The following is a 56,863-nucleotide window of genomic DNA, read 5'->3' as shown; positions in this document are numbered from 1 at the left end:
CGTGGGCACGGACCCCATGACCAGCTATGACCGCTTCACCTTCGGCATCTCCCGGCTGTATCTCGGGCTGGATCTGGCCATCTGCCTGATCGGCCTGTTCGCCCTGGTGGAGATCCTGGCCAAGGCGGAAAAGCGGCTGGGCAGCCTAAATCTGGACACCACCAAGATCAAGGACGACGGCAAGATCACCAGGGAGGAGTATAAACGCATGGCCCGCCCGGTGATCATGTCCTCTATCATCGGGGTGATGGTAGGCATCATCCCCGGCACCGGCGCCTCCGAGGCGTCCTGGTTCAGCTACAACACTGCCAAGAACCTGTCCAGGCATCCAGAGGAGTTCGGCCACGGCTCCGTGGAGGGCATCGCCGCCGCCGAATCGGCCAACAACGCCGTTACCGGCGCAACTCTGATCCCCCTGCTCACCCTGGGCATCCCAGGCGATGGCACGGTGGCCATCATGCTTTCCGCCTTGATGATCAACGGCCTGAACCCCGGCCTTTCTCTGTTCACTACAGACGGCGATATCATGTATGCCATCATGCTGGGACTCATCCTGGTCAACCTCTTTATGCTGCTCCAGGGCAAGTTCCTTACCACCCTGTTTGCAAAAGTGGTCTCCATCCCCCAGGAGATTCTTACCCCCATCATTGTGATCTTCTGCTTTGCCGGCGCCTACTCCGTTAACGAAAACTACTTTGACGTGGGCGTGGCCCTCATCTTCGGCGTGCTGGCCTGGGTCCTGCGCAAGCTGGACCTGCCTCCCGTGCCCATCCTGCTGGGCCTGGTGCTGGGCAGCATGACCGAGACCAACTTCCGCCGTGCCCTGCTTATCTCCGACGGCAGCCCCAGCATTTTCTTCCAGAGTATCTACTGCAAGATATTCCTGGCGCTGATCGTCGTGGCGCTGGCCGCCATCATTCGCGGCAAGCTGAAAGAGGCCAAGGCTGCCAAGGCCGCCGTCCAGAAGGAGGACAACTGATATGCCCAATAATATTATCTTTTACTTCACCGACCAGCAGCGCTGGGATACCTGCGGCTGTTTCGGCCAGCCTCTGGACATCACCCCCAATCTGGACAAACTGGCCCAGGAAGGCGTGAAGTTTGACAACGCCTTTTCCCCCCAGCCGGTGTGCGGCCCCTGCCGCGCCCTGTTCCAGACCGGAAAATATCCCACCGAGACGGGCTGCTTCCGCAACAACATCATGCTGCCCGCTGGCGTCAAGACTCTGGCAAACTACATCGAGGAGGCGGGATATGAGACCGCCTACATCGGCAAGTGGCACCTGGCCAGTGACGGCGAGCTGGAGAAGCCCCCCACGATTGACCACACCATCACTGCCATTCCCAAGGAGCTTCGGGGTGGATATACCGGATACTGGAGGGCCGCCGACGTGTTGGAGTTTACCTCCCACGGCTATGACGGCTATGTATTCGACGAGAACAACAACCGCGTCGACTTCAAGGGCTACCGGGCCGACTGCATCAACAACATGGCGCTGGAGTTCTTTGACACCTATGACCGGAAAAAGCCCTTCTTTATGACCATCTCCCAGATCGAGCCCCACCACCAGAATGACCGCAAGCACTACGAGGGACCCGAGGGCTCCAAGGAGAAGTACAGGAACTTCGTCCTGCCCCACGATCTGGAGGTGCTCAAAGGCAACGCCGCGGAGGAGTACCCTGACTACCTGGGCCAGTGCGCCAGCCTGGACGAGAACCTGGGACGGCTGGTGGAGCGGCTGAAAAAGGAGGGGCTGTACGATAATACCGTCATCATCTTTGCCTCTGACCACGGCTCCCACTTCAAAACCCGAAACACCGACGGCCATCTCAACGGCTACGATGACTACAAGCGATCCTGCCATGACGGCGCCCTCCATGTGCCCCTGGTCATCGCCGGCGGCCCCTTCAAGGGCGGTGTAGCGGTGGAGGAGCTGGTGTCCACCGAAAGCCTGCCCAAGACCATTCTGGCCCTAGCTGGTGTAGACGTGGGCGATGAGATGATCGGAGAGAACCTCCTTGACGTAGTGGAGAAAAAGGACGATAATAGACCTAACCAGGTGTTCGCCCAGATTTCGGAGAGCCGGGTGGGCCGCTGCGTCCGTACGGCCGATTATCTCTACTCTGTCTATGCCCCCGGTGTCAACGGCGGCGAGGCGGCAGCCTCTGACCTCTACGCGGACGACTTCCTCTATGATCTGAAGGTCGATCCCTGGCAGTTGAACAACGTGGTAGCCGATCCCTCCTATGCCCAGGTGAAGGAGGATATGCGTGCCCGCCTGGCGGACTGGATCGAGCGGGCGGAGGGGACCCGGCCGGCCATTGTTGACTGAGGAGGGAATTTCCTTGGCAGGCGCCGATAAAAAGTCGGAGCAGGTCTACCGCTGGTTGCTGGCCTATATTGATGAAAACAAGTTTTCCGGCAATTTGAAGCTTCCCTCGGAGAACGCCCTGTGCCGCCGGCTGGACATCAGCCGGGAGACGGCCAGGTCCGCCCTGGCCCGTATGGACCAGGAGGGACTGATCCGCCGGGTAAAGGGCAGTGGTACTTACATCAATAAGGAGGCCGCCCTGTCAAGAGAACTGGATGTGGGATCCACCGCCCAAAAGATTGGACTGATCCTTCAGGGGCAGGATTCCAACGCCAATTCCGGTCTGCTGGAAGGGGTAAAGAGCGTGCTCCCCGCTGACCGGGTGGATCTGCGGGTGTTCTTTACAGACAACAAGTTTTCCACGGAACGGCGCTGCTTACAGACAGTGGTGCACCAGCATTTTGATGGCTTTATTATCGACGGTGTAAAGGCCAGTCTGCTCAACCCAAATCTGGACTGCTATCAGGAAATTTATCGCCGGCGCATCCCGGTCATCTTCTATAACAACTATTATAAAAATCTGCACTATCCCCGGGTCATCGTCAACGACATGGAGTGCGCTGACCGGCTGATTGGGCTTTTGGTACAGGCGGGACACCGGCAGATTGCGGGTATTTTCGTCTATGACAACTATCAGAGCATTGAGAAATTCCAGGGAACCACCGCCGCCCTGATCAAGCGGGGGGTGGATTACCAGGACGACTATATCAAGTGGTGCGTGTCTAACGAGGCCCACGATCCCCGTTTTGCCCGCTCCATTGACCGCTTTCTGCGGAGCCTGCCCAAGTATACTGCGGTGGTATGCTGCAACTATATGATCTACCGCCTGGTGCGCCAGGTGTTGGAGGAGCAGGGAAGGCGGGTTCCTGAGGACTGTTCCTTGGTCTGCTTTGACTACTCTGGGAATGACTGGGAAGCAGAGGGGATCACCTGCTCTGTCCATCAGGGTAGGAAGGTGGGCCAACTGGTGGCTACCCGCCTGATGACCATGATCGAGCGCCGGGACTGTGACGACAAAAATTATACCTATGTGATGAAACCCAAAATCTACATCGGCACCTCCATTCGGGAACTTTGAAACAAAAAAGCCCTGAGCAGTCCAGACAGGACCGCTCAGGGCTTTTTTGTTTATTTAGATAGAATGGTTCCCGCGGCCTGCCGAAGCCGGGGGAGGGCGTAGTCCAGGAAGGCGTGGAAGGCAGGGCAGTAGTAGTTTGCTCTGTCCAGTCCAAGTCCAGTCCAATCCCGGGGACACCCGCCCCGGCAGAGGGAGAGGTGGGGACAGCCAAGGCAGTCTCGGGGCCGGCGGCGGCCCTCATCCAGAAAGGCCAGGGCTCTCGGACTCTGGACGGCCTCTTCTACAGACATCTGGTGGATATTGCCCAGATACCACTGGTCCAGCACAAAGAAGTCGCAGGGATAGAGGCCGCCGTCCCCCTCCACGACCAAGTAGCTTCCGCAGGCGCCAGAGGAGGCACAGGTGCTGGGGGGCATCCCGGCCAGGATGCGGAGATAGTCGTCAAAGAGACGGATGCTCACATAGTGGCCTCGCTGCAAATCCAGATACCAGCAGTCAAACAGGTCTCGAAGAAACTGACTGTACCGCTGGGGGGTCAGAGACCAGGGCATACACCCACGTTCCCCCTCCAGGGGGTCCAGGCAGGGGATGAACTGAAGGGCATGGCTGCCCAGCTTGTTCAGAGAATGATACACCTTTTGGGCGCTGCGGGCCAGAGGACCTGTAATGACGCACAGAAGGTTGGTTTCCACACCGGCCTTGTCCAAAAGGGCCAGGGAACGGGTCGCCCGGTCCCAGCTTCCCCGGCCTTGGGCGTCCACCCGGAAGCGGTCGTGGATCTCCCGGCTTCCATCCAGAGACAGGCCTACCAGAAACCGATTTTCCTGAAAAAACCGGACCCAGTCTCCATCCAGCGCCATTCCGTTGGTCTGGATGGAGTGGCTGATTTGGATTGTAGAAGGGCAGAGCTCCCGCTCCAAAGCGATAAAACTTTGGAAAAAGTCCAGACCAGCCAGCGTGGGTTCGCCGCCCTGGAAGGTGATTTGGAGGGAGCCATGAGGACCTGCCGCCTGTATGCCAGACTCCAGGAGCCGGTGCGCGGTTTCCAGTGACATAACGCCCATGCTCTTGACGGACCGAAGGGCAGAAATGTCCTCATAAAAGCAGTAGCGGCATCGCATCCCGCACAGGCTGGAGGCGGGCTTGACTAAGAAAGTGAGATTTCCCATGCTCACCCCCCAATCAGGTTGCGGGCGATATTGAACAGGGCAATGGCCAGCACCAGGAGCTGAACGCAGTTGAAGGCCCGCTCGACTCCCGCCTCGGAGAACCGCTTGCTCAAGCTGGCGCCGAGAAAGCCGCCGGCGATGGCGCCCACCACCATGACCGGAGCGACAGACAGGTCATATACCAGAAACCCGGTAGAAAGGGCCACCGTGACCAGCTTGGAGATCTGGGCAAAAAGAATGGTCATCAGAGAGCAGACAGTGGCCATTTTCGTGCTGACAGAGTATAGGTAGATGATAAGGGCTACGTTGATCGGGCCGCCGCCGATCCCTAGAAAAGAGGAACAGATGCCGAGAAAGCAGCCGGCCGCCAGGGATACCGGGACCCCGGAGAGCTGGAGCCCCCGGATATTCGCCTTATGCTTCATATAGAGGTAGACACACAGGATGAGGACGGCCAGCAGTCCGTTCTGGACTACGGTGACCAAGCCCTGGGCCTGAACGCCGGATACGATGGCGCTCAACATCCACTGTCCGATGTAGCCGCCCACCACAGAACCAAGAGAGAGGGGAATGGCAATTTGAAAGGGAATCTGTACCTTGGCCAGCATCTGCTTTCCAATGGAAACAGCGGACATGGAGAAGACCGTGATGGAGGACAAGACACCGATGGTCTCCACATCGAAGTGGTGCATCACATCCATCAGCGGCTTGATGATAACTCCGCCTCCCATCCCCGTGAGGGAGCCCACTGTGGTAGCGCCGATGGCGATCAAAAAATATAGTATGTACTGCATAGAAATTACCTCCCGGTCCGCTTCCATCTCCAGAAGAGAACGTGCTTTGCTCTCATTATAGCATATTCCAGAGGAAATGGACAAAAGAATTCCGTGGGAGGCCGGAGGGCGATTAATAAAATACAGGGGAAGGCGCCCGGTCAATAGGCCGGGCGCCTTTTATGGACAGTTTTACATCTGGCGCTCCGTATGGAGTCGCTGGAGCAGGCGCTCCTGGGACATCAGCCCCTGCTCATAACGCTGGATTTTGTCATTCAGCCGGTCCAGCGAGGCCTGCATATCCGCCATGCGGGCCATCAGCCGATCCCGCTGGTCCATCAGCAGAGCCTTTCGGGCATCCAGAGTGGCGTCTCCCTGCTGAAATAGGTCCACATACTTGATAAGAGCCTCGATCTGTACCCCGGCCGAACGCATACACTTCATCAGCTCGATCCAGCCGCAGGACTCCTGGTCATAGTCACGGATGCCGCCCTTGTTCCGGGGGACCGGAGGAATGAGTCCGATACGCTCGTAGTACCGCAGGGTATCGGCAGAGATATCATATTGTCTGCTCACTTCGGCAATGGTCATGGAACAGTCCTCCTTACAGTCCAAACAGAGCGGCAGCGTCCGCCATATTTCGGATGATAGGGACGCCAAAGGGACAGCGATTCTCACAGGCGCCGCAGGCGATGCACGCCCCAGCGTGGCTGGGGAGACCCATATAATGCTCCCGCACCGTTTCCGGAATCTGGCCCTGCGCCTTGGCAAGATTGAAAAACTTGGTGACGGAGGCCACGTCAATCCCCTTAGGGCAGGGAGCGCAGTGACCGCAGTACATACAGTGTCCCTTCCAACTGATCTTAGGCAGGGAGGCAAAGGCGGCGGCATAGTCCTTTTCCTCTTCGCTGGCCTGCTCATAGTCCAAACAAACACGCAGTTCCTCCAGAGTTCGGGCCCCTGACATGACTGAGGCCACACCGGGGCGGGTCAGGGCATAGTGGAGGCACTGAAAGGGGGTAAGAGCCTTTCCGGCAGGGGAATACTGACTGAGCAGGTCGCCGCCCCCAAAAGCCTTCATCACGGTGATGCCCACTCCCTGCCTCTGGCAGCTCTCATAGAGGGCCTGGCGCTGTGGGTCCATGTTGACTAGGTCTTTTTCATAGTTTTTCTCCGCCCACAACTCCTCTACATCCTCGCTGGCGGGCTGCAGATCGTAGCAGGGATTGACACTGAACATGAGCACGTCGATAAGACCGCTGCCCACTGCCGCCTGGGCTACTTGGGGGTTGTGGCTGGACAGACCGATGCAGCCGATGCGGCCCGCCGCCTTCAGCTGCTGGGCATAGGCCATGACCGGCCCAGACTGGACCGCCTCCCAGTCAGAGAGAGAATCCACATAGTGGACCATGCCGATCTCCACATGGTCCGTTTCCAGGCGGTGGAGCTGATCCTCAAAGCTCTCGCGCACCTCGTCGATGTTCCTGGTCCGCTTGTATTGACCGTTCTTCCAGATGGTGCACAGGTGGGCCTGAAGGACAAACTTGTTGCGGCGCCCCCGGAGGGCGCGACCCAGGTTAGACCTCATATCCGGGTCAGGGGAGTAGAGGTCGATGCAGTTGATGCCGCTCTCCTCCATCTGGTCAATAAATTCCTTCACGGTTGTATAGGGCTTGTCTACCAGCCCCTCGCAGCCCATGCCGATCTCACTGACCCGAAGGCCAGTGCGGCCCAGTATGCGGTATTTCATGTTGTAGTTCTCCTGTTCTTTTATTTTGTAGCTGCCTGATTAATGCAGGTAAGGGCGTTGAGACTCCTAGGATAGCCAATATAGGGCAGACATTGGGAGATCGCCCGGATTAGAAGGGGCTTATCATTTCCCAGCCGCAGATTAGCGGCGGCGTGGCTAGTGAGCTGAGGTTCACAGCCACCTTGGGCGGCCAGAAAGCAGAAGGTGATAAGCTCTCGGTCCCGGTAATCCAGCCCGCCGCGGGTATAATAATCGCCAAAGCAGTTGCCGGCCAGCCAGCGGTTGATGTGGCGGCTTTCCTGGGGCCCGCTATTTTGAAAGCCACGCATATGTGTCCCAAAAATATCCACTTGGGCCTGATTGCCTGCTTCCAGACGGCTGTCGGGATCAGTGGTGCCCTGCTCCTCCAGGGGCAGAGGGACACCGGCAGCGGTGAGAGCCTCATTGACGGCCTTCAAAAAAGGGAGCACCCGCCCCAGACCCAGATAGGCGGTTCCCTGGTAGACTAGTTCTTTCAGTTCCACTGGAGAGAGGCCGGAACGAAGAGCGGCAGGGGCCATGGCCTGAAAACAGTCTAGTCCCTGGCACCCCATGAGGGCAGCCAGAACAGTCAAAAAGTGGGTCCGGTCGTCTAGCTTTGTCTGGCTTGGTACCTCATCCAGCGCAAAATCCAGAAACAGACGGGTAAATTCTGGGTCGGAGTCAGCCAGGGGAGGCGGAAAATCTCCAAACATCCGAGTATAATTTTTTTGGGCGGTTTCAGACAGCGGCATAGGTGATCTCCTCCTTGTATTGCCATGAAGAACTGATTGTCAGGGCAGCAGGTCATACTGGCTCTGATCCACCGGCTCCAACCACTGATTGTAGGTATCCTGTCCAGGAACTTCTACCGCCAGGTGGACGAACCAACTGTTTTTGGCTGCGCCATGCCAGTGCTTGACGCCTGCGGGGATATGGACCACATCACCAGCATGGAGTTCTCTGGGTTCCTGGCCCCACTCCTGATACCAGCCCCGGCCTCCGGTACATAGCAGGATCTGACCACCACTCTGGGAAGCTTGGTGGATGTGCCAGTTATTGCGGCAGCCTGGTTCAAAGGTGACGTTGCCGATGACTACGCCTTGGAGAGACAGTATGTTCAGATAGCTTCGTCCAACAAAATACTGGGCAAAGTCGGTGTTTTCCTCTCCGCGTGCGAAGATTACAGAATTAGACAAACCATGTTTCATTTGGCAGACCTCACAGTGTAGTTTGATCGCTCCTACTGTATACACTGGAGTATACTCCAAGTCAAGCGTTTTTTTAAAATATCCTAAAAAAGAGATTGACAATAGTCTGAATTCAGACTATACTAAAAAAGTCTGAATTCGGACCTTTGGAGGGAACTATGAAAGAGTTGACGTTTAGCCAATTCAATCGAGAGCTCAATCGTATGTATAAGGAATGTAACGAGTTTTATCACGCCTTGGCTAAACACTTCGGGCTGTCGGACAGCGCGTTCTGGATCCTCTATACATTGCGTGAGGAGGGACGGCCCCTGTCTGCCACTGATCTGGGGGGTGCGCTGTTTTTAAGCAAGCAGACCATACATTCCGGGGTGAGAAGTCTGGAGGAGCGGGGCTTGCTTAAGCTGAGAAGCTCGTCAGAGGATAAGCGCAACAAGGAGATCTGCTTAACAGAAAAGGGAGAGGCGTTTTCACAGGAAAGTGTGGACCAGGTAGTTGCCTTTGAGGAAAAGGCATTCCTGGACTTGGGAGCTGGAGAGCGCCTGTCCAGAATCCAAGCCGAGCGGCATTACCTGGACGCCCTGTGGGAAGCCGCACGCCCCCTTTTTAAACGGGAAGGCCCAGAGGGGATATGGCAAAGATGAAGATCAAATTATCGGATCATTTCACATATGGAAAGTTGCTGCGCTTTACATTCCCTTCCGTAGTGATGATGGTATTCACATCTCTTTACAGTGTGGTGGACGGTCTATTCGTTGCCAATTTGGTGGGGGATTTGGCCCTGTCGGCGGTTAATATCATCTTTCCAGTGGCGATGATTATTGGGGCCTTTGGCTTCATGCTGGGAACGGGTGGCAGCGCCATTGTGGCCAGGACGCTTGGGGAGAAGAAAAAGGAGCTGGCCGACCGCTACTTTTCTATGTTTATCCTCTGTGTGGCTATATTGGGGGCGGCCCTCTCAGTTGTGTGCGTGATATTAGTGGAGCCAATCTCACGGCTGGCCGGGGCCAGCGACCTTTTGATCGGGGACTGCGTCATTTATGGCCGCATCCTGCTGGCGGGCAGTGTACCCTTTATGCTCCAGACTAGCTTTCAGAGTTTTCTTGTAGTAGCGGAGAAACCCCATGTGGGCCTGATGTTCTCAATAGCCTCCGGGCTGACCAACATCGTGTTGGACTATGTATTTATTGCGCTGTTTGATATGGGGATAGCCGGAGCGGGGCTTGCCACCGTGCTGGGATACTGTGTAGGTGGGCTGCTCCCCGTTGCCTGTTTCCTGAGGGGTGGAGAGAAGGAGCTCCGCCTGGTCCCTACCGCCCTCTATCCTAAAGCTCTGTGGGATGCTTGCATTAACGGATCCTCTGAGCTGATGAGCAATATATCTGCATCGGTAGTAGGGATTCTCTATAATATCCAGCTTATGCGCCTGGTAGGGGAGATGGGAGTGGCCGCTTACTCCGTGATGATGTATGTGGATTTCATATTTATTGCTGTTTTTCTGGGATACTCCATCGGCTGTGCCCCCGTCGTGAGTTACCACTTTGGCGCCGGAGATTCCGTAGAGCTGAAGGGAATCTGCCGAAGGAATCTAATGATGATTGGAATCACGTCGGCTGCGATGGTGGCAGTGTCTGAGCTGGCCAGCGCGCCCCTTGCCGCCGCCTTTGTGGGCTTCGATGCGGAGCTGTATAAGATGACAGTGCATGGATTCCGTCTGTTTGCGCTGTGTTATATTTTCTGCGGGCTGAATATCTACGCCTCCGCCTTTTTCACAGCCCTGTGCAACGGAGCGGTCTCCGCGTTTATCTCCTTTATGCGGTCCTTCCTCCTACGGGGAGGTATGGTATTGGTGATGCCATTGATCTTCGGTATCGACGGTATCTGGAGCGCTGTTGTGGCGGCGGAAGGCATAGGAGCGGTCATCTCCGTGACCCTGTTGCTGGCAAAGCGAAAGAGCTATGGGTATTGAATCAAAAAGAGGTGTGGATACCAAAAGATATCCACACCTCTTTTGATTATTACTATGGTTCGCGGAGCATCAGCAGAAAGGCGAGGGACAGGGGGAGACAGGCCAACAGGATCGAGCGTCCAGCCAACAGGTCGGTGCACAGGCCACCCACAAGAGCGCCCAACACAAAGAGGAGGATGACGGAGTAATAATCCTGGGCTCCACGGCCTGCCCGTTCCTCTCGAAGGAACAGGCAGCGATACAACTTCTCTGTGCCGCTGCGCAAGTTTCCAGTGCACATGGTGGTGGAAAATGGGTTGCCCTCAAATTTGCGGAAGCTCTCGATCTGCATGGCGCTGACAAAGGAGACAATCACGTTGGCCAGCCAATCCAGCGGTCCCACAGGCAAAAGGGAGACCAGAAGCAGCCCGCCGCACTCCACAACCAGCACCAACTGCCGCCAGTGGGGAAGGCCGGGCAGGGGAGTGAAGTGAGAGCGGAGCCACTCGGTCAGCAGGACGCCCAGGGCAAAGGACATGATAGGCCAGAGATAGTAGAGGGCGCGTCCCCAATTACGCTGTGCTAGCTGAATGCCCAGCAGTACCAGATTGCCTGTTTCTGCGTTGGCAAAGACCTGCCCCCGGCACAAGTAGGTGTAAGCGTCCATCATTCCACCGGCGAAGGCCAATAGTAGACCATTGGCAAGGGATTCAGAGGGTTGAATGTGCTTCATCGTTGACTCCCTTCTCTAGAGCAGGAAAATCGCGCCCCCTGACAGGGGCGCGATTTTAGTCCGCGGAGTGCTTACTCGGCCTTGGGGCCGGCGGCTACCAGGGCCTTGCCGGCCTCGTTGGTGGTGTATTTGGTGAAGTTCTTCACGAAGCGGGAAGCCAGATCCTTGGCCTTGGTCTCCCACTCGCTGGGATCGGAATAGGTGTCCCGAGGATCCAGAATAGCGGGGTCCACGCCAGGCAGGGAGGTGGGCACCTCGAAGTTGAAATAGGGGATGGTCTTGGTATCGGCCTTCAGAATAGAGCCGTCCAAAATGGCGTCGATGATACCGCGGGTGTCCTTGATGGAGATACGCTTGCCAGTGCCATTCCAGCCAGTGTTGACCAGGTAGGCCTTGGCGCCGGACTTCTTCATTTTCTTCACCAGCTCCTCACCGTACTTGGTGGGGTGAAGCTCCAGGAAGGCCTGGCCGAAGCAGGCGGAGAAGGTGGGAGTGGGTTCGGTGATGCCCCGCTCTGTGCCGGCCAGCTTGGAGGTGAAGCCGGACAGGAAGTAATACTGGGTCTGCTCCGGGGTCAGGATGGACACGGGGGGCAGCACACCGAAGGCGTCGGCGGACAGGAAGATGACGTTCTTGGCGTCGGGGCCCTTGGACTTGGGACGCACGATCTTCTCAATATGGTCGATGGGGTAGGACACGCGGGTATTTTCGGTGACGGACTTATCCGCAAAGTCGATTTTGCCGTCCTTGTCAACGGTGACGTTCTCCAACAGGGCGTTGCGCTTGATGGCGTTGTAGATGTCAGGCTCGGCGTCCTTGTCCAGATTGATGACCTTGGCGTAGCAGCCGCCCTCGAAGTTGAACACACCTTCGTCGTCCCAGCCGTGCTCGTCATCGCCGATGAGCAGGCGCTTGGGATCGGTGGACAGAGTAGTCTTGCCAGTGCCGGACAGGCCGAAGAACAGGGCGGTATTTTCGCCGTTCATGTCGGTATTGGCGGAGCAGTGCATGGAGGCCATGCCGTTGAGGGGCAGGTAATAGTTCATCATGGAGAACATGCCCTTCTTCATCTCGCCGCCGTACCAGGTGTTCAGGATGACCTGCTCGCGCTCAGTGAGGTTGAAAATGGCGGCAGTCTCAGAGTTCAGGCCCAGCTCCTTATAGTTCTCCACCTTGGCCTTAGCGGCGTTATAGGAGATAAAATCAGGCTCAAAGTTCTCCAGCTCCTCAGCGGTGGGGGCGATGAACATGTTTTTAACAAAATGGGCCTGCCAGGCTACCTCCATGATGAAGCGGATGGCCATGCGGGAGTCGTGGTTGGTACCGCAGAACACGTCCATGACATACAGCTTCTTGTTGGACAGCTGCTGGATGGCCAGACGCTTGCACTCGTCCCAGGCCTCCTTGGAGGCGGGCTTGTTGTCGTTCTTGAACTCGTCAGAGGTCCACCACACGGTATCCCTGGAAACATCGTCCATGACGATGAACTTGTCCTTGGGGGAGCGGCCAGTGTAGATGCCAGTCATGACGTTAACGGCGTCCAGCTCAGTCAACTGGCCCACGTCATAGCCCTCCAGCCCGGGCTTCATCTCTTCCTCGAATAAGGTTTCATAGGAGGGATTGTGGAGGATCTCAGTGGTGCCGGTGATGCCATATTTGCTCAGATCAATAGTTGCCATGTTTGTGACCTCTTTTCTGAAATGATCTTCCTGCACAGGGCGGCAGGGAATAGCTTAAAATCGATATAATCATACACGCTGAAAGGGATAAAGTCAATGTTATTGGTGACGACAATTTAGTTATAGGTCTTATTGCTTTTTGGAAAATAAAGGAGCTCTTGCCCAAGCTAAGGCCTGATATCCCGCTGCCTTAGGGCCTTTGACAGGGCTGCGAACTGGGGAATGGACAGCCGTTCTCCCCGGATATCAGCGGGGAGATCGCAGCTTAAGATGGCGCTTAATAGCTGTTCTTTGGAAAAATTAGAACGGAAGATGCCGCTTAACCCATTTAGCAGGGTTTTTCTCCGCTGGGAGAAGGCGGCCTTTACCACGCGGAAGAAGTGGTCCGGGTCATCCACCTCATCGGGCGGATCCTTGGGAGTGAGACGGAGGACGGAGGAGGTCACCTTGGGTGCGGGGAGGAAACAGTCCGGGGGGACATCAAAAAGCAGTTCCGTCTCGGCGTGATACTGACAATAGACGGAAAAGGCGCCGTAATCTCCACTGCCCGGAGTGGCACAGATGCGCCGAGCCACCTCCCGCTGAATCATGATAGTGATCGAGGAGAAGCAGCCCGCATCCAGAAGGGCGGTGATGGCAGGAGTGGTAATGTTATAGGGCAGGTTGGCACAGGCGATGGGCTCCAGCCCCTGGAATCGCTCCCGGACCAGGGACGGAATGTCCAGCTTCAGGATATCACCGGAGACAATCTCCACATTGTCCCTGTCCCCCAGAGTTTCTGTCAGGATAGGGAGAAGGGAGCGGTCCAACTCCACGGAAACCACCTGGTCGGCCAGCAGGGACAACTCCCGGGTGAGAGGGCCGATGCCTGGACCGATTTCCAGCACCCCTTTACCGGAGCCGGCGCCAGAAGAACAGGCGATATCCCGCGGTACCCACGGCTGGATCAAAAAATTTTGTCCCATGGATTTGGAAAAACGGAAGCCGTGCCGGGCCAGCAGGGCTTTGATCTGGTCGATGTCGCACAGATTCATGATGTGCTCCTTCCTGGATCGATATTCTGAATTCCAATAAAAATATAAAAGGAAAGAGAGCCATAGTCAAGAGGCACAGGGGCTTGGAATAGAGACGTTTTTTGATCTGGAGCTCTATCCGAGAAAAAACGAGAAAAATTTTCGAAAAGGGGTTGACGGAACGAAAAAAACTGGTATAATACAATACGCTGTCGTTGTGACTGTCGACAGCAGGGAATGTAGTAGATTTCCCTTTCAGCTATGGAGTAGTATCGAAGTGGTCATAACGAGCACGACTGGAAATCGTGTAGCCGCTAACACGGCTCGAGGGTTCGAATCCCTCCTACTCCGCCAAGTTAAAAGCTACATTTTAGTCTTGGGAGTAAGACTGAAATGTAGCTTTTTCTATTGTAAAACCTCCGTGATATACTGCTGGTCAGTGGTATCATGGAGGTTTTGCTATGTCTGGCTATGTGATTGAGATTCCACAGGAGAAAGAGAACGGTTCTATCTGGAGTCAGCAATTAAGAGTCGCTGCTTATTGTCGGGTCAGCACCCCTTACGAAGAACAACAGCAAAGTTTGGAAAAGCAAATTGAGTACTTTACACGATACATCAAGAGAAATCCCTTTTGGAGGTTTGTCGCTGTGTATGCGGACAATGCCTCCGGGCTCCACGCGAAGAATCGGCCCGGATACCAAAAGATGCTGAGAGATTGTAGAAAAGGAAAAATCAATTTGATCCTTGTGAAATCTCTGAGCCGCTTCGGAAGAGATGCAAAAGAAACCATGACTACGATCAGGAGATTGAAGCAAATGGGTATTGGAGTGTATATTGAACTGGGCGGGATCCATACACTGACATCTCCGGACAGTGTCGTTGATCTGTATACCACGTTTAATCAAGCAGAGAGCCAGAACAAAAGCGACAATATCAAGTTCGGTTTGCGTCAGCGGATGAAAAGCGGGAAAACTATACTGAACCATTCTCAATTTCTTGGCTATACAAAAGGACCAGACGGTATATTGCGGGTGGTCCCGGAGGAGGCGGAGATCGTACGGAAGATATTTGATCTCTATGTGCAGGGGAACGGTGTACGGAAGATCAAACGCTACCTGGAAGAACACGGGATCAAAACCGTGACAGGGAAGAGGGAGTGGAGCACCTCCACCATCGATCGGATGTTGAGTAACGAGAAGTACATCGGGCAGGTGCTGATGCAGAAAAGCTATACGCCGGATTTCCTGACCGGAAAGCAAGTCAAAAACGATGGGCAGTTGGATATGTACCTGGTAGAGGATGCTCATGAGGCTATCATTGACCAGGAGACTTTTGATCGGGTACAGAAAATGGAAGGCCAAAGGAAACATATAGTCCAAATGGAACAAATACTTTGACAGAGTACCGATTCGGTAGGTCAGCGATTCTCTTTTTACAGAAATGATACGTTTTGGTAAATTATTTTCTCCGAAATGTATTGTAATAGAAAATGTGCCAAATCTGCTTAAAGCAAAAACCGAAAATGGTGACAAGGTTATTGATATAATTGTATCAGAGCTAGAAATGATTGGATATCATGTTGACTATGACATTTTGGAAGCAACTTCATTTGGAGTTCCTCAAATAAGAAAAAGATTGGTGGTAGTAGCCAGCAAATCTAAGTTGAACCAACCATTTCCTTTGCCTACTCACACATGCGAAGGTCAGAATACATCTTTACTAAAAACTCCAACATCTATTTGAAACTGTAAGGAACCACTTGACATCTGACTGGGAAGGCGGCATTAAATTTGGATTAGAGAGAGGATATTTAGTGTAATACAAATCTTACGTCGCTTTTCCGGATGTACGATATATAATTGACAGATAGTAGACGAGGGACGAGAGCTTCCATATTACGCCCTGTCTGCTGATAAAACCAGTCCTGCGCTTGCAGCTTCACGCCACGTAATCACAGCCCTGTTTTCCTGCCGCTTCAAACGCCTTTGCCCTCCCCGGCGGCAACGGCATTTTCACGGCAACGCCGACAGAGCGTATAACACACTACACTTTGCAAGAAGAGTCGTGTGCCAAGGGGCAAGCCCCTTTGGAAACTCCGGACAACAAAACAGGCGGTATGCTGCCCTCGGGAGCATACCGCCGTTTGTTGTTGGCAGCCCGTTTCACGGTCTGTTTTCGCCCTTTGTAAAGTTTGGCGTATCGTATTTATGGAGTATCTGAAAGAGAAGAGCAGCACAATGCTGTATGAGCAATTCGGCGAGTTGAAATACAAGTACCGGAACCGAGAATTTTGGTGCAGAGGATGGTACTATGTGGATACAGTAGGGAAAAATGAGAGCCGAATTGCAGAGTACATGAAGAATCAGCTAAAAGAGGACGGGATGGGAGAGCAACTGAGAATCCCATGTAGCAGCCCGTTTACGGGCGGCAAGTAACAGTCCTCACGCAGATGGCAGACCGTATTACGCGTTGCACGCGTCCGCGAGGAACAGAGGGCTATGCCTGCATAGTGACAACCACCATCGAAGCTGGTGGTTATGTGCATTATGCCTAGGGTAAAAAAGACGTCATCCGCCCGCTCACGTTGCTACTCCTTGCTTTAAATGGGGACAATTTTTATTTCCTGCCCGAAAATCAGCCGGTCTGCTAACCTGTGAGAACGCTGTTTTTTCGATTGATATGGATTGAAAAACAGCGATGGTAATGGTATGATAAAACTGCTGTGAGATAAGGTCCTATCTGCCCTAAAGAGGACAGATGATATATGGGGCTTGGAGCAGCCCATTTGAAATGGAGGAGTTATTTATGAGGATTTATCAGTGCGCCGACTATTCGTCTATGAGCCGCAAGGCGGCCAGTATAATAGCCGCCCAGATCCAGCTAAAGCCGGACTGTGTCCTGGGTCTGGCCACCGGGTCCACGCCGGTCGGTGCCTATGAGCAGCTGGTACGGTGGTATCAGGATGGGGAGTTGTCCTTTGCCGAGGTAAAGACGGCCAACCTGGATGAGTATTATGGCCTGGCCCCGGAGCACGACCAGAGCTACCGCTATTTTATGCAGAAAAACCTGTTCGACCATGTGGACATTAAGGCGGAGAATACCCATGTACCCAACGGGCTGGCCGGGGACCCTGAGAAAGAGGGGGCCGGATATGACCATATGATCCGGGCGCTGGGGGGGATTGACCTTCAACTGCTGGGCCTGGGCCATAATGGGCATATTGGCTTTAATGAGCCCGTGCCAGCGAAGCCGATGTGCCCCGGCAGGCCCTCACCATGGGTATCGGCACCATTATGAACGCCAGGAGCATCCTGCTGGTGGTCAATGGAGCCGCCAAGGCGGATATTGTGCGGGCTGCCTTCCAGGGGCCTGTGGTGCCTCAGGTCCCGGCCTCGGTGCTCCAACTGCATCCTAATGTAGTGCTGGTAGGGGACAGGGGAGCTTTAAGCAAGCTGGACCTGGAGAAGACAGAGCTGAAGTGAGGGACGGGATGTTTCCTTCCCTTATGACTTGTACTGTCTGCCACACCAGTGATAAGAGAGGATGCCAGCGCCTTCAACCTGATATCTAGTCTAACTGGCTCGGACCGCCCTCTGGGCGGCCCGAGCTTTTTCCAGATGAAGAAGTTGGACGAAAAAGCAGAAGCTGGTATAAAAATGTAAAAAAGGATAAAAAACCGCGATATTACTAAACAATACAGACAAAATACACAAGATTGAAGCTGGAAGTCTGGGCAATTTTGCCCTTGCGCCGCTCCTTTGAATTGGTTACAATATGGTAACAAAAGTAACAAGCAGTTGCTTTTGGTTGTCATAATTATGACAAAACCGTATCGAAAGGAGTGAAGACAATGATACGCAAGCTGTTTTCCGTGACGCTGTGCGCCTTTGCCTTGCTCCTCCTGATGGGTGCCAGCTCTGTTCCAGAGCAGACTGTGACCATCGTGGCAGAGGAGGGGAGCGTTCCCACCAATAGTGGTGTAACGCTTGAAACTGATAAGGTAAGTGATGAGGCGGTCCACGGGGCCGCCGGGGCCAGCCTGATCGAGTTGGCCGAGAATACAGATAGTAAGCTCCTGATTGACGGAGTGCCAGCGCCTAGCGACGTGGCCCGGATGCAGAAGGACGGTATCACCTATGTGTCTCTGGCTGGTATGGCTAAGGCTCTAGATGACACGGCTCAGGTCCAGTGGGATAGCGGGACCGGTGTGGCCACTGTGACTACCGCCAATTTGAATGTGACCGCCAAGGTCGGTCAACTGTATATGGTGGCCAATGGCCGTTATCTCTATCTGCCAGAGTCCGCACAGGTGGTGGAGGGTCGGCTCACGGTCCCGCTCTGGGCGGTGGCCGAGGCCTTTGACGCCAAGGTGGGCTGGGACAGTGCTACCGGGACCGTGACTGTTACACGGGGCAGTGGGGCGATCCAGTCCGGCGAAAGCTACTATGATCAGAACGATTTGTTCTGGCTCTCACGCCTGATCTATGCCGAGAGTGGCAACCAGCCTCTGGAGGGCCAGATGGCTGTGGGAAATGTGGTGCTCAACCGAGTGGCCAGTCCTATCTATCCCAACACCATCGAAGGGGTGCTGGCACAGAAAAACCAGTTTTCTACCTATCAATCCGGAAGCCTGGCCAAGCGTACCCCAAATGAATCCAGTGTCATCGCTGCCAAACTGGTGCTGGATGGCGGGGTGGTGGAGGAGACCAGAGGAGCCCTGTATTTTGATTCTAGCGTGGGTAGCTGGGCCTCTCGAAACCGCAACTGCATCGCCGTGATAGGCGGCCACAAATTTTATGACTGAGAAGACGGCCTGCGGGCCGTCTTTTTTATTTGTTCCAAGGAAATGGCGGGCACCATAGTCAGATGCTGAACAGACAAAATTGGGGCTTCCTTTTTTGTATATTCATGTATATAATATAGCTACCTTATTATGGCCACATTACGGCCTGTGGGAGGATACAAAACGATGACGAGAAGCAACGCCCGCGAGATCGCGGTACAGATGATATTTTCTCTGGGATTTGGAAATTTGAGTGCGGATGAGGTCCTCGACACCCAACTGACCCAGGAGAGATTTCAGGAGCTGGCGGAGGATATGCCCCTGTATTCCCAGTTCCCCAATGAGAAGCAGGCCCAGTACATACGGGACCTGGTCCGGGGGGTCTTTGCCCATGGTCCGGAGCTGGACGACTATATCAGCCGCTATGCCGTGGGCTGGTCCTTTTCCCGTATCCCCCGTATGGCGGCAGCTATTATGCGTACCGCTATGTATGAGGTCCTGTATATGGAGGAGATCCCCAACGCCGCTGCCATTAATGAGGCGGTGGAGATCGCCAAGAGCTATGAGTCTCAGGACGTGGTAGCCTTTATCAATGGGATCTTAGGCTCGTTTGTCCGGGCAGAGTTTGCCGACACCCCGCCAAAGCCGGAAAAAGCGGCCAGAGCGGACGACAAGGCGGAGGACTGAAATGGCGGTCCTTGCGCTGGATACCAGCAATTATACCACCTCAGTGGCTGTGTTTGACGGTCAGACCGGCTGCAACAGGAGCAAGTTGCTGGAAGTCAGACCGGGGGAGCTTGGCCTGAGGCAGAGTGACGCCCTGTTCCAACATGTGCGGGAGCTGCCCGGACTGTTTGAGCAGTTGGAGCGGCAGGGCCTGTTAGAGGGGATTGCCGCGGTAGGAGCCAGCACCCGTCCTAGAGAGGTGGAGGGCTCCTATATGCCATGCTTTCTGGCCGGGAGTTCTCAGGGGAGGGGTTTAGCCCACACTCTGGGCGTCCCATTTTTTGCCCATTCCCATCAACAGGGGCATCTGGCTGCCGCCGCCTGGTCCGCCGGACGGCTGGATCTGCTGGATGGCCCTTTTCTGGCTTGGCACCTGTCGGGCGGAACTACGGAGCTGCTGCGGGTGGAGCCGCAGGGCTGCTCGGTCAAAGGGGAGATCATCGGCGGTACCACCGATATCTCTGCTGGACAACTGATCGACCGTACTGGTGTGCTGCTGGGCCTGAACTTCCCGGCAGGGAAGGCACTGGACGAATTATACAGACAAACGGATGCCGGTCCGGGCTACCGGGTGAAGCTGGACGGTCTCCACTTCTCCCTGTCCGGAATGGAAAATCAGGTGAAAAAGCTGCTGGAGCGGGGGGAGAAACCGGCCGACATCGCCCGGTTCGCGCTGAATACTGTGTGTGATGTGGTTCACCGGGCCACAGTAGCAGCCCAGGACCAGTATCCCGGACTGCCTGTCCTGTGCTCCGGCGGTGTGGCCTCCAACCGCCATTTGCGCCATGTGCTCACAGAGTTCTGTCAGGCCATCTTTGCCCAGCCCCAGTTTGCCACAGACAACGCTATGGGGACAGCGATCCTTACCTGGCGGGCTTGGAGAGAGGGGGGACAGGTATGACGGGAGATCGTACCGTCCTGACCCCCAGCCAGGTAGGCGGATATCTGAAAAACCTTATGGACCGGGACCGGCTCCTGTCCTCGCTTCTGGTCCGGGGAGAACTGTCCAACTACAAGATGTATCCTTCGGGACACCACTACTTCACCCTGAAGGACAGTGAGGGCGCCCTGCGCTGTGTTATGTTCCGCGGCGACGCCCAGTCTCTTCGCTTCCGGCCGGAGAACGGGATGCAGGTGGTTGCCGCTGGCCGTATCACCGTATTCCCTCGGGACGGCCAGTACCAGATGTATTGTGTCCGCCTGACGCCTGATGGGGCGGGGGACCTGGCCATGGCCTTTGAACAGTTAAAGGAGCGCCTGCTGCGGGAGGGGCTGTTTGACCAGGAGCATAAGAGGCCAATCCCCAAATTTCCAAAGGTCATCGCGCTGGTGACTTCGCCAGCCGGGGCGGCGGTCCGGGATATGCTCCGAATCCTGGGTACCCGCTGGCCTATGGCCCAGGTGAAGGTACTGCCGGTCCGTGTCCAGGGCGAGGGCGCGGCCGAGGAGATCGCCGCCGCCATCCAGTGGGCCAACTGGAAGCGGGTGGCGGACCTGATTATCACGGGCCGAGGCGGCGGCTCTATGGAGGACTTGTGGGCCTTCAATGAGGAGATCGTGGCCCGGACTATCTATCAGTCGGAGATCCCGGTGATTTCTGCCGTGGGACATGAGCCGGATGTGACCATTGCCGACTTCGTGGCCGATTTGAGAGCCGCCACCCCTTCCAACGCCGCTGAATTGGCGGTACCCGATCAAAATGAGATCTATTCCACCCTGATGGGAGGGAAAGAGCGGCTGGAGGGAGGACTGCTCCACCGCCTAGCCCGATACCGGCAGCAGCTGGACCGCCTGGCTCAGAGCAGGACTATGACCGACCCCGCCTCCTATTTCCGGGACAAGCGGCTGCTGCTGGACTACCAGAGCAGCCGTCTGATTCACGGACTGGAGAGGAATGTTTCCGGACAGAGGGAGCGTGCGGCCAGGTTGGCGGCCTCTCTGGACGCAATGAGTCCTCTGAAGGTTTTGGGGCGTGGATACGCCATCGCGCAAAGAGAGGATGGCCATGTGCTGACCTCGGCGCAAGGAGCCGCTCCGGGTGACAGGCTCTCCCTGCGTCTGTCGGACGGCAGCTTGGAATGCCGTGTAGAAGAAAGGATAGGTGTGCCCGATGGCAGGAAATAAGAAATTGGATTTTGAGGCTTCTATGGCTCGGCTGGAGGAGATTGTAGCCCTCCTTGAGCGGGGAGAGGCTCCGCTGGAGCAGGCGATGGCCCTCTTTGAAGAGGGAGCTAAACTGCTGCGGGAGTGTACTGCCCAGTTGGACAAGGCGGAGCAGAAGGTGAGCCTGCTGATTGCGGGTGAGGACGGACAGCCACAGGAGCGGCCTTTCGCACGGGAGGAGTAAGGGAAAATGAACTACCAGCAGCAGATGGACCGGGCCTATGCCCTAACAGAAGAATACCTTGCCTCCTGCTTCCAGGGGGAGGGGTTGGAAAAGGCCATGCGATATAGCCTCATGGCCGGAGGAAAGCGGATCCGCCCTATCCTGACCATGCTGTTCTGTCAGGCAGCCGGCGGTGAGCTGGAGGAGGGATTGGAGTTTGGTTGCGGGGTAGAGATGCTCCATACCTATTCCCTCATCCACGATGACCTGCCCTGTATGGACAACGATGACCTGCGGCGGGGGAAGCCCACCTGCCATAAGGTATTTGGCGAGTGTGTAGCCACCTTGGCCGGGGATGCCCTTCAGGCGGCTGCCTTCCGTACTGTGCTGTTTGCGAAGGGGCCCTGGTCAGGTGAGGGAGCGGCAGCTCCTGCCCTGGCCGCCGGTGTGCTGGCCGAGGCGGCAGGCGTGCAGGGGATGTGCGGCGGCCAGTACTGGGATACCATTGGGGATGGACAGCCCCACAGTTTGGAGGACTTGACGGCCATCCATGACAAAAAGACCGGCGCCCTGCTGCGGGCCGCCTGTGTCATGGGGGTTCTGGCCTGCTCCGGCCATAGAGAGGTAGATGACAGCTGTATTGACGCGGCCAGGGAGTATGCCACCCATCTGGGGCTGGCCTTCCAGATCCGGGACGATGTGCTGGATGCCACCTCCACCACAGAGGAGCTGGGTAAGCCGGTGGGATCGGACAGCGCCAACGGCAAGACCACCTATGTGACACTGCTGGGGGTGGAGGGCTGCCGGGAGCAGGTGGTAGAGCATACCCGCTTGGCGAAAGAGGCTTTGGAGCGGGGCGGATGGCGCGGCAGCATCGGCTGTCTGTGCTGGTTGGCGGATCATCTGGCCCAGAGAAGCAACTAAGGGCGATTTAAGAGCAGGGGGGACAGGCATGGAGCATTATCAGGGCTTCCTCACTGGGAATTTGATGTTGGATCTGGCCATTACAGCTTGGTTCGCTGCCCAGATGATCAAGGTGTTGACCGATCTGGCTATCCGGCGTAAATCCAGCCTGAGCGCGCTTATTAGCAGCGGTGGGATGCCAAGCTCCCATTCGGCCTTTGTGTGCGCGCTGGCGGTGTCTATGGGCATCGCCTACGGCTGGCATAGTCCATTGTTCGCTCTGGCCGCTGGCCTGGCGGCAGTGGTGATGTATGACGCTTTCAATGTGCGCTGGTCCACTGGCGAGCAGGCCAAGGCACTCAACCAGCTGCTCGGCAGCCTGGAGGACCTCCCTCCTGACCTGAAGGGCCGCCGGCTGAAGGAGGCACTGGGGCACACGCCGTTCCAGGTGTTGATGGGTGCCCTGCTGGGTATCTCGGTGGGGCTTCTGACCCTGCTTTGGAAATAAGCGCCGCCCCGGTCTACAAGATCCGGGACGCGGGAGCGAAGGAGTCGCATAGGATTGAACAGAGAACAAAACGGTCCGCGCAGACCGCTGTTGGCGGATCTGACAGACAGGGAGGGCGAGGCCCTCTGTGCTCAACTGCGCCAGGAATTGGTGGAGGAGGTATCCAAGACAGGAGGGCATCTGGCCTCCAACCTGGGTGCGGTGGAGCTGACAGTGGCCATCCATCGGGTATTTGATACCGCCCGGGACCGGCTGGTATTCGACGTGGGGCACCAGTGCTATCCTCACAAGATGATTACCGGCCGGAGGGAGGCGATGTCCACTCTGCGCCAGTACGGCGGTATTGCTGGCTTTCCAAAGCCGGGGGAGAGCGGCCACGACGCCTTTATCGCCGGCCATGCCTCCAACTCGGTGGCGGTGGCGCTGGGTATGGCTCGGGCCAGAACAGCGATGAAGGAGGACTATAAGGTACTGGCTCTCATTGGTGACGGGGCCCTGACAGGCGGATTGGCCTACGAGGGGCTGTCCAACGCTGGGGAGTGCGGCCAGCAGCTGCTGGTCATCCTCAACGACAATGGGATGTCCATTACCGCCAACGTAGGCGGGGTGGCGGAGCATCTGGCTCAACAGCGGTTAAAGCCCCAGTACCTGACCTTTAAGAAACACTACCGCCGCATCATGGGGAAGACCTGGGTGGGGCAGCGGATATACCAATTTACCCACCGGGTCAAGAAGGCGCTGAAGCAGAGCCTTCTGCCGTGCAGTATGTTTGAGAATATGGGATTTACCTATCTTGGTCCGGTAGACGGGCATGACCTGCCAAAGCTGACCAGGATTCTTCAATATGCCAGGGAACTGAATGAGCCGGTCCTGCTCCATGTGAGGACCGTCAAGGGAAAGGGGTATCTGCCCGCTGAGGAGAATCCGGACGCCTTCCATGGAGTTGGGCCCTTTGATCCCATGACCGGCCTGATGAAAAAGGTGGGCGGCGACAATTTCTCTGCTGTGTTCGGCAGAAAACTCACTCAAATGGGACGGGAGCACCCGGAGATATGCGGCCTGACAGCCGCTATGATGGGGGGCACCGGCCTGGGGGAATTTGCCAGGGCCTTCCCGGACCGGTTCTTTGACGTTGGGATCGCCGAAGGCTGCGCCGTTTCCATGGCAGCCGGAATGGCCAAGGAGGGTGCGATACCCGTGTTTGGAGTGTACTCCACCTTTCTCCAGCGGTCCTACGATATGCTGATCCACGATGTGGCCATTGACCACCTCCATGTGGTGCTGGGCGTGGATCGGGCCGGACTGGTGGGAGAGGACGGGGAGACCCACCATGGCGTCTTTGATGTGGCCTATCTGGATAGCGTCCCGGGGATGACAGTCTTTGCGCCCTCCAGCTTCCAGGAGCTGGAGGAGATGCTGGAGCGGGCCGTGCTGGAAATCAAGGGGCCGGTAGCTGTCCGTTATCCACGTGGCGGCGAGGGGATGTATACGGGCAGTTCAGGCAGCGGGCCTGCTGTACTGCTAAGGGAGGGGAGAGATCTTACCCTGGCGGGCTACGGCATCCAGATTAACGATCTGCTGGAGGCGGCTGACCTTCTGTCCAAAGAGGGGATCGAGGCCCAGGTGGTCAAGCTGAACCAGATTACCCCTCTCCCGACTGAGCTTGTAGCCGACTGCGTCCGTCAGACTGGAGCCCTGCTGGTAGCCGAGGACTGCGTGGCCAGTGGCAGCGTGGGACAGCGTTTGGCCGCGGCGCTGGAGGAGAAGCAGATCCCGGCCAGGATATATCGGATCGACTGCGGACAGGAATTTGTGCCCCACGGGGCAGTCCGGCTGCTGAAGCGGGATCTGAATTTGGACGGGCCTGGAATCGCCCGACGGGCCATGGAGGTGCTGGGCTGTGTCAAATAAAAAGCGACTGGATGTAGCCATGACAGAGCAGGGGTTAGCGGAGAGCCGTCAGAAGGCCCAGGCGGTCATCATGGCCGGACAGGTCTATGTAGATGGACAGAAGGTGGACAAGGCTGGAGCGCCTGTGGGTGAGAGTGCCCGCATCGAGGTCCGGGGCAAGACGATGCCCTATGTGAGCCGGGGCGGTCTGAAGCTGGAAAAGGCCATGGCCTGCTGGCCGATTTGTCTGGAGGGGGCAGTCTGTGCCGATATCGGCGCTTCCACAGGAGGATTTACCGATTGTATGCTCCAAAACGGGGCGGCTAAGGTATTCGCGGTGGATGTGGGCTATAACCAGCTGGACTGGCGGCTCAGGACTCATCCAAAGGTCGTCTGTATGGAGCGCACCAATGCCCGATACCTGACAGCGGAGCAGATCCCTCAGCCTTTGGATTTTTTCTCAGTCGATGTGTCTTTTATTTCCCTAAATCTGATCCTGCCCGCTCTACGGCCCCTGATGGCTCCAGGCGGAGAGGGCGTCTGCCTGGTGAAGCCCCAGTTTGAGGCGGGGAAGGACAAGGTTGGGAAGAAAGGCGTGGTTCGGGACCCGGAGGTCCATCTGGAGGTATTGAGCCAGTTTTTGATTCACGCGGAAAATGCGGATTTCACTGTAAAGGACATTACCTTTTCGCCTATAAAGGGTCCGGAGGGAAACATTGAGTACCTGGGTCATCTACGTGCCGGAGCCGGCGTGCCCTATGAGGGGGACCTGTGGGAGCTGGTCCAGCGATCTCACAACGTGTGGAAGGAGGGGCGGGAATGAAAGTTATCCTCAGCTCAAATCCATACCGGGACCGGGGTCTGAAGGCCGCGCTGGAGGCACAGCGCATTTTAGAACGATCTGGTGCCCAGACGGCGCTCTGCCTGCCCTTCGTCCCGAAGAAGGGGGACCGGGTCGATGTGCCGCGCCAGTTGACACTGTCCTCTCTGGAGCGGGAGCTGCCCAGTGCGGATCTTCTGATCTGCTTCGGAGGAGACGGTACCATCCTCCATGCGGCCAGGGACGCCACGCTTCACGATGTGCCGATTCTGGGGGTCAATATGGGCAGCGTGGGCTTTATGGCGGAACTGGAGCGGTCCGAGCTCCCTCTGTTGGCTCCGCTGGCCCAGGGAAACTTTTCTATCGAGGAGCGGATGATGCTGGATGTCCAGGTAGTGCGGGGGGGAAAAATTATCAGCCAGGACTTGGCGCTGAACGACGCTGTGGTGTTCAAGGGCTCCATGGCGCGGGTGGCGGAGGTGGAGGTGTGGGCCGACCAGGTCCAGGTGAGCAGCATCATGGGGGACGGCGTCATCGTGGCCACCCCAACGGGGTCTACGGCTTACTCCATGTCCGCCGGAGGCCCCATTGTAGAACCTACCTCTCGAAGCATCATCATCACTCCAGTGTGTGCCCACCAACTGGCTGCCCGTGCGATGGTACTCTCTCCGGAACGGACGGTGAGCGTTACCCTGCCCCGGGGAACCCGCAAGCATTTGTACCTGTCAGTGGATGGAGGCAAAGCAATCCGACTATCAGGCAGCGACAGAGTGGAAGTCCGGCGGTCTACCCACTGCACCAAGCTGGTCCAACTGGCTGGCCGGAGCTTTTATCAGGTCATTAACCAGAAGCTGGGAGGATTCACAAAGTGAAAAATTTGCGTCAGGCTGAAATATTAAATATCGTACAGTCGGTGGATATAGAGACACAGGAGCAGATGCTGGAGGAGCTGAAGTCCCGAGGCATCTCGGCCACCCAGGCCACGATTTCCAGGGACATCAAGGAACTTCGGCTGGTCAAGGTTTTGACCGGAAAAGGTGCGTACCGCTACGCCCCTAGCGAGCGGAAGGGCGCTGTTACTTCTGACACCAGGCTGCGCAATATTTTCAAAGAAGGGGTCATCTCGGTGGATGTGGCCCAGAATATCGTAGTGGTCAAGACGATGCCGGGACTGGCCTCAGCTGCCTGTTCCGCTCTGGACAATATGGAGATTCCTGGAATCGTCGGCAGTCTGGCAGGGGATGACACAGGCATTTTGATCATGCGCGACAGTGCTGCCGCCCAGTCCTTTAACAGCGAGGTTCACAAGCTGCTGAAGTAATTTGATTTGTGGACAGAAAGGGGGTATACCATGCTTTCTCTGCTCCATATTGAGAATATCGCTATCATTGAGTCGGCGGATATCCGATTTGATGGCGGCTTCAATGTGCTTACCGGCGAGACCGGCGCGGGAAAATCCATCGTCATCGACGCAATTGGCGCTGTTCTGGGAGAGCGGACCAGCCGCGAACTCATCCGCACCGGGGCCAGGTCGGCGCTGGTCACAGCCGTTTTTACTGGGCTCCCCAAGCTCAGATGGCTGGAGGATAACGGCTTTCCACCACAGGGGGAGGAACTGCTGCTCCAACGGGAGATCCAGGGGGACGGCCGGAATGTATGCCGGGTAGACGGACGGCCTTTGACCGTAGCCCAGCTCCGGGAGCTGGGGCGGCAGCTGCTGAATATTCATGGGCAGCACGACGGGCAGCAGCTTCTGGACCCGGATAGCCACCTGGACTATTTGGACTGCTTCGGCAGGACCGGGGACCTTTTGGAAGACTATCAGAGCAGCTATCAGGCCATGAGTGAGAAAAGGCGGCAGATCGCTTCGCTGGAGATGGACGAGGCGGAGCGGAGCCGGAGGGTGGACACGCTGACTTATCAGATTCAGGAGCTGGAGCGGGCCGGGCTGAAGCCGGGTGAGGATGAGGAGCTGGACGCTCGAAAGACCTTGATGCGCAGTGCCGGCAAGCTGATGGATGCGCTCCAGGCGGCAGAATATGCGCTGGGGGGCGATGAGGATAGCCAAGGGGCCTGTGCCCTAATTGCTGATGCCGAGGGGGAGCTGCGGGGCGTGGCCCGTCTCAGCCCACAGATTGGGGCGTTGGCGGACCAGGTGTCCACCCTGCGGGCCGCGGCGGAGGACGCCTTGGAGAGCCTGCGGGACCAGGGCAGGGAGCTTGACTTTTCTCCGGAGGAGCTGGACCGACTGGAGAGTCGGCTGGACATCCTTTACCGGCTGAAAAAGAAATATGGCTCCACAGTGGCTGATATGTTGGACTATTTGGAGCGGAGCCGCCAGGAGCTGGACCAGATCCAAGATGCGGACGACACCATTGCACGACTCCAGAAGGAGCTGTCCCAGGTCCGGGCACAGGCCAGGGAGAAGGGAGAGCGCCTGTCCCATGCCAGAAAAGAGGCGGCCCTGTCCCTGCAGCAGCGGGTGCAGGAGGAGCTGCGCCAGCTGGATATGCCGAAAGTGCAGTTCCAGGCTCAATTTCTGGGGCAGCAGGAGGAGGACGGGATGGGACCCACAGGGCTGGACCAGGTTCAGTTCCTGATGTCCGCCAACGCGGGAGAGGCGCTGAAGCCGATTCAGAAGGTGGCCTCTGGTGGTGAACTGGCCCGTATCATGCTGGCACTGAAAAACGTGTTGGCGGAGGATGACGGAGTGGGCAGTCTGGTCTTTGACGAGGTGGACACCGGAGTTTCCGGGCGGGCGGCCCAAAAGGTAGCGGAAAAGATGGCCCAGGTAGCCAGACGAAAGCAGGTGCTGTGCGTCACCCACTTGCCCCAGATTGCGGCAATGGCAGACACCCATTTCTCTGTCCAAAAGGGTGAGCAGGATGGCCGGACGTATACCCATGTGGAACGATTGGACCGGGCGGGAAGAGGAGAGGAGCTGGCCCGTCTGATCGGGGGATCTTCGGTGACAGACCTGCTGCGCCAGAGTGCGGAGCAACTGCTTGCTGAGGGAGAAAAGTACCGGAATGTCCTCCGAGAAGCCCTGTAAAGGAGCGCGGGATTTGAAGTGGACTCCCACAAGTTTTAGCAGGTAAATAGGAGGATATTATAGATATGAGTGAGAGAAAAGTCGCAGTTGAGCCCGCGGACCTGGCGCGGCAGTGGCCTCTGCCCGCAAAGGAGCAGGTCCATCAGGAGCTAAAGAGGGCCTTAGAAGGGTGCCGGCGGAAGATGGTGGTGCTGGACGACGATCCCACCGGCGTCCAGACGGTTCACGGCCTGTATGTCTATACAGACTGGGAGCGGGAAACACTGCTCCAGGGCCTGCGGTCGGAACAGCCCATGTTCTTTGTTCTGACCAACTCCAGGGGCTTTACCGCGGAAGAAACAGAGCGCGCCCACCAGGAGATCGGGAAGAATCTGGCCTGGGCGGCCAGAGAGGCGGGGCAGCCCTTTGTCCTAATCAGCCGGGGAGACTCCACGCTGCGGGGCCATTATCCCTTGGAAACGGAGACATTGCGGCAGACCCTGGAGAGAGAGCTGGAGACCTGTTATGACGGCGAGATCATCATGCCCTATTTCCAGGAAGGGGGCCGGCTCACCATTGGAGATGTCCACTATGTGAAGATGGGAGAACAACTGGTGCCCGCCGGCATGACGGAATTTGCCAAGGATACCACCTTTGCCTACACCTCCTCCGACCTGAAAGACTGGTGCCAGGAGAGAACCGGGGGCAGATACCGGGCGGAGGAGATGGTATCCATCTCCCTGGAGGAGCTCCGGGACCTGGATTATCCGGGTATCACCAGGAAGCTGATGGGCGTGTCCGGGTTTCAGAAGGTGGTGGTCAACGCCGCGGATGACCTGGACGTAGAGGTTTTTGTCACCGCTCTGATGGCGGCCTTGAATCAGGGAAAGCAGTTCCTTTACCGCTGTGCCGCCGGACTGGTCCGGGTAATGGGCGGTGTAGAACATCGTCCACTCCTGGGCCGGGCGGAGCTGCGTGACCGGGATAACCCGAATGGAGGACTGGTGGTGGTGGGCTCCCATGTGAAAAAGACGAGCCAGCAGCTGGAATGCCTTCTGGATGGTGTGGATGGCCTGGAGGAGATCTGTTTCCAGGCGGAGAGCGCCCTCCGGCCAGGTGGTCTGGAGGAGGAGCGGGCGAGAGTGTCGGCCAGGGCCCAGCAGGTGATACGGGCAGGACGGACCGCTGTAGTCTATACCAGCCGCCAGGTCCTCCGGGTCAGTCAAGAGAGCGCCGACGCCAATTTGGAGCTGAGTGTGCGTATCTCGCGGGCCCTTACCGGGGTAGTGTCCGATTTGAGAGAAAGGCCGTCCTTTATCGTGGCCAAGGGGGGCATCACCTCCAGCGATGTGGGTATCCAGGCACTGGGCGTCAAAAAGGCGTTGGTGCTGGGGCAGGCCGCCCCTGGAGTTCCGGTTTGGAAGACTGGAGAGGAGAGCAGATTCCCCGGTATGTCCTATATTATTTTCCCAGGAAATGTAGGAGAGGTGACAACACTGCGGGATATCGTCCACGAACTGGTCTAAAAGACGCAGGTGCCCAGTCGGGCCGCTGAAATAGGCGGCCCGATTTCTTTTTCAATTAAAAAAGGAATTTATGGGGACAAGACATATTTTCTCTTCCGTTTTTGAAACAAATCTGTTATACTATTTAAGACAGCCCGCAGGGAGAGTGTGGGTGCTGGCTCTTTGGAAAACGAACTGGGGATGAGAGGGAGAGAAGACCGTTTGGTATTTGTGCTGCTGTTCCTGTTTTGGCTGCTGCTGAACGGAAAGGTGACCGTTGAGATCATATTGGTTGGCGCGGCAGCTTCTGCGGCGCTGACTTGTTTTGCCCATCGGGTGCTCCATATTTCGCCTCAGGGAGAACTGCGCGTTCTGCGCAGACTCCCTGAGGTGTTTTGTTATCTGATGTGGCTGGTGGGCCAGATTTTGCTGTCCAACATCCAGGTCATCGGCCGTATCCTGACCCCTGGGAAGAAACAAGCTCCGGCAAAATTGATCTGGTTTCAGCCTGGGACAAAGGGTGACCTGGCCAAGTTGGCCCTGGCGAATTCTATCACCTTAACGCCCGGGACAGTGACGGTGTCCATGGGGGCGGATATGCTGTGTGTCTATGCCCTGGACGCTGAGTTTGGAGCAGGGATAAAGGAATCTGCCTTTTCGGAGAAACTGAAAAAGCTGGAGGAGGAGCGCCATGGCTGAGTGTACGCCGATGCTGCGGGCAGTTCTGACTGCTGTACTGTGCCTGCTGGCGCTGGGTATTCTGCTATGCCTGATCCGGGCTATCCGCGGGCCCAGGTATACGGACCGGGTGATAGCCCTCAATGAGATATGCACGTTGGTCATCTTTGTGATCTGTATTTTGTCCTATCTGCTGGGAAAGGCATACTTGGTGGATGTGGCTATCCTCTACGGACTACTTAATCTGCTGGCGGTGGCTGTTTTGAGCCGCGTTACCGTGGAACGCCACCGAAACCGGAAGGAGGGAAAGAAATGACTATCCGTACCATAGCTGCCCTGGGGCTGATTCTTCTGGGAACCCTGGTGGTAGCCATCTCCATTCTGGGGCTGTTCCGCTTCCGGGATGCCTTGGAGCGTATCCACGCGGGAGCGGTGACCGACACCCTGGGTGTGCTGCTAATCCTGGGGGGACTGATCCTTCTGTGTGGCTGGAACGGGCATGGGATTAAGCTGGCTGCAACGCTGGTGGTCCTCTGGGCCACCAATCCCATTTCTTCCCACCTGATTGCCAGAATGGAACTGATTACCGGCCGGGATATCGAACCAGATCAGCTGACCGGAGAGGGGGAGCGGGAATTGTGATCGTACTGGAGATCATTCTGCTGCTGTTCTTGGTGTTCTGCGCCGTGGCCGCGGTGGTGACCAAGAGACTTGTGGCCTCGGTCATCATCTTTATGTCCTATTCCTCGGTCATGGCCATCCTGTGGTTTCTGCTGGAATCCCCCGACCTGGCCATTACAGAGGCCGCTGTGGGGGCGGGTGTCACAAGTCTGCTGTTCTTCCTGGCCCTGAGAAGGGTGAATGCCCTGAAAGGGGTGGACAAGGATGAGGAGTGACCATACTGAAGAAAGCCGCTTTGAGCGGTTTCTCCACTGGGCAGAGGGGGAAGAAGCGGATCAGGGGTCGGAGGAGGCCGAGGACCCGGAGCGGGCAGAGTTCGTGGAGTATCTAGAATATATTGACTCCCACGAGCCCATGGATTTCGGTGCCTACCGGCTGATGCGGATGCGGGAGCGAGCGGCAAAAGGGATCCCTCAGCCTGCGGTACCAGGCCATCATGCCGTCGTGGAACAGAGAGCGGTCAGAGCGGGTGGTCGAAAGAGGGGGTACCGGCCAGGCACACTGAAAAAGTTGGTGCATGTCTACCGTATTCTGTCCGTATGTGTGACCATGGTGCTGATGCTTACCCTGTTGCTGGTAGTTCTTTCCATGCCGCGGTTTGGGGACCCGGAAGCCCCGGCAATCAACGAGGTATCTCAGCGATATCTGGAAAAAGGCGTGGAAGAAACAGGCGCGGTCAATGCCGTAGCCGGAATGATACTGGATTACCGGGCATTTGACACTTTTGGTGAGTCTACGGTCCTCTTTGCGGCTGCTATGAGTGTGGTCCTGCTGCTGCGTAAGACTGGGAAGGAGGACGGCCAGACTGCGCCTTGTGATTCGGTACTGGCTCAGATGGGGCGGCTCATCCTGCCGGCGGTGATGATGTTTGGCGTCTATGTGGTCCTCAATGGCCACCTAAGTCCCGGCGGAGGCTTTTCCGGAGGGACTGTGCTTGGGTGCGGATTGATCCTCTGCTCCATGATCCTGGGGAGTGAAGAGATGGAACGCCTGCTCCCGCCCAGACGCATCACGGCGGTGACGGTTACCTGCCTGTTAGCCTATGGCCTGATGAAAGGATATTCCTTCTTTACCGGGGCCAATCACTTGGGGTGGGAGGTGCCCAAGGGGACGCCGGGCGCCATTTTCAGCGCCGGATTCATCCTGCCCCTGAATATCTGTGTAGGCATCATCGTGGCCTGTACGATGTACACCTTTTTTACCCTGTTTTCACAAAAGGAGGGGTAAGCCTTGGCGGAATTGATTTTACAGCAGCGGTTTTACATAGCGGCGATCCTCTTATTTGCCATAGGGATCACCACGCTATTTCTCCATCCCAATTTAATCAAAAAGATTATCGGACTCAATCTTATGGATACCTCAGTATTCCTTTTCTTGGCGGCCATGGGCTATGTGGAGGGAGGAAGCGCCCCCATTTTGGAGGAGGGGATGGAGCGGGCTGTACGGATCAATCCGGTACCGGGAGGGTTGGTGCTGACTGGTATCGTGGTGGCGGTGAGTACGACGGCACTGTTTCTGGCCCTGACCTGTCGGCTGTACAAGAGGTATCACAGCCTGAATCTGGATGTCATTCTGATGCGTTCCAAAGAAGAACATCATAATTAGGGAGATATAAATCAGAGACAGAATGGAGGTGAAGCTTTTGCCCTTTACATATAACGTTCCTTTCTTCAGCATTTTTCTAGCCCTGCTCAGTGCGGTGTCAGTTCCGTTCCTGAAAAATGGAGAGCAGGCACTTCGGATGATCCGGGTGGTCCAGGCCGTGGTGGCAGCCCTGTCGGCGGCTCTGCTGGCCCACCTGTGGAGTGGGGACAGCTTCACCTTTATGATGGGACATTTTCCGGCCCCTTGGGGAAACGAACTGCGGGCTGGTCCTCTGGAGGCATTGCTGGCCCTGGCCTTCAGCTTGGTGATGTTTCTCTCTCTTACTGGTGGCGCAGAGGACATCCGCCGGGACATTCGGGAGGAGCGCCAGGGGCAGTATTGCCTGTTGATGCAACTTCTCTATGCGGCTCTGCTGGCCATGGTTTATACCAATGACCTCTTCACCGCCTATGTCTTTGTGGAGATCGCAGCGGTCACCGCCTGTATCGCTGTGGTAGCGAAGGAGAGCGGCCGCTCTGTGGTGGCGGCCATCCGGTATCTGGTGTTCAGCTGCCTGGGTTCCGGCTTGATCCTGCTGGGCATTTCCATGCTGTATAGCGTCACCGGACATCTGCTGATGGAGGACTTGGGGCGGGCGGTAGCACAGTTGGCCCAAACCGGCAGATATGCGATTCCACTGACAGCTTCGGCACTGCTGATGACTCTGGGGCTGGCGATTAAAAGTGCTCAGTTTCCCTTTCACGCCTGGCTGCCCGACGCGCACGCCAGCGCGACGACCGCCTCCAGCGCCATTTTGTCTGGACTGGTGCTGAAGGGTTACATTGTATTGATTATAAAGCTGATCCTGCGAGTGTTTGGCAGCAGTGTACTGATCGAAATGTACCTCCATGACCTGCTTTTCCTTTTGGGCGTAGCTGGTATGCTGTTCGCTTCGGTGGCTGCTTTGCGGCAGGAGGAGGTAAAGAGAATGATCGCCTACTCCTCCTCGGCCCAGATATCCTATATCTTTCTTGCCCTGGGGCTGGGCAGCCGGGCGGGGACCGCCGCGGCCTGCTTCCAGCTGCTGACCCACGCCTTTACAAAGCCCATGATATTTGTGGGTGCCGGGGCCCTGATACGGGCCGGGGAGGGAGGACATTACTGGAGTGACCTGCGGGGTATGGCCTGGCGGGCTCCAGTGGCCGGCATCGGGTTTACCGTGGGCGGCCTGTCTCTGTGCGGCCTACCGCTGCTGGCCGGCTTCTCATCCAAATATAGTCTGGCTGTGGCGGCACTGGCGGGAGAGTGGCAGACGATGCCGACTCTGTTCAGCCTGGCTGTCAGCTCCGTCCTCAACGCCATGTATTATATCCCTGCTATTTTGGTCATCTGGGGCAGGAGGGACGGGGAAAGAGGTACTTTCCTGTCCGCAAAAGAGGCATCGGCCCACCGCTGGGCTACCCTCTGCTTCGTGGCGTTCAACCTGGTGCTGGGCGTGGGGGTAGGACCGATCCTTGCTCTGATCCATACAGGACTCGCGCAGTTTTGATTGACCATTTGAAGAGAAAGAAGGTGACAGGATGGAAATGCTGTATGGAAACTGGCTGGTGCTGCCTGTGCTGTTTCCCATATTCGGCGGCCTGATGGCGGCCCGCATCCATACCCTCGGGGCGCGACGTACCGTCGTTTCCACCATCCTGATCCTTCAGATCCTTCTGGTCTTGCCTGCGGCCATTTATGATACACCACCCTATACCATGCTGCATTTAGCCCCAGGGCTCCGCATCGTCCTGCAGGGGGACGCTCTGGGGCGTTTTTTTGCCGCCTTGATCTGTATCATCTGGTTCGCAGTGGCCTTTTTCGCCTATGAGTATATGAATCATGAGGGCCACCGGGAGCGGTTTTTTGGATTTTACCTCATGACGCTGGGCGCTCTGATGGGCATTTGCTTTGCGGGCAACTTAGTCACGCTCTACCTGTTTTATGAGCTGATGACGTTGTGTTCCGTCCCTCTGGTCCTGCACATCGGCACCAAGAAGGCATTTGAGGCCGCCTATCGCTACCTGGCCTTTTCTGTGGCCGGGGCAGGGCTTGGGCTGCTGGGACTTTTCGTGCTCCAGGGTTACTGTACCACAGACCTGTTTACACCAGGCGGCGTGTTGAACAGCTCCTTAGCCACTGGGGACCGCCAGTGGCTCCTGTGCGTGTTCCTCGTCATGGCAGTGGGGTTTGGCTGTAAGGCGGGAATGTTCCCGCTCCACGCATGGCTGCCCATCGCCCACCCGGTAGCACCTGCCCCCGCCTCCGCGGTCCTGTCTGGCCTTATCACTAAGATGGGCGTCTTTGCCATAATCCGGGTGGTTTACTATCTATATGGATGGGATTTTCTCAGCGGAACTTGGGTGCAGAGAACGGTGCTGATCCTGTCTCTGGTCACGGTGCTCATGGGCTCCACCCTGGCCCTGCGGGAGGACACACTGAAAAAAAGGCTGGCCTACTCAACGGTCAGCCAAGTGTCCTATGTGATTTTCGGCCTGATGCTGCTGACCCCTGCCGCATTGGAAGGCGCGCTCTTCCAGGTGGTGTTCCACGCCATTGGAAAGAATGCCCTGTTCATGGCCACAGGCGCCATCATCTATAAAACACACCTGACCCAGGTTTCTCAGATGCGCGGTGTGGGCACGGTGTATGGCATCACTATGTGGTGCTTTGCGCTGGCCTCTCTCTCCCTGATCGGGATTCCGCCCACAGGGGGCTTCGTGGCCAAGTGGATGCTGGCCCGTGGGGCGCTGGAGGCCGGTCTGGGGCCGGTGTCCTATGTGGGCATCGGGGTTCTGATGCTCTCCGCTCTGCTTACCGCCTGCTATCTGCTTCCCATCATTACCTCGGCCTTTTTCCCCGGCAAGGGCTTTGACCGGAGCCAGATCGTCAAACAGCAGGATACCTGGCTCATGTGGATCACCCTCTGCTTCCTCACCGCGTCTGTGGTGATTTTAGGGATGTATCCCGGCCTTCTCTCTCCCGCGGTGGAGGATATCCTGGCTCCGCTTTTTGGTTGAGCCTTCAGACCTTGTGAGGAAAGGGGGTGTTTCCTTGTGTGGATCATGCTAGCAGTGTTGTTTCCTATCCTGAGCGGCGGGATGCTGCCCATTTGGAAGCCAAGGGGCCGGCGGGGACGGCAGCACTATGTGTTGTTCGTATCCTGCATGACCGCCGTCCTGTCCCTGACTGCCATCTCGGAGATGAAGGGGGCGGAGGCCGTGGTCCTGGTCCATCTGGGGGAGCGGCTGTCTGTTGCGTTCCAGGTGGACGGACTGGGCTGTGTCTTTGGCACAATGGTGTCTCTTCTGTGGCCGCTGGCTTGCCTGTATGCCCTGGAATATATGAGCAGGGAGGGGGGAGAGGACCGTTTTTTTTCCTTCTATCTGGCTGCCTTTGGAGTGACGTTGGGCGTCGCCTTCTCGGCAAATATCCTGACCATGTATTTCTTTTATGAGCTGCTCACCCTGGTTACCCTTCCCCTGGTCATGCACGGTATGGACGGCAAGGCGCGGTACGCCGGACGAGTCTATCTGGTGTATTCCATGAGCGGTGCCGCCCTGGGCTTTATCGCCATGGTCTTTCTCCTCCAATACGGCAGCGGGATGTTCCGCCTGGGAGGCACTCTAATCTCAGAGGGGACCAGCCTCGACACCCTGCTGGTGGCCTATGTGCTGGGCTTTTTTGGATTTGGGGTGAAGGCGGCGGTATTCCCAGGACACAAGTGGCTCCTGCGGGCCTCAGTGGCCCCCACACCGGTGACCGCCCTCCTCCATGCGGTAGCTGTGGTCAAGGCGGGGGTGTTCGCGGTAGTCCGGCTGACCTGGTATGGCTTTGGCCCGGATATCCTGCGGGGTACATGGGCGCAGGACCTGGTGCTGGCGGCGATTCTCTTTACCATCGTCTTCGGCTCGTCCAAGGCGCTCCAGACCAAACATTTGAAGCGGAGGTTGGCCTGGTCCACCATCAGCAACCTGTCCTATGTGCTGCTGGGCGTGATGACCCTGTCTACGGCTGGCTTGGTAGCCGGCATGACCCATATGGTGTTTCATGCGGTTCTAAAGATCACGCTCTTTTTTGGGGTGGGTGCGGTCCACTATAAGATGCACCGGGACTTCGTCCCGGATATTGAAGGGTGTGGCCCGCTGATGCCGGTGGTTTTCAGCACTTTTACCGTCACAGCGCTGGGGCTGATGGGAGTGCCTCCACTGGCCGGCTTTACAAGCAAATGGCTGCTGGCAACTTCCAGTGTGGCTCTGGGTACCCCGCTGGGATATTTGGGTGGCGCCGCCCTTATCGCCTCGGCGATCCTGACCGCCCTGTACCTGATGCAGATCGTCATGCTGGCCTTTTTCCCCAGACAGCACCGAGCTATCTCGGTGCGTATTCCAAGGCAGGCCAGGCGGGACCCTGGCGTGAGGATGACCATTCCCTTGGTCGTACTGGCTCTTGCCTCGGTCATTCTTGGGCTGATGGCCCAGGAGGTATATCTGGGCATCAGCCGGCTGCTGTTCTTATGACCGAGCATAGATAGGGGCATGCATTATTTTGGAGAGGGGGAGAGGAACCTGTGGGACGGATTCTGCTGCTGCTGGTCGCAATGCCTATTGTGTGCGGGCCGGTCAGCTATCTGGTCGGTCGAGTCTGGAAAAAGGCGAGGGATATCTTTGTCCAGTCTGCCGCCGCGCTGGAGCTTCTGCTGGTGCTGTCAATGGCCATGGGAGAGGACACCGCGGTCCGGTTGGACGGCTTTTGTGGGCTCGGCATCTCCTTTGCTTCCGGTGGGTTCCACTCGCTTATGGCCATGCTGACTGCTACGGGGTGGTTGGCGGCGACCATCCTGTCTGACGAGTATTTTGCCCACATCAAAAGGCGGAACCGCTACTATCTGTTTTGGCTGGTCACATTAGGGGCTGCCATGGGCGTATTTTTATCTGCTGACTTGTACACTACCTTCCTATTTTTTGAGGTCATGTCCTTTACCTCTTATGTGTCGGTGGTCCAGACAGAGGAGGAGGAGGCCCTGCGAGCCGGAGGCACCTATTTAGCGGTAGCTGTCATCGGCGGTCTGGTTACCTTGTCAGGGTTATTTCTCCTGCACTTCCAACTGGGTACCCTTCAAATTGACCAGCTGGCACAGGCGGCGGCACAGGCTTCTGACCGTACCCTGCTCTGGGTGGGCGGCCTGCTGACCCTAGTGGGCTTTGGCGCCAAGGCGGGGGCGTTTCCGCTTCACATCTGGCTGCCCACCGCCCATCCGGCTGCACCTGCCCCCGCCTCGGCGGTCCTGTCCGGTGTTATCACAAAGACAGGGATTTACGGGGTAGCTGTGCTGTCCACAACCCTGTTTCTCCATGACGGAAGCTGGGGCGCCATGCTGGCAGTCATCGGGGCCGTCACCATGGTTTTGGGGGCTGTGCTGGCCCTCTGCTCCGTGGACCTCAAAAGGACACTGGCCTGCTCCTCAGTTTCCCAGATCGGTTTTATTTTGGTGGGGCTGGCGATGCAGTGTCTGCTGGGCAGCCATAACGCCCTGGCGGTGGACGGGACGGTCCTCCATATCGTCAACCATTCGCTAATCAAGCTGGCGCTCTTCCCGGCTGCAGGCGTCATCCATCTGTCTACCCATTCCTTTGACCTGAACGATATACGGGGCTTTGGCCGAAATAAGCCCATGTTGGCCCTTATCATGGGGATCCCCATGCTCAGTCTGGCGGGGCTGCCCCTGCTCAACGGCTATGTGAGCAAAACACTGCTCCACGAGAGCATCGTGGAATATATCCATCTGTCAGGAGAGCGGGCCTGGGCCTATACGGCGCTGGAGTGGCTGTTTCTTTTTGCGGGTGGGCTGACCTTGGCCTATATGCTGAAGCTGTTTCTCTGCATCTTTGTGGAGAGAAACCGGCTGCCCCAGGAGGTACTGGATAAAAAATGGCGCTGCCACGGCGGCTATATCGCTCCGGCCTCCGCGGCTGTTCTGCTGACATATGTGGGGGTGATGCTCCTCCTGGGCCTCTTTCCCGGCCGTTTTATGGATAGGATCGCTGCCTTTGGCCGCTCCTTTTTCCAGGGAGCGGTGCCGTCTCACGCGGTAGATTACTTCTCTGTGGTCAATCTGAAGGGGGCGGCGATCTCACTGACCATCGGCCTGGTGGTCTACCTCCTGGTGGTGCGCACCCTGCTGATGCCCAAAGGAGAGAGCGGGAGAAGGTACTACCGAGACCCTATTCCAGGATGGCTCAATCTGGAGTACGGGCTGTACCGACCGCTCCTGAAATTTTCCACCCAGGTACTGCTGCTGGCGGCTGCCTTTGTGGACCGGGTGGGCTTCCGGCTTTTGTTCCGGGGACTGCCTGCCTTGTTCCTAAGATGGAGCCGATGGCTGATCGACCGACGAAGCCGGCTGGTGAGCGCCCTTACGGGGCAGGAATATACACCACGGCCCAGCCTGGAACAGGTAGTGGATGACTCTAGCTTCGGCCTGTACGACGACCAGCCCCAGCGGGGGAATGGAGTCATGCGTTCGCTGGCCTTTGGCCTGATCCTGACCGGACTTGGCCTGGTGTTCTCGATTCTATTCATTTTCTTGCACAGATAAAAAAGCGTCCTGTACCCAATCTGGATACAGGACGCTATCTTTATTTGACTGAAATCATGCGGGAGAAATAAAGGTGGTGACCTGGCCATACAGGATGAAGGCCATAGCCACAGGGGCCACAAAGCGGATACAGATGCTGAAGAAGGAATACAGACCGTCCCCCATGGTATTTCCTTCTAAACTGACCTCGTTGCGGATGACCTTGGGGCCAATGACCCAGCCCACCAAGATAGACATGACCAAGGCCCCCAGAGGCATGGCCACGCCCTCAGAAATAAAGTCCATGAAGTCGAGCCAGGTGCCGCCCAGGGTCATACCAGTATCCTGGAAGGGAATCCAGAGTCCATTGGAGCCAAGCCCATCGGCGGCTACCAGAACAGCCTCCGCTAGCACGATGAGACAGGCGATCGCTACGATTCTGCTGCGCTTGGGCGACCTACCCTTGGCTACCTGATGGTCAATGACGAAGGTGACCAGCACCTCGACTAGGGCGATGGCGGAGGTGATAGCCGCCAGGGTGACAAACAGGAAGAAGAGAATACCAAAGATGGGGCCAAAGGCGCCCATAGAGTTAAAGACGTCCTGCATGGTGATGAACAGCAGTTTGGGACCGCTCAGTTCAGCACCCTCACCGCCCAGAGCGAAAGCGGCGGGGAGAACCGCAAGACCAGCCATAATGGCCACACAGGTATCAGAGATGATAATAATAAGGGAGTTTTTTACAAGGCTCTCCTTTTTGCTCAGGTAAGAACCGTAAGTGACGGTGATACCCATAGCTAGGGATAAGGAGAAGAACATCTGGCCGCCAGCGGTGGAAAGTACCTTCAGGAAGCCCTGAACAGAGGAGAAGGGCTCCCAGTTGGGGGAAAACATGAACTTCAATCCCTCGAAAGCTCCGGGAAGTGTTACAGCCCGAATGATGACGATGAGCAGCATAATCGCCAAGGCAGGCATACCGATTTTGTTGAACTTTTCAATACCATCTTTGATGCCGCCGCGGATGATGAGGTAACAGATAGCGATAAAGAACACAGTAGAACCGATGGCCAAGGGCTGGTTACTGAGCATATCGGTAAAAGACTGTGCGCCGGAGATGCTGGACAGGGAAAATACCCCAATCAACTCGGCAAAGTTGAGGCACACATATTGGATACAATAGGCGCCTAGAACGGTGTAGAAGCTTAGGATCAGCAGGGGAGAAATGATGGCTAGGAACCCCAAGAAGGTGCCCATGCCTCCAGCTACATTTTGATAACTTACCAGGACGCTTTTGCCGCTCTTCCGGCCGATTGCCAGCTCGGTTAGCATGATGGGAAAGCCTACCAGGACAGCAAGGGCGATGTAGATGATCAGGAAGGGAAAGCCGCCGCTGGCACCCATCTTATAGGGAAACCCCCAGATGTTGCCCAGTCCGACAGCAGCGCCTACCGTAGCCATCAAAAACCCGATGTTACTGCCCCATTGTCCTCTGTGATGTTCCATAATGATCCTCCCATTCTCTATAAATATCCCTTACAACACATCCTGAAATAGAATGTTAAAAAACATTGTAACAGAATATGAAAGACGTGTCAATGTAGAATTGCATTTTTATAGGGATGGGAAGCGTTAGAAGGAGGCGGAAAAATCGACTGTTCCCTGTTGCCTTTTTTGATAGCTGATATATAATAAAAAACAGAGACGGCTATCCACATTCCAGCCGCATGAGAGAAGGAGAGAGAACACTATGGACTACGCGAAGGAGAGCCTCCGCCTCCACCAGCAGTGGGGGGGAAAAATAGAGGTAGTGGCTACTGTACCCGCTAATGACCAGGAGTCTCTGTCCCTGGCCTATACGCCCGGTGTGGCTCAACCGTGCCTAGCCATCCGTGACAATATTGACAGGAGCTATGAATTGACAAGGCGTCACAACCTGTGCGCCGTCATCACCGATGGTTCGGCGGTTCTGGGGTTGGGAGATATTGGTCCGGAGGCCGGAATGCCAGTCATGGAGGGCAAATGTGTCCTGTTCAAGACCTTTGGCGGGATAGACGCCTTTCCCCTATGTATCAAGACTCAGGACGTAGATGAATTTGTCCAGACGGTGTATAACATCTCCGGCTCCTTTGGGGGCATCAATCTGGAAGACATTGCCGCGCCCCGATGCTTTGAGATCGAACGGAAGCTGAAGGAGAAGTGTGATATCCCGGTCTTTCACGACGACCAGCACGGCACCGCCATCATCGCCTTGGCCGGACTGACCAACGCCCTGAAGGTAGTGGGGAAGAACAAGGAGGAGGTGCGCGTCGTCTTTTCCGGCGCCGGCTCGGCGGCCATCTCCATTACGAGGCTGCTCCTTCTGGCCGGCTACCGGGATATCACGCTGTGCGACAAATTCGGGGCCATCTACCAGGGCTGCCCTCAGCTGAACTGGGCCCAGCAGGAGATTGCCAAGGTGACCAATCTGGAGGGACGACGGGGGAATTTGGCGGACCTGCTGGTGGGCGCTGATGTGTTTATCGGCGTATCTGCCCCCGGCCTTGTAACTCCGGACATGGTTCGGACGATGGAGCGGGACGCCATCGTCTTTGCCTGTGCCAACCCTACGCCGGAGATATTCCCGGATGACGCACGGTCGGGAGGCGCCCGTGTGGTGTCTACCGGACGAAGCGATTTTCCAAACCAGATCAACAATGTACTGGCCTTCCCCGGTGTGTTCCGGGGTGCCTTTGACGTGCGGGCCAGAGATATCAATGAGGAGATGAAGATGGCTGCGGCCCAGGCCCTGGCCGGCCTGATTTCCGAGGAAGAACTCTCGGAGGACTATATCATCCCGAAACCCTTTGACCCCAGAGTGGTGCCGGCGGTGGCAGAGGCGGTAGCGGAGGCGGCCCGCCGCACCGGGGTAGCCCGCATCTGAACCAGAATAGGGAGAGCAGTCCGCTGAAAATGGCGGGCCGCTCTCCTTTTCCATATCCAAAGGTGAATGGACGGAGGGGCCGCTGGGCCTTGATTTTGCGGGAGGCAGTCGATATAATAATACCATTATAATACATACTATTGACCTGCTGCGCGAGGCAGGTGCCCGGAGCACCCCGAAGAGGCGTATTGATATAAAAGGAGCAGAGCTATGGATATCCGCAAGCTGTCACAGAACATCCAGGAAGAAACAGGAAAGATCATCGTAGGAAAATCGGACCGGATCAGACTGATCGTGATGTCGATTCTGGCCAATGGACATATCCTGCTGGATGATCTGCCCGGCGTGGGAAAGACCACCCTGGTTAAGACCATCTCCATCGCCTTGGGCTGTCAGTCTGGACGAATCCAGTTTGTCCCGGATCTGCTGCCCAGCGATATCATCGGTATGCGGATATACAATCAAAAAACCGGGGATTTTGAGCTGCGCCAGGGGCCGGTAATGACCAATCTCCTGCTGGCAGACGAGATCAACCGTGCCATTCCCCGCACTCAGTCCGCCCTGCTGGAAGCCATGGAGGAGCGGCAGATCTCCATCGACGGCGAGCAGTTCCCTCTGCCCGCCCCTTTCCTGGTGCTGGCTACTCAGAACCCGGTGGAGTCGGAGAGTACCTTCCGGCTCCCTGCGGCCCAGATGGACCGCTTCCTTATCCGCATCAGCATGGGTTACCCAACTCCGAAGGAGGAACGGCGGATGCTCCGTAATTTGGGGGACGAGATCCCCTTTGACCAGGTGCGGCCGGTCACCAATGCCCAGGAGCTGGTGGAGGCCCAGCGGCAGATCAGCCAGGTACACCTGTCCGACGCGGTGGCCGATTACATCGTGGCGCTGGCCGCCGCCACCCGAAGCCATCCCCAACTGAAGATGGGGGCAAGCCCCAGGGCCACCCGGGGGCTCTACCGGGCGGCAAAGGTCTGGGCCGCCATGGAGGGCCGGGATTTCGTGACGCCGGACGACGTAAAGACACTGGCCGCCCCAGTGCTGGAGCACCGCCTGATTCTGGACAGCGGGGCCCGATTCTCCGGCGTATCTGTGTCCGCCATCTTGGACGATGTGCTGGAACGGCTCCAGGGAGCGCCAGAGCTGGAAGCAGTCGCCCATGAAAAATAAGCTGGTATTCAGCCGCTCTAGCCTTCTGGTGTCTATCCCGGTTATAGCGACATCGGCTCTGCTGTGTGTGCTGGCCGCCTTTTTTGGACAGAGTGCCCTGGCCAGTGTCCTCATGTTCCTGTTCCTTCTTGCGGCAGTTTCCCGGATATGGGCTTTCGCCTCCGCACGAAAGGTGTCCATCCAGGTGACCAATCGGAGCGGCGGCTTGTTCCCTGGGGAAGAGACGACCTTTGATATCGAGGTATGCAACAACAAGTTTCTGCCTGTGGTATGGCTGGAGGTATTTTTTCCTCTGTCCAGAAACCTCTGCCTAAAGCCGGAGAACAGCCGCAAGCCCGACGATTGGGAGATGACCGCCCTGGAGGAAGAGGGGGCTTCCACCCAACTGGTGGGAGAGAAGCGGCTGACCATGTTTCTCTGGTATGAGCGGCTGCGCTTCTCCTCCAGGTGGACGGCGGAGCGCCGGGGCGTCTATTCCACACAAGGGTGGCGACTGAGGACGGGGGACGGTTTTGGACTAAGTCAGGTAGAGTGCCTCATTCCCAAAGAGGACGCACGGCAGTTTTTTGTCTACCCAAGGCTGGTCCGGGTGGTCCCGGACCTGTTCCTGCGCAACTTGTGGAACGCGGATACCGGGACCAGGGGCGTCGTGGAGGACCTGACGGTGATCCGCTCCACCCGGAACTACATGACCACCGACTCCCTGAAGCATATCAACTGGCGTCTGGCCGCACGGGGGCTGCCTTTGTCCGTCAATGTGTATGAGGATATTTTGCCCAAAAATGTCCACTTCCTCCTGGACGGGGAGAGCTTTGGAGGGAACGTCCCCCATTGGGAAGAGTTGGAGGAAACTTTGAGTATCCTGGCCTCTGAATTCGTCCTGCTGGCTGACTACCAGGTTCAATGCGGCCTGAGCCTCTGCCGGGGTCTCAGCGGCAGGGCGGTCAATCTGTTTGCTGTCAGCCATGTGGAGGAGCTGCTCTGCGCCCTGGCCGCCTACGAGCCCTGTGCGCGGGTGCGCAAAGAGGACGGGGGGGAGTTTATCCTCCAGCAGCCGGTCTTTGACCAGGGCCCCATCTACGAGAGCGCCCAGAAGGTGGGCCGCTTCTATTACATCGCCTATGATACGGCATGCCTGGGGGACCGGGGACTGCTGCGCCGGCTGGGAGAGGAATGTACCTCGGTGCTGACCTACCGGGAGCCGGAGCCGTTTGGAGAATTTGAGCTGGTCTGTCTGTCCAGCCTGAGGGAGGGACCTGTCCATGGATGAGCGGCGGACCTTCTCATCGCTGGTGCTCCAGTTCACTCTGGCGGCCAACCTGTGCACCTTTTTCTATTTGATGACCCTGTCCACCAGAACACCCAATGGATACTATCCGCTGTCGATGCTGGTCTACTCTCCTGCTGTTTATCTGTTGAACAAGCTGTTTTTGAGCAGGCCACAGACTATGAGGAGACTGGTGCTGCTGAATACAGCGGTGGGAGCCCTTTTTTTCCTGTCTATTCTTCTGCTGGGAGAGCAGAAGGAGATGCTGATGCTGGTATTTGCCGCGGGATTCTGTCTCTGGATAACCATGAAGGGGGGATACCGGGGTCTCCACGCGCCCACACTCCACGAAATGATACTGAGCTTGGATACAAGCGCCGTGATGCTGGTCCTCCTGATGGGCTACACCTCGATCATGGGGAGCGGTATCCTATGGGTGCTGCCTGGAGCGGCTGGCTTTGCCGCCGCCTGCCTGGGCGTAGCGGCCAGGCGGATGTATGGCCCAATCACAATCAAGGGCTGGGCTCTCCTGGGGATTGCCTTTGTGGGCATTTTTGGACTGATGGTTTTGCTGGTAGGAGTGGCGGCAGCCCCGGCCGGAGAGGGAATTGTGATGCTGTGGAATGGGCTGGTTACCATGGCAAAGGGAGTATTGGCTCTGCTGTGGCGGCTGCTTCTGTTTTTGTCTTCTCTGCTGCCGGAGATGGCCGCCGGGGATTTGGAGGAGCCCTATGCACAGATCCAGTTGCCGGAGGAGGAGCTTGTTCAGGCGGAAGCCAACCCTGTGTTGACCATCATCCTTCTGGTGCTGGCGGCGGTGGCGCTCCTCCTTTTCCTGGCGTGGCTGTTAAGGCTGATGGGACGGCTGAAAATTGGTGGGAGGAAGGTGCCGAAGGCTGCAAAGGCGCCTCAGCGCCGCCGTATCTCCCTGTGGAGTGGGCTGAAGCGGCTGCTAGAGAGCTGGAGAACCCGGATTCGTCTGCATCTGTTCCTGACACGTCACCGGGACACCCCTGTGGGGATGTTTTACGGCCTGGTCCGCCGCTGCCGACTCAGCCCCTGGCGTAAGCGGACTGGGGAAACGCCACGGGAATTCTTGCTCCGTCTGCGCCGAAGCGCAGGGGAGGACCTGGAGTTGGCCGCGGCCCTGGATGGACTGATTCCTGCGGTAGAGACAGCCCTTTACAGCCCTGCCGGCCGGAGCGACACTGTGGCCCAGGCTGGGCTGATCCGCCGCCGGATCGGGCGGGCTGTACGGGGACAGTTCCTGCGGGATAGCTGGTCTTCTGTCCGAAGGCTGAGAAAACCCGGTGTTGACAAAGGGACAAAACTGTGATACATTTGGCACACTGCGGAGATGAGGAAGAGTAGCAGAGGCAATTCCTGCCCAGAGAGCCCCCGGATCGGTGCAACGGGGGAGAGGAAGCTTTTGTGAATACCCCTCGGAGCAGCCGCCTGAACCGCCGAGAACGGCCTAGTAGGGGACAGGCCGGAGAGCGCCCGTTACAGCGCTGGAGTCATGTACTCCGAGAGGCTTCCGCCGCGAGGTGAAAGCATACCAGAGGTGGTACCGCATTTTCATGCCCTCTGTCCAATTTGGACAGAGGGCTTTCCTCATATCAGAGCAGAGAGGAGACTACGCATGACAGCCAGCCAAAGGGGAACACTGTTCGTAGCCATCTCAGCCGCCCTTTACAGTTTTGGCGGGCTTTGCATCAAGGTCATCCCCTGGAACGGAATGTCTATCAATGGCGGACGGACCGCCATTGCCCTGGTAGTCATCGGGGCCTATCTGCTGTGGACCAAGCACCCTCTGCGCCTGAACCGATGGGTGGCACTGGGGGCCCTGTCCGTGTTTGGGACCAACGCCCTGTTTTCTCTGGCCAACAAGCTGACAACCGCCGCCAACGCCATTGTGCTTCAATTCACAGTGCCCATTTTCGTCATGTTGTTCTCCGCCCTTTTTTTTCGGAAAAAGCCCCAAAAGCTGGACCTGGCAGCCTGTGCGGTGGTGCTAGGTGGCATCCTCTTTTTCTTTCTGGACAGCCTGGAGATGGGGGGAGGGCTGGGCAATTTTCTGGCCCTGCTGTCCGGTGTGAGCTACGCCGGAGTGTTTCTGATGAACGATATGCCGGACAGCGACGCCATCTCCTCCGTATTCTGGGGAGATGTGCTGTCCGCCGTGACAGGGCTTCCCTTTTTGGCGCATGAAACGGAATTTACTGCCACAGCGGTTTTCAGCCTGGTCATTCTGGGGGCCTTCCAGGTAGGGGTCGCCTATGTGCTCCTGTGCATTGGCCTGAAGACCACCCCGCCGGTGACGGCCAGCCTGATCTCCGGCATCGAGCCGGTGCTCAACCCTATTTTGGTGGCGATTTTTTATAAAGAGGCCATCGGAGCCTATGCCATGGTGGGAGCGGCCATCGTCATCGGCGGGGTGGTGGCCTATAATGTACTCAAGCTCAAGCTGGGCGCGAAAGCACAGCATTCCAATATCCCAACAAAATGAAGATAACAGCCATGGAGAAAAGAAAGGAAAGGAAGTATAGATATGACCTGTTATGAAGAACTGAAGGCCAGAGGCCTCATCGCCCAGGTGACCAATGAGGAGGAGATCTCCAAAATGATCGACGAGGGGAAGGCTGTCTTTTATATCGGCTTTGACCCCACCGCGGACTCCCTCCATGTGGGCCACTTCATGGCCCTGTGCCTGATGAAGCGCCTCCAAATGGCAGGGAACCGGCCGATTGCCCTCATCGGCGGCGGTACCGGATATATCGGGGATCCCTCCGGACGCACGGATATGCGGAACATGATGACCCCTGAGACCATCCAGCACAACTGCGACTGCTTCAAGAAGCAGATGGAGCGGTTCATCGAGTTCGGCGAGGGCAAAGCCCAGATGGTGAACAACGCCGACTGGCTGCTGAAGCTGAATTATATCGACCTGCTGCGGGATGTGGGTGCCTGCTTCTCCGTCAACAATATGCTTCGGGCCAAGTGCTACGAGCAGCGGATGGAGAAGGGACTGAGCTTCCTGGAATTTAACTACATGATTATGCAGTCCTATGACTTCTATTACCTGTTCCAGAACTATGGCTGTAATATGCAGTTCGGCGGCGACGACCAGTGGTCCAACATGCTGGGCGGCACCGAGTTGATCCGCCGCAAGCTGGGGAAGGACGCCCACGCCATGACCATCACTCTGCTGCTCAATTCTGAGGGCAAGAAGATGGGCAAGACCGCCAAGGGCGCCGTGTGGCTGGACCCCAACAAGACCAGCCCGTACGAGTTCTACCAGTACTGGCGCAACGTGGGCGACGGGGATGTGCTCAAGTGCCTTCGTATGCTCACTTTCCTGCCCATAGAGCAGATCGATGAGATGGACAAGTGGGAGGGAAGCCAGCTGAATACCGCCAAGGAGATCCTCGCTTTCGAGCTGACCAAGCTGGTCCACGGAGAGGAGGAGGCCCAAAAGGCCCAGGAGGCCGCCAAGGCTCTGTTCGTAGGCGGGGGAGATATGAGTAATGTGCCCTCCACCACACTAACCGAGGCTGACTTGACCGACGGTTCTATCGGGATCTTAGACCTGATGGTCAGGTGTAAGCTGGCCCCCTCCAAGAAGGAGGCCCGCCGCCTGGTGGAGCAGGGCGGCGTCACTGTCAATGACGAAAAGGTGGCGGATGTCAATACGGCTTATACCGCCCAGCAGCTCTTCGACGGCCTAATGGTCCGCAAGGGGAAAAAAGTGTTCCACAAGGTGTCTCTGTAAAGTTGCACGGCCGGACAGGGGCTCGACAGACGTTTTTGGGAAAAGGCCAGAAAAGGAGCGGCGGATATGACCAAGGTAATGTTGACCTGCGGTGACTATCAATTTTTCGCGCGGTTGGAAGAAGAAAAGGCCCCCAGGACCTGTGCCATTTTTAAGAAGATGCTTCCCATCGAGGACAGGCTGATCCATGTCCGCTGGAGTGGAGAGGGGATGTGGATTCCCATGGGCGACACCCGGTGGGAGGGGCTGGACTTTGAGAACCACACCAGCTACCCCAGCAAGGGGGAATTGCTCATCTATCCAGGGGGCATCAGCGAGATGGAGATGATCCTGGCCTATGGCGGCGTGTCCTTTGCCAGCAAGGTGGGACAGTTGGCGGGGAACCATGTTCTAACGATTACCGAAGGGCTGGACCAGCTTTATGAACTGGGGAGGAAGACCCTGTACGAGGGAGCGCAGAACATCCGTATCGAGCTGGCCGAGGACTGATTGACAGCAGAAACGAAAAGCGGCGTGGGGATATTTCCCACGCCGTTTTTATGCTTAGAAGCCGCCAAGATCCCGTATAACCGCCCCGGCCAATACCAGCCCAGCGGCGGCGGGAACAAAGGAGATGGAGCCGGGGGTGGCCCGTCGAGCGGAGGAGCCGGGGCGGGTACCCTCACCGGCGGGAGCCTCTGCCTCGATAAGCTGGGCGGGGGAGAGGGGCTCCTCTCTGGAGTAGACCACCTTCAGATGGAGGATACCCCGCCGACGGAGTTCTTTACGCATGACGCGGGCCAGGGGACAGCCCTGGGTTTTGGAGATGTCCGTCACTTCAAAGGCGGTGGGGTCCAGTTTATTTCCCGAACCCATGGCGCTGATGATGGGGATGCCTAGCGCCGTACACCGTGCAATCAGTTCCAGCTTGGCGGCCACAGTATCGATACAGTCGGCCACATAGTCGTACTGGGACAGGTCTACCTGATGGGCGTTCTGGGGCAGATAGAACATAGGGACGGCCTTGACCTGGCAGCCGGGGTTGATGTCCAGTACCCGCCGGGCCATGACCTCCACCTTTGGCTGACCAATGGTGGACCGAAGGGCGGCGATCTGCCGGTTGAGATTGCTCTCCGACACGGTATCGTCATCATATAGGTGTAAAGCTCCAACGCCTGCCCGTGCAAGCGCCTCTACACAGAAACCGCCCACGCCGCCCACGCCAAAGACGGCGACCCGGGCGGCGGCCAGCCGGTCGAGCGGTTCCTCGCCGATGAGTAGGCGGGTACGGATAAATGGATCGGACATAGTGTCGCTCCTTGCCCCGCGTTCCTCCATATGGAGAGGCGCGGATATTTTATTTTTATTTTACCATATCCATTGGGTCATGGAAAGGGAGAAGACACTGGTAATTTTACAAAATAGGATTGGCGAGAAAACAGCGGCGCTAAACAGGATTCTCGAACAGTATGGAAAGATAGGATAGACAGGCAAGGAAGGGGTATCTGCCATACCATCAAAGGAAAGGACTTTTTTCCGATTTTCCATTGAAAAAGGGGAGAAGATGGGGTATAATACTCCTATCTCAGAAAATGGAGGAATCCTGTTATGACCATTACAAAAGACACCATCATCGGTGATATTTTGACCATCGCCCCCCAGACCGCTCCCCTGTTCCTGGGCATTGGAATGCACTGTCTGGGCTGCCCCTCCTCCCGTGGAGAGACCGTGGAGCAGGCCTGCATGGTCCACGGGGTGGACTGTGATGCTCTGCTGGCGAAGGTCAACGAGATGATCGCCGCCGGTGAGTAAAGTTTGAAAAGCGGGGGCGGAGCGATTCCGTCCCCGTTTTTTTCTGGTCAGGGGGAACAGAGATGAAATTTACCATATTGATGGGTAGCCCCAGGCCCCAGGGCAACACCGCTGCTTTGTTGGCGCCCTTTCTGGAGGAGTGCCGTTTCCTGGGCATACAGACCCAGTGTATCCACCTGTATGATAAAAAGGTAGGGCCCTGCCTGGGCTGTATGGCCTGCCAGGATGTACCTGACAGTCTGGGCTGTGTTCAGAAGGACGATTTTGCCCAGATATTTCAGGAGATGGAGGACTGCGACGTGATCGTGCTGGCGACCCCTGTCTATGCCTTTTTCTGCACCGCGCCTATGAAGGCTCTGTTGGACCGGGCCATCTACGCGGGCAATAAGAACTATGGTAGGACGAAAGGGGCAGCCCTGCTGAACGGCAAACGGGTGGCCTCCATCGTTACCTGCGGATACCGGCCGGATCGGGGGGCCGACCTCTGGGAGGAGGGCCTGCGCCGCTGGTGCAAGCACGGGAAGGCGGAGTATCTGGGGATGTTCTGCCGCCGGGACCTGGGGAAATCTGAGCCTTTCATGGATGAGGAAAAGGAGTCTGGAGTCCGAGACTTTGCCCAGGCCATCTACTTATCCATCCGGATGGAGGAAGTATGAGCAGAACGATTCAATTGACACCGCGGCTGCGGATGGTGGCTGATTTGCTCCCCAGAGATGTCGTTCTGGTTGACGTGGGCACAGACCACGCCTACTTGCCCGCCGTTCTTCTGCTGGAGGGAAAGATCAGAGGGGCCATCGCCGCTGACCTGCGACCCGGTCCCTTGAATCGGGCCAGAGCTACCGTAGAGGAATTCGGCTTGGAGGGAAAAGTCAAGTTCTGCCTGTGTGACGGTCTGGCGGAAATCTCGCCGAGAGAGGCGGACGCCGTAGCCATCGCGGGGATGGGGGGAGAAACGATTGCCGCCATCCTGGCCGCTGCTCCCTGGACACGGGACATGGGGACCCTATTGGTCCTTCAGCCCATGTCGTCTATGGCGGACCTGAGGGGGTGGCTGGGGACCCACGGCTACCGGATTGAGGCGGAGGAGCTTTCCTGTGAAGGAGATACACTTTATACAGCTATGGCAGTCAGGGCGGGCGAGATGGGTCCCATGACTGACGCTGAACGCTGGGTGGGGAGGAACAGCCCCCATCCCTTGCGGGGGAAGTGGCTGGACCAGTGGCTGAAGCGGGTAGAGAGGGCCCTGTCTGGGATGGGACAGGCCAGGGAGGACCGGGCGGCCCACCGGCGTGTAGAACTGGAGCGGGTCCGGACGGGACTGCTGGAGATGAAAAGGGAGTGGCAAGAGTGGCAGATGTGATGGAGGTCTACCGGGCCCTGGACAGCTGGGCGCCCTTTGAAACACAGATGGACTTTGACAACGCCGGCTTTTTGGTGGGCAGGGGGGAGCGGGCAGTGAGCCGTGTCCTTGTAGCGCTGGACATCACGGAACAAGTGGTGGAGGAGTCCGGGCTATGGGGCGCACAGTTGGTCGTGTCCCACCATCCAGTCATCTTCCATCCGGTAAAAACGATTACGGACGCCTCACCTTTGGGACGGACCCTGCTTCGGCTGGCAGAGCTGGGTATCGCCGCCATCTGCGCCCACACCAATTTGGACGCGGCCCAGGGGGGAGTCAACGACGTGCTGGCCCACAGGCTGGCGTTGGTGGACACAGCGATGCTCCACCAGGACGGAACAGACTGTCAGGGTCGGCCTTACGGGATCGGCAGGGTGGGCCGGGCCCATCAGGAGGGGCTGGATGCGTGCCAGTACGCCGCTTTTGTAAAGGAACGACTGGGTGCCGCGTCAGTCCGCTATGTGGATGGTGGAGTGCCGGTGAATAAGGTGGCGGTGGGCGGAGGCTCCTGCGGGTCCATGCTGTCAGAAGTCCTAGCTGCGGGGTGCGATACTTTTGTGACCGCCGATGTAAAATATGATGTGTTTTTAGAGGCGAAGGCTCTGGGGATCAATCTGATGGACGCGGGCCACTACGCCACGGAGCAGGTGGTCTGTCCCCAACTGGTCCAGTTCCTAGAGAAGCGGTTCCCACACATGGAGGTCCGGCTGTCCAGCGGACACAGGGAGGTCTATGGGAATGTCTGACATGCGGTCCGCTCGCCATGAGATGGGGAAAGAAGTGCTGGCGATCTTCCTTCTCCTGATGGCCAGGGCCTGTGCTTTTGGCGTCCAGTACTGGCCCCAGCTGGACGACTACATCCAGTACCACAACTACGCTCTGTCTGAAAGCTTCTGGGAGCTCCAGACATCGATGGGGCTCCTGGCCTCACGACCGCTGGCGGGGCTGGCGGACTACTTTATCTGGGGCTCTATGTACGACTATATGATCCTGGGTGTAGCGATGATCTCCCTTGCGCTGGCTGTGAGCGCCGTACTGCTCAAACGGCAGTTGAGCCGGTACTTTTCTATTGGTCCTCTTTTTCTGGTGGTAATGACCCTTCTGCCCTTGGGTGTGGAGGGGACCTATTGGATGTCCGCGTCCACTCGGGTGGTGTGCGGCCTGCTGATGGCGGTACTGGCGGCGGAGGCCTTTTTGCGGTGGATGGACACGGGACGTTGGTATTGGGCGTTGTCTTTCCTTTTCCTCCAGTTACTGCCCTATGGGTTTTACGAGCAATCCGGTGTTTTTTCCGTAGCTCTTATCGTAGGCATGGCTATTTTAGAGGTGATCCGGGACTGGAGGAGGTGGAAGCGGGCGCTCCTGTCCCTGTGGGGCCTGCCCGCCATGAAGCTTTACCTGGAGATGACTGCGCTGCTGGCCTCCGATGGGGTGTACAGCGGACGGACGGAAATGGTCACGGTCAACACCCCTTACTGGTGGGATACCTTTTTGCCAGAGGTGTTGGACCAGATGCGGTCTGTCTTTGTGGAAGGGATGGGGGCCACGCTGTTTCAGGGACTGGCCCGCGTTTTCCAGTGGATCCTCTCCGGACAGCTGCTGTTCTGGGCGTTCCTCACGGCGGCGTTAGCTGTGCTGTGCTGGCGCCTCTTTCCAAAGAAGGAGGCGGGGCGGGGAACACTGTCCCCCTGGCTTGCGATTGTGGCAGGGGTACTTCTCTTCCTGGCGCCCATCAGTATCTTTTTTGTGCTGGCAAATCCCTGGTTCTCATTCCGTGGAGCCGTCACCTCCTTTGCTGGGCTGGCTCTGGTGTGCGATACCGCGGTAATGGCCCTCTGGTCCAGGCTCCCCGGCCGCAAGCAGGGGCCGGCGGTGCTGGCTACCCTGGCCGCGCTGATATTCTGCTGGGCTGGGGCCGCTGATATCCACGATTATCGCCAGACCTGGGAAACAGACCAGTATATTGGCCAGATGACCGTCCAGGCCCTGCAACAGGATCTGGAGCCGGAGGACAACGGCCGGGTCGGCATCTTGGCGGTAGAGCCTACATATCTGTCAAACCAGACCTATTATTATCATGAGCACATCCATGGCTGCACCGAGAGCGCCTGGGCCTTTCAGGGCCTGATGACCAGTCTGGACGGTTCGCGCTCCTGGAATGTCACACCTCTGCCCACCGATCCCATGTACCGCCAGTGGAACGCGGCCTCCAACCGGCCGGATACCTTTGACCACCTCTATTACTTTGACGGGGCGGAGCTGATACCGGCGGTGCTGGAGAAAGAGGGAGAGACGGAGTGCTCCATCTATGACCAGGAGGGGCGGCTTCTGGGTGTGGTGCGGGAGGAGGACGGTGTCGGATACTTTTTCCGGCCGGAACAGCTGTCCTGATTTGTAAAAAAGGGGAAAAAGTCCTTGCAATCCACTGAAAATTGTGATATGATTCCTTAGTCTGAAAACGGGTGGTCCTCTGCGGCGGCGCTCTAATCGTGTGTGCGCCAGAAAAGCCGGCATGAACGCCTATATAACAGGAGGAAATGTAATATGGATCTAATGCAGGCTTTTACCGAGAAGTACAAGAAGGCTGAACCCCCCGTCGTGGCCATCGGCGACACTGTCCGTGTCCACCTGAAGGTCAAGGAGGGCAACCGTGAGCGTATCCAGGTGTTCGAGGGTACCGTCATCGCCAAGAAGCACGGCGGCATCGAGGAGAGCTTTACCGTCCGCCGTATCTCTTATGGCGTCGGTGTGGAGAAGGTATTTCCTGTCCACGCCCCCTCTGTCGAGAAGATTGAGGTGGTCCGCCACGGTAAGGTCCGCCGCGCCAAGCTGTACTACCTGCGCAACCGCGTGGGCAAGGCTGCGAAGATCAAAGAGGCCCTGTGATCCACAAAAAAGGAGCGGTTTGTGCCGCTCCTTTTTTCTATCCGGCTATCAGCGCTAAAATTAGCAGGTGGGCGGGGTAGAAGAAATACCACAGATATTTACCCACCGGAAAGGTGAGGCCTTTTTTGCCATTGTAGCGGAAGGTGAGAGCTACTCCAAGGAGAGGACCGATGGTGTTGACCGCCCATAGGTGTATCCAGCGCCAGGTCAATGTACCGGCGGCGGCTTGGGAGAGGAGATCCCAAGTCAGAGCGTAACGGGTCACGGGCAGAAGAAAGAGGAACAGCAGGAATTTTCGACTTACGCTCCAGTGGTCAGTCAGATAAAAGGCAAGGATCAAGATGAGGTACCGGCCCGTTCCCTCCGCCAGCGCCAGGACCTCCGCTACCAGAATGACGGCCGCCGCCAAGGTCCATCCCAGCCAAGGATGCAGTCGATTACCATGCTCAAAGAGCCACAGGGTGATTAGGCCCCAAAAAAGTGTGAATATGATGTTCCCATGCATCCCAAATAAGAGGTAATAAGGCCACTCGGACAAACAGGCAAAGACCAACAGCCGCAGAGCATACTGCTTGACGCTATGGGTGTATCGGTAGCCATTGGCAATGAAAAACAGAAACACTGGGGCTGCGATGCGGCCGATATAATCCGTAAGGGACTGTATAGCCAGCGCGATATGGGGCGTTTCTGTGGCGTGGGGAAAAAAGAGGTCCCAGACAAACCAGGATACTGGCCAGACACTGGTTACATGGTCGAACAGCATGGACAGCAGGGCCACGAGTTTAAGAGTAAAAAAGCTCATATTATCTTCCTCCAGAATATGTTTCGAGGAAGAGAATAACATGGAAATCTTACAAATTTTTGGTTGTCTTTCTTTCAAATTTCTGAAATTTTGGGAGGTGTCCCATATGAATATTCAATGGTATCCTGGTCACATGACCAAGACCCGTCGGCAGATCGAGGCTGACCTGAAGTATGTTGATATTGTGGTAGAGATAACCGACGCCCGCATCCCGGTGTCCAGCCGAAACCCGGACATTGACGCCATCTGCGCCGGGAAGCCCAGGCTGATTGTCCTGAACCGGGCGGACCAGGCTGACCCGTCCATGACTGGGCTGTGGACCGCTTGCTTCAAAGGAGAGGGGCACAGCGTACTGGAAACAGACGCCAAGTCCGGCCGGGGCGTCAACCAGTTTTCTGCGGTCGTGCAAGGGGCGCTGAAGGAGCAGATCGCCAAGTGGCGGGAGAAGGGCCAAGTGGGTCGCCCAGTCCGGGCTATGGTGGTCGGAGTACCCAACGTGGGCAAGTCTACCTTTATCAACAAGGTAGCGAAAAAAAAGTCAGCCAAGGCGGGTGATCGGCCTGGAGTCACCCGAGGCAAGCAGTGGGTTAATGTGGATCAGTCCCTGGACCTTCTGGATACTCCGGGGATCCTATGGCCCAAATTTGACGACGAACAGACCGGGCTCCATCTGGCCTTTACTGGAGCGGTGAAGGACGATATCATGGATGTAGAGACCCTGGGCTGTCATCTGATGACCCTGCTGGCTCACCGCTATCCCGACGCCCTGATGGCCGGCTATAAGCTGGCCGCTCTGCCCCCGCGGGATGGGGAGGAAAATGACGTGGCCTATGGCTACCGACTGCTGGAGACCTGCGCACAGAAGCGGGGGATGCGGATTTCCGGGGGGGGGCTGGATACCGAGCGGATGGCTCGTGTCCTTCTGGATGAATACAGGGCTGGCAAGCTGGGACGCTTCACACTGGAAGCGCCGGAAAGGGAAATGTGAATGGACCGCTATACCTATGAGAGAGAGGCGCTGGCGGCTGGATACGGGCTGGTTTGTGGCTGCGATGAGGCGGGGG

The 56,863-nt window shown here is 57.1% G+C and carries 55 protein-coding genes, 1 tRNA gene and 3 pseudogenes (1 of these 59 running past the window's edge); 47 read left to right on the top strand and 12 right to left on the bottom strand.

Annotated features, from left to right (window positions below; all coding sequences use genetic code 11):
* The 3 genes in view from OCV64_RS08260 to OCV64_RS08250 are tightly spaced (at most 13 nt apart) and all read left to right on the top strand, a layout consistent with a single transcriptional unit that may run on beyond the window.
* Positions 1-979, top strand: the 3' portion of a protein-coding gene (locus tag OCV64_RS08260; protein WP_147571195.1) for a tripartite tricarboxylate transporter permease. It extends 536 nt beyond the left edge of the window; 979 of the gene's 1,515 nt are visible here — the last part of the coding sequence; its start codon lies beyond the left edge, outside the window; its stop codon occupies positions 977-979.
* Between the two features lies 1 nt (position 980).
* Entirely contained in the window at positions 981-2,333 is a 1,353-nt protein-coding gene (locus tag OCV64_RS08255) for a sulfatase-like hydrolase/transferase (RefSeq protein ID WP_240287850.1), read from the top strand.
* 13 nt (positions 2,334-2,346) lie between these two features.
* Entirely contained in the window at positions 2,347-3,450 is a 1,104-nt protein-coding gene (locus OCV64_RS08250) for a GntR family transcriptional regulator (protein WP_147571193.1), read from the top strand.
* 50 nt (positions 3,451-3,500) lie between these two features.
* Here OCV64_RS08250 and OCV64_RS08245 read toward each other — a convergent pair whose 3' ends face one another.
* The 6 genes from OCV64_RS08245 to OCV64_RS08220 all read right to left on the bottom strand — a co-directional run bounded on the left by OCV64_RS08245 (position 3,501) and on the right by OCV64_RS08220 (position 8,371).
* Positions 3,501-4,619, bottom strand: a complete 1,119-nt coding sequence (locus OCV64_RS08245) for a radical SAM/SPASM domain-containing protein (protein WP_262669785.1) — start codon at positions 4,617-4,619, stop codon at positions 3,501-3,503.
* Between the two features lie 2 nt (positions 4,620-4,621).
* Positions 4,622-5,413, bottom strand: a complete 792-nt coding sequence (locus OCV64_RS08240) for a sulfite exporter TauE/SafE family protein (protein ID WP_147571191.1) — start codon at positions 5,411-5,413, stop codon at positions 4,622-4,624.
* A gap of 171 nt (positions 5,414-5,584) precedes the next feature.
* Positions 5,585-5,983, bottom strand: coding sequence for a MerR family transcriptional regulator (locus OCV64_RS08235; protein ID WP_240287845.1), 399 nt, complete (start codon positions 5,981-5,983; stop codon positions 5,585-5,587).
* A gap of 13 nt (positions 5,984-5,996) precedes the next feature.
* A complete protein-coding gene (locus OCV64_RS08230; protein ID WP_147571189.1) occupies positions 5,997-7,142 on the bottom strand; it encodes an aldo/keto reductase in 1,146 nt (381 codons plus the stop codon).
* 20 nt (positions 7,143-7,162) lie between these two features.
* Positions 7,163-7,915, bottom strand: a complete 753-nt coding sequence (locus OCV64_RS08225; RefSeq protein WP_262669784.1) for a carboxymuconolactone decarboxylase family protein — start codon at positions 7,913-7,915, stop codon at positions 7,163-7,165.
* A 39-nt stretch (positions 7,916-7,954) separates the two neighbouring features.
* A complete protein-coding gene (locus tag OCV64_RS08220; protein ID WP_147571187.1) occupies positions 7,955-8,371 on the bottom strand; it encodes a cupin domain-containing protein in 417 nt (138 codons plus the stop codon).
* Between the two features lie 158 nt (positions 8,372-8,529).
* On the opposite strand from OCV64_RS08220, the gene OCV64_RS08215 reads away from it, so the two are divergent.
* A complete protein-coding gene (locus OCV64_RS08215) occupies positions 8,530-9,012 on the top strand; it encodes a MarR family winged helix-turn-helix transcriptional regulator (RefSeq protein ID WP_240287841.1) in 483 nt (160 codons plus the stop codon).
* Positions 9,009-10,337, top strand: coding sequence for an MATE family efflux transporter (locus tag OCV64_RS08210; RefSeq protein ID WP_186852481.1), 1,329 nt, complete (start codon positions 9,009-9,011; stop codon positions 10,335-10,337). The genes OCV64_RS08215 and OCV64_RS08210 overlap by 4 nt, the downstream gene beginning before the upstream one ends.
* A 52-nt stretch (positions 10,338-10,389) precedes the next feature.
* Here OCV64_RS08210 and OCV64_RS08205 read toward each other — a convergent pair whose 3' ends face one another.
* The 3 genes from OCV64_RS08205 to rsmA all read right to left on the bottom strand — a co-directional run bounded on the left by OCV64_RS08205 (position 10,390) and on the right by rsmA (position 13,762).
* Positions 10,390-11,049 (bottom strand): YoaK family protein, encoded by a 660-nt coding sequence (locus tag OCV64_RS08205; protein ID WP_147571184.1) that lies wholly within the window; start codon positions 11,047-11,049, stop codon positions 10,390-10,392.
* A gap of 71 nt (positions 11,050-11,120) precedes the next feature.
* Positions 11,121-12,728 carry a phosphoenolpyruvate carboxykinase (ATP) gene (gene pckA / locus OCV64_RS08200; RefSeq protein ID WP_147571183.1) on the bottom strand — a complete coding sequence of 536 codons (1,608 nt, stop codon included), beginning with the start codon at positions 12,726-12,728 and terminating at the stop codon, positions 11,121-11,123.
* Between the two features lie 167 nt (positions 12,729-12,895).
* A complete protein-coding gene (rsmA, locus tag OCV64_RS08195; RefSeq protein ID WP_262669783.1) occupies positions 12,896-13,762 on the bottom strand; it encodes a 16S rRNA (adenine(1518)-N(6)/adenine(1519)-N(6))-dimethyltransferase RsmA in 867 nt (288 codons plus the stop codon).
* Positions 13,763-14,004: 242 nt separating this feature from the next.
* Between rsmA and OCV64_RS08190 the strand changes: the two genes are divergently transcribed.
* From OCV64_RS08190 to OCV64_RS08060, 28 genes and pseudogenes are all read left to right on the top strand, one after another.
* Positions 14,005-14,095, top strand: a tRNA-Ser gene (locus OCV64_RS08190).
* A gap of 107 nt (positions 14,096-14,202) precedes the next feature.
* Positions 14,203-15,138 carry a recombinase family protein gene (locus tag OCV64_RS08185; protein WP_186852484.1) on the top strand — a complete coding sequence of 312 codons (936 nt, stop codon included), beginning with the start codon at positions 14,203-14,205 and terminating at the stop codon, positions 15,136-15,138.
* A gap of 37 nt (positions 15,139-15,175) precedes the next feature.
* Positions 15,176-15,484 (top strand): annotated as a pseudogene (locus OCV64_RS16190) (DNA cytosine methyltransferase); the annotation flags it as partial.
* Positions 15,485-15,945: 461 nt separating this feature from the next.
* A pseudogene (locus OCV64_RS08180) lies at positions 15,946-16,176 on the top strand (transposase); the annotation flags it as partial.
* Between the two features lie 370 nt (positions 16,177-16,546).
* Positions 16,547-17,223, top strand: a pseudogene (locus OCV64_RS08175) (glucosamine-6-phosphate deaminase).
* Positions 17,224-17,591: 368 nt separating this feature from the next.
* Positions 17,592-18,545 (top strand): cell wall hydrolase, encoded by a 954-nt coding sequence (locus OCV64_RS08170; RefSeq protein WP_186852487.1) that lies wholly within the window; start codon positions 17,592-17,594, stop codon positions 18,543-18,545.
* Between the two features lie 165 nt (positions 18,546-18,710).
* The gene (nusB, locus tag OCV64_RS08165; RefSeq protein ID WP_147572201.1) at positions 18,711-19,211 is read left to right on the top strand and encodes a transcription antitermination factor NusB; all 501 of its coding nucleotides are present in this window, start codon (positions 18,711-18,713) and stop codon (positions 19,209-19,211) included.
* A 1-nt stretch (position 19,212) separates the two neighbouring features.
* Positions 19,213-20,151: a Kae1-like domain-containing protein gene (locus OCV64_RS08160; protein WP_240287808.1), complete on the top strand. Its 939-nt coding sequence runs from the start codon at positions 19,213-19,215 to the stop codon at positions 20,149-20,151.
* Positions 20,148-21,374, top strand: coding sequence for an exodeoxyribonuclease VII large subunit (gene xseA / locus OCV64_RS08155; RefSeq protein WP_262669782.1), 1,227 nt, complete (start codon positions 20,148-20,150; stop codon positions 21,372-21,374). Before OCV64_RS08160 ends, xseA begins: the two co-directional genes overlap by 4 nt.
* Positions 21,361-21,597 (top strand): exodeoxyribonuclease VII small subunit, encoded by a 237-nt coding sequence (xseB, locus tag OCV64_RS08150; protein WP_147572204.1) that lies wholly within the window; start codon positions 21,361-21,363, stop codon positions 21,595-21,597. Before xseA ends, xseB begins: the two co-directional genes overlap by 14 nt.
* A gap of 6 nt (positions 21,598-21,603) precedes the next feature.
* Positions 21,604-22,500 carry a polyprenyl synthetase family protein gene (locus OCV64_RS08145; RefSeq protein ID WP_186852490.1) on the top strand — a complete coding sequence of 299 codons (897 nt, stop codon included), beginning with the start codon at positions 21,604-21,606 and terminating at the stop codon, positions 22,498-22,500.
* A gap of 28 nt (positions 22,501-22,528) precedes the next feature.
* A complete protein-coding gene (locus OCV64_RS08140) occupies positions 22,529-22,987 on the top strand; it encodes a divergent PAP2 family protein (protein ID WP_186852491.1) in 459 nt (152 codons plus the stop codon).
* Positions 22,988-23,041: 54 nt separating this feature from the next.
* Positions 23,042-24,898: a 1-deoxy-D-xylulose-5-phosphate synthase gene (gene dxs / locus OCV64_RS08135; protein ID WP_262669781.1), complete on the top strand. Its 1,857-nt coding sequence runs from the start codon at positions 23,042-23,044 to the stop codon at positions 24,896-24,898.
* Positions 24,888-25,700, top strand: coding sequence for a TlyA family RNA methyltransferase (locus tag OCV64_RS08130; RefSeq protein ID WP_262669780.1), 813 nt, complete (start codon positions 24,888-24,890; stop codon positions 25,698-25,700). Before dxs ends, OCV64_RS08130 begins: the two co-directional genes overlap by 11 nt.
* Entirely contained in the window at positions 25,697-26,569 is an 873-nt protein-coding gene (locus tag OCV64_RS08125; protein ID WP_147572208.1) for an NAD(+)/NADH kinase, read from the top strand. Before OCV64_RS08130 ends, OCV64_RS08125 begins: the two co-directional genes overlap by 4 nt.
* Positions 26,566-27,018 (top strand): arginine repressor, encoded by a 453-nt coding sequence (locus OCV64_RS08120; RefSeq protein WP_147572209.1) that lies wholly within the window; start codon positions 26,566-26,568, stop codon positions 27,016-27,018. The genes OCV64_RS08125 and OCV64_RS08120 overlap by 4 nt, the downstream gene beginning before the upstream one ends.
* 30 nt (positions 27,019-27,048) lie before the next feature.
* Positions 27,049-28,749, top strand: coding sequence for a DNA repair protein RecN (gene recN, locus OCV64_RS08115; RefSeq protein WP_186852493.1), 1,701 nt, complete (start codon positions 27,049-27,051; stop codon positions 28,747-28,749).
* Positions 28,750-28,814: 65 nt separating this feature from the next.
* A complete protein-coding gene (locus OCV64_RS08110) occupies positions 28,815-30,254 on the top strand; it encodes a four-carbon acid sugar kinase family protein (RefSeq protein WP_262669779.1) in 1,440 nt (479 codons plus the stop codon).
* Between the two features lie 162 nt (positions 30,255-30,416).
* Positions 30,417-30,932, top strand: a complete 516-nt coding sequence (locus OCV64_RS08105) for a Na+/H+ antiporter subunit E (RefSeq protein WP_262669778.1) — start codon at positions 30,417-30,419, stop codon at positions 30,930-30,932.
* A complete protein-coding gene (locus tag OCV64_RS08100) occupies positions 30,925-31,227 on the top strand; it encodes a monovalent cation/H+ antiporter complex subunit F (RefSeq protein ID WP_147572213.1) in 303 nt (100 codons plus the stop codon). The genes OCV64_RS08105 and OCV64_RS08100 overlap by 8 nt, the downstream gene beginning before the upstream one ends.
* A complete protein-coding gene (locus OCV64_RS08095) occupies positions 31,224-31,553 on the top strand; it encodes a cation:proton antiporter (RefSeq protein ID WP_147572214.1) in 330 nt (109 codons plus the stop codon). The genes OCV64_RS08100 and OCV64_RS08095 overlap by 4 nt, the downstream gene beginning before the upstream one ends.
* Positions 31,550-31,807, top strand: a complete 258-nt coding sequence (locus tag OCV64_RS08090) for a hydrogenase subunit MbhD domain-containing protein (RefSeq protein ID WP_240287798.1) — start codon at positions 31,550-31,552, stop codon at positions 31,805-31,807. The genes OCV64_RS08095 and OCV64_RS08090 overlap by 4 nt, the downstream gene beginning before the upstream one ends.
* Positions 31,797-32,819: a hydrogen gas-evolving membrane-bound hydrogenase subunit E gene (gene mbhE / locus OCV64_RS08085; protein ID WP_147572216.1), complete on the top strand. Its 1,023-nt coding sequence runs from the start codon at positions 31,797-31,799 to the stop codon at positions 32,817-32,819. The genes OCV64_RS08090 and mbhE overlap by 11 nt, the downstream gene beginning before the upstream one ends.
* 3 nt (positions 32,820-32,822) lie before the next feature.
* Entirely contained in the window at positions 32,823-33,197 is a 375-nt protein-coding gene (locus OCV64_RS08080) for a sodium:proton antiporter (RefSeq protein ID WP_147572217.1), read from the top strand.
* Between the two features lie 37 nt (positions 33,198-33,234).
* Positions 33,235-34,725 (top strand): complex I subunit 5 family protein, encoded by a 1,491-nt coding sequence (locus tag OCV64_RS08075; RefSeq protein WP_262669777.1) that lies wholly within the window; start codon positions 33,235-33,237, stop codon positions 34,723-34,725.
* A gap of 31 nt (positions 34,726-34,756) precedes the next feature.
* Positions 34,757-36,235 (top strand): complex I subunit 5 family protein, encoded by a 1,479-nt coding sequence (locus tag OCV64_RS08070; protein ID WP_243200951.1) that lies wholly within the window; start codon positions 34,757-34,759, stop codon positions 36,233-36,235.
* Between the two features lie 45 nt (positions 36,236-36,280).
* Positions 36,281-37,735: a complex I subunit 5 family protein gene (locus tag OCV64_RS08065; protein ID WP_262669811.1), complete on the top strand. Its 1,455-nt coding sequence runs from the start codon at positions 36,281-36,283 to the stop codon at positions 37,733-37,735.
* 50 nt (positions 37,736-37,785) lie between these two features.
* Positions 37,786-39,813 carry a complex I subunit 5 family protein gene (locus tag OCV64_RS08060; protein WP_262669776.1) on the top strand — a complete coding sequence of 676 codons (2,028 nt, stop codon included), beginning with the start codon at positions 37,786-37,788 and terminating at the stop codon, positions 39,811-39,813.
* A 54-nt stretch (positions 39,814-39,867) separates the two neighbouring features.
* Here OCV64_RS08060 and OCV64_RS08055 read toward each other — a convergent pair whose 3' ends face one another.
* Positions 39,868-41,295, bottom strand: a complete 1,428-nt coding sequence (locus tag OCV64_RS08055) for a sodium-dependent transporter (RefSeq protein ID WP_207721923.1) — start codon at positions 41,293-41,295, stop codon at positions 39,868-39,870.
* Between the two features lie 244 nt (positions 41,296-41,539).
* On the opposite strand from OCV64_RS08055, the gene OCV64_RS08050 reads away from it, so the two are divergent.
* From OCV64_RS08050 to OCV64_RS08020, 7 genes are all read left to right on the top strand, one after another.
* Positions 41,540-42,712 (top strand): NAD(P)-dependent malic enzyme, encoded by a 1,173-nt coding sequence (locus OCV64_RS08050; RefSeq protein WP_262669775.1) that lies wholly within the window; start codon positions 41,540-41,542, stop codon positions 42,710-42,712.
* A 210-nt stretch (positions 42,713-42,922) separates the two neighbouring features.
* A complete protein-coding gene (locus tag OCV64_RS08045; RefSeq protein ID WP_240287787.1) occupies positions 42,923-43,882 on the top strand; it encodes an AAA family ATPase in 960 nt (319 codons plus the stop codon).
* Positions 43,872-45,152 carry a DUF58 domain-containing protein gene (locus OCV64_RS08040; RefSeq protein ID WP_186852502.1) on the top strand — a complete coding sequence of 427 codons (1,281 nt, stop codon included), beginning with the start codon at positions 43,872-43,874 and terminating at the stop codon, positions 45,150-45,152. The genes OCV64_RS08045 and OCV64_RS08040 overlap by 11 nt, the downstream gene beginning before the upstream one ends.
* Positions 45,145-46,485, top strand: coding sequence for a hypothetical protein (locus OCV64_RS08035; RefSeq protein WP_262669774.1), 1,341 nt, complete (start codon positions 45,145-45,147; stop codon positions 46,483-46,485). Before OCV64_RS08040 ends, OCV64_RS08035 begins: the two co-directional genes overlap by 8 nt.
* Before the next feature lie 306 nt (positions 46,486-46,791).
* Positions 46,792-47,658, top strand: coding sequence for a DMT family transporter (locus OCV64_RS08030; RefSeq protein WP_262669773.1), 867 nt, complete (start codon positions 46,792-46,794; stop codon positions 47,656-47,658).
* A gap of 42 nt (positions 47,659-47,700) precedes the next feature.
* Positions 47,701-48,921, top strand: coding sequence for a tyrosine--tRNA ligase (gene tyrS / locus OCV64_RS08025; protein ID WP_262669772.1), 1,221 nt, complete (start codon positions 47,701-47,703; stop codon positions 48,919-48,921).
* A 66-nt stretch (positions 48,922-48,987) separates the two neighbouring features.
* Positions 48,988-49,410, top strand: coding sequence for a DUF3830 family protein (locus tag OCV64_RS08020; protein WP_147572228.1), 423 nt, complete (start codon positions 48,988-48,990; stop codon positions 49,408-49,410).
* A gap of 54 nt (positions 49,411-49,464) precedes the next feature.
* On the opposite strand, the gene OCV64_RS08015 is transcribed toward OCV64_RS08020, so the two are convergent.
* Positions 49,465-50,208 carry a tRNA threonylcarbamoyladenosine dehydratase gene (locus tag OCV64_RS08015; RefSeq protein WP_147572229.1) on the bottom strand — a complete coding sequence of 248 codons (744 nt, stop codon included), beginning with the start codon at positions 50,206-50,208 and terminating at the stop codon, positions 49,465-49,467.
* 300 nt (positions 50,209-50,508) lie between these two features.
* On the opposite strand from OCV64_RS08015, the gene OCV64_RS08010 reads away from it, so the two are divergent.
* The 6 genes from OCV64_RS08010 (at position 50,509) to rplS (ending at position 54,997) form a co-directional block, all read left to right on the top strand.
* Positions 50,509-50,712: a DUF1858 domain-containing protein gene (locus tag OCV64_RS08010; protein WP_147572230.1), complete on the top strand. Its 204-nt coding sequence runs from the start codon at positions 50,509-50,511 to the stop codon at positions 50,710-50,712.
* Positions 50,713-50,774: 62 nt separating this feature from the next.
* The gene (locus tag OCV64_RS08005; RefSeq protein WP_262669771.1) at positions 50,775-51,368 is read left to right on the top strand and encodes a flavodoxin family protein; all 594 of its coding nucleotides are present in this window, start codon (positions 50,775-50,777) and stop codon (positions 51,366-51,368) included.
* The gene (locus OCV64_RS08000) at positions 51,365-52,072 is read left to right on the top strand and encodes a tRNA (adenine(22)-N(1))-methyltransferase (protein ID WP_147572232.1); all 708 of its coding nucleotides are present in this window, start codon (positions 51,365-51,367) and stop codon (positions 52,070-52,072) included. Before OCV64_RS08005 ends, OCV64_RS08000 begins: the two co-directional genes overlap by 4 nt.
* Positions 52,051-52,857 carry a Nif3-like dinuclear metal center hexameric protein gene (locus tag OCV64_RS07995; protein WP_262669770.1) on the top strand — a complete coding sequence of 269 codons (807 nt, stop codon included), beginning with the start codon at positions 52,051-52,053 and terminating at the stop codon, positions 52,855-52,857. The genes OCV64_RS08000 and OCV64_RS07995 overlap by 22 nt, the downstream gene beginning before the upstream one ends.
* Positions 52,850-54,502 carry a glucosyltransferase domain-containing protein gene (locus OCV64_RS07990; RefSeq protein ID WP_262669769.1) on the top strand — a complete coding sequence of 551 codons (1,653 nt, stop codon included), beginning with the start codon at positions 52,850-52,852 and terminating at the stop codon, positions 54,500-54,502. The genes OCV64_RS07995 and OCV64_RS07990 overlap by 8 nt, the downstream gene beginning before the upstream one ends.
* Before the next feature lie 153 nt (positions 54,503-54,655).
* Positions 54,656-54,997: a 50S ribosomal protein L19 gene (rplS, locus tag OCV64_RS07985; protein WP_147572234.1), complete on the top strand. Its 342-nt coding sequence runs from the start codon at positions 54,656-54,658 to the stop codon at positions 54,995-54,997.
* Positions 54,998-55,034: 37 nt separating this feature from the next.
* Here the strand turns inward: rplS and OCV64_RS07980 are convergent, their stop codons facing one another.
* Positions 55,035-55,799, bottom strand: a complete 765-nt coding sequence (locus OCV64_RS07980) for a TraX family protein (RefSeq protein WP_240287777.1) — start codon at positions 55,797-55,799, stop codon at positions 55,035-55,037.
* Between the two features lie 106 nt (positions 55,800-55,905).
* Here OCV64_RS07980 and ylqF point away from each other — a divergent pair, with 106 nt between their 5' ends.
* A complete protein-coding gene (gene ylqF, locus OCV64_RS07975) occupies positions 55,906-56,787 on the top strand; it encodes a ribosome biogenesis GTPase YlqF (RefSeq protein ID WP_262669768.1) in 882 nt (293 codons plus the stop codon).
* The last annotated feature ends 76 nt before the right edge of the window (positions 56,788-56,863 follow it).

This window comes from Muriventricola aceti (genome assembly GCF_025567565.1).
Classification (GTDB): Bacteria; Bacillota; Clostridia; order Oscillospirales; family Oscillospiraceae; genus Lawsonibacter; species Lawsonibacter aceti.
Note: the sequence above shows the minus strand (reverse complement) of the source record. Positions and strands in the feature narration are given on the sequence as shown.

Coding starts and splice junctions, on each gene's coding strand:
- OCV64_RS08095 (WP_147572214.1), top strand. CDS start 31,224: ATGACTATCCGTACCATAGCTGCCCTGGGGCTGATTCTTCTGGGAACC.
- OCV64_RS08110 (WP_262669779.1), top strand. CDS start 28,815: ATGAGTGAGAGAAAAGTCGCAGTTGAGCCCGCGGACCTGGCGCGGCAG.
- rplS (WP_147572234.1), top strand. CDS start 54,656: ATGGATCTAATGCAGGCTTTTACCGAGAAGTACAAGAAGGCTGAACCC.
- OCV64_RS08065 (WP_262669811.1), top strand. CDS start 36,281: ATGCTAGCAGTGTTGTTTCCTATCCTGAGCGGCGGGATGCTGCCCATT.
- pckA (WP_147571183.1), bottom strand. CDS start 12,728: ATGGCAACTATTGATCTGAGCAAATATGGCATCACCGGCACCACTGAG.
- ylqF (WP_262669768.1), top strand. CDS start 55,906: ATGAATATTCAATGGTATCCTGGTCACATGACCAAGACCCGTCGGCAG.
- OCV64_RS08145 (WP_186852490.1), top strand. CDS start 21,604: ATGAACTACCAGCAGCAGATGGACCGGGCCTATGCCCTAACAGAAGAA.
- OCV64_RS08170 (WP_186852487.1), top strand. CDS start 17,592: ATGATACGCAAGCTGTTTTCCGTGACGCTGTGCGCCTTTGCCTTGCTC.
- OCV64_RS08015 (WP_147572229.1), bottom strand. CDS start 50,208: ATGTCCGATCCATTTATCCGTACCCGCCTACTCATCGGCGAGGAACCG.
- nusB (WP_147572201.1), top strand. CDS start 18,711: ATGACGAGAAGCAACGCCCGCGAGATCGCGGTACAGATGATATTTTCT.
- OCV64_RS08210 (WP_186852481.1), top strand. CDS start 9,009: ATGAAGATCAAATTATCGGATCATTTCACATATGGAAAGTTGCTGCGC.
- rsmA (WP_262669783.1), bottom strand. CDS start 13,762: ATGAATCTGTGCGACATCGACCAGATCAAAGCCCTGCTGGCCCGGCAC.
- xseB (WP_147572204.1), top strand. CDS start 21,361: ATGGCAGGAAATAAGAAATTGGATTTTGAGGCTTCTATGGCTCGGCTG.
- OCV64_RS08045 (WP_240287787.1), top strand. CDS start 42,923: ATGGATATCCGCAAGCTGTCACAGAACATCCAGGAAGAAACAGGAAAG.
- OCV64_RS08125 (WP_147572208.1), top strand. CDS start 25,697: ATGAAAGTTATCCTCAGCTCAAATCCATACCGGGACCGGGGTCTGAAG.
- recN (WP_186852493.1), top strand. CDS start 27,049: ATGCTTTCTCTGCTCCATATTGAGAATATCGCTATCATTGAGTCGGCG.
- OCV64_RS08000 (WP_147572232.1), top strand. CDS start 51,365: ATGAGCAGAACGATTCAATTGACACCGCGGCTGCGGATGGTGGCTGAT.
- OCV64_RS08050 (WP_262669775.1), top strand. CDS start 41,540: ATGGACTACGCGAAGGAGAGCCTCCGCCTCCACCAGCAGTGGGGGGGA.
- OCV64_RS08220 (WP_147571187.1), bottom strand. CDS start 8,371: ATGAAACATGGTTTGTCTAATTCTGTAATCTTCGCACGCGGAGAGGAA.
- OCV64_RS08035 (WP_262669774.1), top strand. CDS start 45,145: ATGGATGAGCGGCGGACCTTCTCATCGCTGGTGCTCCAGTTCACTCTG.
- OCV64_RS08205 (WP_147571184.1), bottom strand. CDS start 11,049: ATGAAGCACATTCAACCCTCTGAATCCCTTGCCAATGGTCTACTATTG.
- OCV64_RS08215 (WP_240287841.1), top strand. CDS start 8,530: ATGAAAGAGTTGACGTTTAGCCAATTCAATCGAGAGCTCAATCGTATG.
- OCV64_RS08245 (WP_262669785.1), bottom strand. CDS start 4,619: ATGGGAAATCTCACTTTCTTAGTCAAGCCCGCCTCCAGCCTGTGCGGG.
- OCV64_RS08240 (WP_147571191.1), bottom strand. CDS start 5,413: ATGCAGTACATACTATATTTTTTGATCGCCATCGGCGCTACCACAGTG.
- OCV64_RS08140 (WP_186852491.1), top strand. CDS start 22,529: ATGGAGCATTATCAGGGCTTCCTCACTGGGAATTTGATGTTGGATCTG.
- OCV64_RS08100 (WP_147572213.1), top strand. CDS start 30,925: ATGGCTGAGTGTACGCCGATGCTGCGGGCAGTTCTGACTGCTGTACTG.
- OCV64_RS07990 (WP_262669769.1), top strand. CDS start 52,850: ATGTCTGACATGCGGTCCGCTCGCCATGAGATGGGGAAAGAAGTGCTG.
- OCV64_RS08255 (WP_240287850.1), top strand. CDS start 981: ATGCCCAATAATATTATCTTTTACTTCACCGACCAGCAGCGCTGGGAT.
- OCV64_RS08010 (WP_147572230.1), top strand. CDS start 50,509: ATGACCATTACAAAAGACACCATCATCGGTGATATTTTGACCATCGCC.
- xseA (WP_262669782.1), top strand. CDS start 20,148: ATGACGGGAGATCGTACCGTCCTGACCCCCAGCCAGGTAGGCGGATAT.
- OCV64_RS08040 (WP_186852502.1), top strand. CDS start 43,872: ATGAAAAATAAGCTGGTATTCAGCCGCTCTAGCCTTCTGGTGTCTATC.
- OCV64_RS08070 (WP_243200951.1), top strand. CDS start 34,757: ATGGAAATGCTGTATGGAAACTGGCTGGTGCTGCCTGTGCTGTTTCCC.
- OCV64_RS08185 (WP_186852484.1), top strand. CDS start 14,203: ATGTCTGGCTATGTGATTGAGATTCCACAGGAGAAAGAGAACGGTTCT.
- OCV64_RS08055 (WP_207721923.1), bottom strand. CDS start 41,295: ATGGAACATCACAGAGGACAATGGGGCAGTAACATCGGGTTTTTGATG.
- mbhE (WP_147572216.1), top strand. CDS start 31,797: ATGAGGAGTGACCATACTGAAGAAAGCCGCTTTGAGCGGTTTCTCCAC.
- OCV64_RS08230 (WP_147571189.1), bottom strand. CDS start 7,142: ATGAAATACCGCATACTGGGCCGCACTGGCCTTCGGGTCAGTGAGATC.
- OCV64_RS08020 (WP_147572228.1), top strand. CDS start 48,988: ATGACCAAGGTAATGTTGACCTGCGGTGACTATCAATTTTTCGCGCGG.
- OCV64_RS08160 (WP_240287808.1), top strand. CDS start 19,213: ATGGCGGTCCTTGCGCTGGATACCAGCAATTATACCACCTCAGTGGCT.
- OCV64_RS08235 (WP_240287845.1), bottom strand. CDS start 5,983: ATGACCATTGCCGAAGTGAGCAGACAATATGATATCTCTGCCGATACC.
- tyrS (WP_262669772.1), top strand. CDS start 47,701: ATGACCTGTTATGAAGAACTGAAGGCCAGAGGCCTCATCGCCCAGGTG.
- OCV64_RS07980 (WP_240287777.1), bottom strand. CDS start 55,799: ATGAGCTTTTTTACTCTTAAACTCGTGGCCCTGCTGTCCATGCTGTTC.
- OCV64_RS08225 (WP_262669784.1), bottom strand. CDS start 7,915: ATGCCGCTGTCTGAAACCGCCCAAAAAAATTATACTCGGATGTTTGGA.
- OCV64_RS08005 (WP_262669771.1), top strand. CDS start 50,775: ATGAAATTTACCATATTGATGGGTAGCCCCAGGCCCCAGGGCAACACC.
- OCV64_RS08030 (WP_262669773.1), top strand. CDS start 46,792: ATGACAGCCAGCCAAAGGGGAACACTGTTCGTAGCCATCTCAGCCGCC.